This window comes from Actinomadura luteofluorescens, from assembly GCF_013409365.1.
Classification (GTDB): Bacteria; Actinomycetota; Actinomycetes; order Streptosporangiales; family Streptosporangiaceae; genus Spirillospora; species Spirillospora luteofluorescens.
Map to the genome: position 1 here is coordinate 1,878,058 of NZ_JACCBA010000001.1, position 56,292 is coordinate 1,934,349.

A 56,292-nucleotide genomic window follows, 5' to 3' on the forward strand; every position below is an offset into this window, starting at 1 on the left:
AGCCTCGTCAGGACGCGCAGGCTCTGCGCGTTGCCCTCGAACCCGCCGCAGTCTCGCGCGACGATGTCGAGCGCGTACTCGCCGTTGTGCCCGAACGGCGGATGCCCGATGTCGTGCGACAGGCAGGCCGTCTCCACCAGGTCGGGGTCGCAGCCGAGCGACTTGCCCAGCTCGCGGCCGACCTGCGCGCACTCCAGCGAGTGGGTGAGGCGGGTGCGCAGGCTCTGCACGGTGTCGGCCACGGCGTCGGCGCCGGGCGAGGCGACCTGCGTCTTGGCGGCGAGCCTGCGGAGCGCCGCACTGTGCAGGACCCGGGCACGGTCGCGTTCGAACGCCGTGCGGTCGCGCCGCTTGGGGGGCTCGGGGGCCCAGCGTTCCTTGTCACGGCCGTCGTAGCCCGTGGTCACGTTGATCGTCATGTCCCTACCCAGGGTAGAGGGCCGCGGGGGCCCTCAACGGCCCGGCGAGGGCGTGGACGCGGGCGGGGACGACGCCGGAGGCGACTCGGACGGGTCGATGTGGATCCGCTTGATGGTCTCGTCCGGCACCTGGACGCTCTTGCCCAGCAGCACGTACGACAGGTATCCGCCGGTCTCGCGGACGATGTAGTGGAACTGGGTGTCGCGGGTCTGCACGCTCGGGCCGCTGCGGGTCGGCGACGCGGCGGCCTTGATGCCGCTGTCCTCGGCCATCTTCTTGGAGCGCAGCCCGTGCCACGGGTCGGTGACGATCACGCCCAACGACCAGTGGTGCCGGTCGAACTCCTTGCCGACGGCCTTCATGCTCTCCAGCGTGTCGCGCCCGACGGGCACCTCGAAGACCCGGGAGGCGGGCACGCCGCCCCTGGTGATCAGCCAGTTGCGGCCGGCCCCGGCCTCGGTGTAGTTGTCGCCGGGCGCCTTGCCGCCCACCGTCACGATGGCCGGCGCGACGCCGCCGCGGTACAGCTCCAGGGCGTGCTGGAGCCGCCATTTCAGCGTCGGGGACGGCACCCCGTTGTACTGCGCGGCGCCCAGCACGATGATCGCGTCGGAGCGGGGCCGCTCGTCCTGGCGGGCCTGGTGCCAGATCCGCGCGCCGACGGCGAGCGGCGTCAGCACCGCGATCGCCAGCAGCCCCGCGACGATCCCGGCCGGGATCGTGAACCAGGGCGACCGGCGCCACCGGCCGCGCCCACGGCGCCGCCGCGGCCCGTCGGCCCGGTCGCCGGGCCCGTCCGTCTCGTCGTCTTCCGGCGTGAACTCCGGCAACTCCGCTTCCAACGTCATCGCATCGGACACGTTAGTGAGATGTTCCGGCATGTGCGCCAGGTTCGCCAGGACGGCGTGTCATCCGTCCCACAATCCCGGCGGCCGGTCCGGGCGTGCGGTGGCCGGCCGCCGGGCGGGACGTCAGCGACAGCCGCTGACGTCCCGCCGGGCGGGACGTCAGCGGCTGTCGCTGCCCCCTGACGCGTTCGCGGCCTCGATGGCCGCGCGGCCCGCCTCCAGCCGCGCCACGGGGATGCGGAACGGGGAGCAGGACACGTAGTCGAGGCCGACCTCGTGGCAGAAGTGCACCGAGTCGGGGTCGCCGCCGTGCTCGCCGCAGATGCCGAGCTTGAGGCCGGGGCGCGCCCTGCGCCCCTCCTCGGCGGCGATCCGCACGAGCCTGCCGACGCCCTCGCGGTCGAGGGTCTCGAACGGCGACACCCCGAAGATCCCGAGTTCCAGGTAGCGGGAGAAGAACGCCGCCTCGACGTCGTCGCGGGAGAAGCCCCAGGTCGTCTGGGTGAGGTCGTTGGTGCCGAAGGAGAAGAACTCGGCGGCCTCGGCGATCTGCCCCGCGGTCAGCGCCGCCCGGGGCAGCTCGATCATCGTGCCGATCAGCGCCGGCACGTCCACCCCGGTCGACTCCCGGACCGCGGCGAGGATGCCGCGCGCCTCGTCCCGGACGGCCTCCAGCTCCTGGAGCGCCCCGACCAGCGGGATCATGATCTCCGGGCGCGGGTCGCCGCCCGCCCTGCTGCGCGCCGCCGCGGCCTCGGCGATCGCCCGCACCTGCATGGCGAACAGACCGGGAATCACCAAACCGAGCCGCACGCCGCGCAGGCCCAGCATAGGGTTCTGCTCGTGCAGTCGGTTGACTGCTTCGAGCAGTCTCCGGTCCTTGGCGTCCGCTTCGTCGCCCGCGAGCGCGACCCTGACCGACAGCTCGGTGATGTCGGGGAGGAACTCGTGCAGCGGCGGGTCGATGAGCCGGATGGTGACGGGCAGTCCGTCCATCGCCTCGAAGATGCCCTCGAAGTCGCTCTTCTGGAGCGGCTCCAGGGCGTCCAGCGCGGCCTGCCGCCCGTCGTCGTCCTCGGCGAGGATGAGCTTCTCGACGAGCTGCCGCCGGTCGCCGAGGAACATGTGCTCGGTGCGGCACAGCCCGATGCCGGCGGCGCCGAACCGGCGGGCCCGGGCGGAGTCCCCCGGGTTGTCGGCGTTCGCGCGGACCTTCAGCGCGGCCCGCGCGTCGGCGTGCTCCATGACGCGGTGCACGGCCTTGACCAGGTCGTCGCCGTCCCCGGCCGGAAGCTGCCCCTCGAAGTAGCGGACGACGGGCGAGTCCTCGACGGGCACCTCCCCGAGGTAGACCTCGCCGGACGACCCGTCGATCGAGATGACGTCGCCCTCCCGGACGGTGACGCCGCCGGGCGCGGTGAAGTGGCCGCCCTTGACGTCGACGTCGAGCTCCTCGGCGCCGCAGACGCACGTCTTGCCCATGCCGCGGGCGACGACCGCGGCGTGCGAGGTCTTGCCGCCGCGGGAGGTCAGGACGCCCTTGGCCGCGACCATGCCGGCGAGGTCGTCGGGGTTGGTCTCGCGGCGGACGAGGATCACCTCCTCCCCGCGTCCGGCCAGCTCCACGGCGCGCTCGGAGGTGAACACCGCCTTGCCGACGGCCGCGCCCGGCGAGGCGTTCATGCCCTTGGTGATCTTCTGGACGCCGTCCACCCGGTCGGAGAAGCGGGGGAACATGAGCTGGGCGAGCTGGTCGCCGGTGACGCGCCGGGCGGCCTCGTCCAGGTCGATGAGCCCCTGGTCGAGCAGCTGGCAGGCGATCCGGAACGCCGCGCCGGCGGTCCGCTTGCCGACCCGGGTCTGCAGCATCCACAGCTTCCCGCGCTCGATCGTGAACTCGATGTCGCACATGTCGCGGTAGTGGTTCTCCAGCGTCTCCATGATTTCGAGAAGCCGGTCGTAGGACGCCTTGTCGATGCGCTCCAGTTCCTTCAGCGGGACGGTGTTGCGGATGCCGGCGACGACGTCCTCGCCCTGGGCGTTCTGCAGGTAGTCGCCGTAGATGCCCTGCTGCCCGGAGGCGGGGTCGCGGGTGAAGGCCACGCCCGTCCCCGAGTCCAGGCCCATGTTGCCGAAGACCATCGAGCAGATGTTGACGGCCGTGCCGAGGTCGACCGGGATGCGCTCCTGCCGCCGGTAGAGGATGGCGCGGGGCGCGTTCCACGAGTCGAACACCGCCTCGACCGCCAGGTCCATCTGCTCGCGCGGGTCGGTCGGGAACTCGCGGCCCGCCTTCTCCCGTACGATGACCTTGAACCGGTCGACGAGCTCCCTGAGGTCGGCGGCGGTGAGGTCCCCGTCGTCGTCGCTCCCCCGGGCCCGCTTGACGTCCTCGACGGCGTCCTCGAACAGGTCGCCGTCGATGTCCATGACGGTCTTGCCGAACATCTGGATCAGCCGGCGGTAGGAGTCCCAGGCGAACCGCTCGTCGCCCGCCTGCGCGGCGAGGCCGTGCACGGACTCGTCGTTCAGCCCGACGTTGAGGACGGTCTCCATCATGCCCGGCATGCTGAACTTGGCGCCGGACCGTACGCTGACCAGGAGAGGGTCGTCGCTCTGGCCGAGCTTCTTGCCCATCGCCGACTCCAGGGCGGCCAGGTGGCGGTTCACCTCGTCCGCCAGGCCGTCCGGCAGGCTCCCGTGCTCAAGGTAGTGCCGGCAGGCCTCCGCGGTGATCGTGAACCCCGGCGGCACGGGCAGCCCGAGATTGGTCATCTCGGCCAGGTTGGCGCCCTTGCCCCCCAGGAGATCCTTGAGGTCCTTGTTTCCCTCAGTGAAGTCGTACACGAACTTCCGCACGGGGAGCTCCTTCTCGCTCCGGTTCCACCCAGTGGCAGTTCCAGGCCCGCCTCCGCGGGGCGCGCCGCACCGCGTCACCCCAGGCGGCGGCGGGTCCGCTGCCCTGTTTGCCGGGACTGTACCCGCGAACCCGGGACTTGCTCGGCGCCCGGTGCGCCGAGGGGAGTTTTCCCAGCTCAGACTGCGGATAGTGGTCTATTCCAATAGGGAGACCAGGGACACACCGCTGTCATCCGCCCTCCCCGGGGACCCCGTCCCCCGGGAGGCGGCCCGTACCCAAGACATGCCCATCGCGCGTGAGAGGGAATGATGAATCAAGGAGGTGACGTTGTGAGGCCGAAGGTCGCCGGCGGCCGGGCGGGAGATCCGTTCGCCCCCATCGCCGATTTCGGGTTCCTGTCCGACTGCGAGACGACCGCCCTGGTCGCGCCCAGCGGAAACATCGAGTGGATGTGCCTGCCCCGGATGGACTCGCCCAGCGTGTTCGGCTCCATCCTGGACCGCGACGCCGGATACTTCCGGGTCGGCCCGGCGGGCGTGGAGGTGCCCGCCGCGCAGCGCTACATCCCGGGAACCATGGTGATGGAGACCACCTGGTGGGTGCACGGCGGCTGGCTCGTGGTGACGGACGCGCTGCTCATGGGCCCGTGGCACCACGAGACGGAACGGTCCCACACGCACCGCAGGGCGCCCACCGACTACGACGCCGACCACGTCCTGTTGCGGATGGTGCGGTGCGTGAACGGGCAGGTGCAGGTCCGGCTCGACTGCATGCCGGTGTTCGACTACGGGCAGACGCCGGCGCGCTGGGAGCACACCGGCTCCGGCTACCACGAGGCCGTCGCGCGCGGCAACGGCGTCGGGCTGCGCCTGTCCACCGACATGAACGTCGGGTTCGAGGGGTCGCTCGCCACGTCCCGGACGCTGCTGAAGCAGGGCGAGTCCAGGTTCGTGGCGCTGTCCTGGAGCGAGCACGCGGCGCCCTCGTCGTGGGAGGAGGCGCAGGACCGGCTCGTCTGGACCGTCCACCACTGGCAGCACTGGCTCGACCGGGGCCGCTTCCCCGACCATCCGTGGCGCAGCCACCTGCAGCGCAGCGCGCTGACCCTGAAGGGCCTGACGTTCGCCCCGTCCGGCGCGGTCGCGGCCGCGGCGACGACGTCGCTGCCCGAGGCGCCGGGCGGCGACCGGAACTGGGACTACCGCTACACCTGGATCCGCGACTCCACGATGGCCCTCTGGGCGTTCTACACGCTCGGCTACGACTGGGAGGCCAACGACTTCTTCTACTTCATCACCGACGTCGCCGAGGCCGCCGAGGGCAAGCTGCAGATCATGTACGGGCTGGACGGGCGCGAGGAGCTGCCCGAGTCCACGCTCGACCACCTCACCGGCTACGACAACGCCCGCCCGGTGCGCATCGGCAACGAGGCGTACATGCAGGCGCAGCACGACGTGTGGGGCGCGATCATCGGCTCCATCTACCTGTTCGTGCGCAAGCGGGACCGGCTCGACGACCGGCTGTGGAAGATCGTCGTCAAGCAGGTCGAGGACGCGCTCGCCAACTGGCGCACGCCCGACTGCGGCATGTGGGAGGTGCGCGGCGAGCCGCAGCACTTCACCTCCTCCAAGGTGTTCTGCTGGGTCGCGGCCGACCGCGGGGCGCGGCTCGCCCGCATCCGCGGCGACCAGGAGCGGGCGCTCCGCTGGCAGGCCGCGGCCGACGAGATCCACGCCGACGTGCTCGCCAACGCGCTCGACGAGCGCGGGGTCTTCACCGCCCACTACGGCGCGACGGCCCTGGACGCCTCGGCCCTGCTGATCCCGCTGCTCGGCTTCCTGCCGGCCGACGACAAGCGCGTCCGGGAGACCGTCCTCGCCATCGCCGACGAGCTGTCGGAGGACGACCTCGTCCTGCGCTACCGCGCGGGCGAGACCGACGACGGGTTCGAGTCGGACGAGGGCACCTTCACGATCTGCTCCTTCTGGCTCGTCAGCACCCTGGTGATGGTCGGCGAGCTGGAGCGGGCCCGCGCCCTGTGCGAGAAGCTGCTGTCCTACGCGAGCCCCCTGCAGCTGTACGCCGAGGAGATCGACCCCCACACCGGCCGCCACCTCGGCAACTTCCCGCAGGCGTTCACCCACCTGGCGCTGATCAACGCCGTCATGCAGGTGATCAGGGCGGAGAACTCCTCGGACCAGCCGCCCCTGGCCTGACCCCCGGACCCGTGGCCGGGCCCGTCCCCGGCCACGGGATTCCTTGATCACGAGTGGGCGACGACCGCCCCGAATCACGGGTTCCTCCAGGTCGTCCGGCCTACGGTTTCGCCGTGACCACGCCACCACCCCCTGACGACGTCCCGGGGACGCCCGCGCCGACCCCCGCCTGGGCGCCCCCGGACACGCTCGCCTCCACGCCGGAAGCCCCCGCGGCCCCGTCCTTCGAGACGCTCCCCGCCGCTGAGCACGGACCTGCTCCCCTGGTCGGAGGACCGCCGGAGCCGGTACGGAAGAAGCGGATCGCCATCGTCCTGGCCGCCACCGCGGTCCTGGCGCTGGCCGCGGTGGTCGCAGGCTCGATCGTCTGGCCGAGGCTCGACGCGTCGGACCGCGACCGGAAGGGCCGCGAGGTGGCGGCCTCGGGGCTGCGCGCCGGCGACTGCTTCGAGGGCGGCGCCGTGAAGCCCACCGACACGGTGACGGTCGTTCCGTGCACGCGGCCCCACACCAGCGAGGTCGTGGCCCGGCCGGTCCTCCCCGACGAGCCGTACCCGGGCTCCATGGAGGTCTATCTGCAGGCCAAGGAACTGTGCTCGGTGCGTGGCATGTACCTCATGAAGAGCCGGCACTACGAGGACCTCGAAGCCATCCTCCTCGGTGGCGACGAGCAGCTCTGGGCGAAGGGCGACCGATCAGTGACATGCGTCATGCACTACCGGGGCACCGCGGGGCCGCTCACCACGCCGCTCGCGAAGACCATCGACCCGAGCCGCAAGTTCTACCAGGAACTGCAGGTGGGCGACTGCGTGGCGAAGGGGCGGTCGGAGGTCCCGCTGAGCATCACCGTCGCCTGCACCGAACCTCATGAGAGCCAGGTGTACGCGACCGGCTGGATCGAGCTGGACGCGGAGTACGCGCCCGGTGACTTCCCGCCCTATCCCGGCCAGAGCGCCATGGAGAAGAGGGCGGGCCGCCTCTGTGACGAGCAGGGGCGGAAGATCCTCGCACACGACTCGCTCCCGGATGGCCTACGACTCGGCTACCTCGCACCGGACAAGGTCAACTGGCGCGAGGGCATCCTGGCGATGGTGTGCCTGGTTCAGTCGGCGGCTCCGCTGCGGCGGTCCGTGCTGCCCTGACCGTGCGGTCCGCGACCGCCGCGCTCGGGACGGCGAGCGCGGCGGTCGCGGTGGGTCAGACGACCGCTCCCGAGCTGTCGGGAGTACGGCGGACCGGTCTGGACTTCTGCTTGCGCTGGGGCGGCGGGGCCTTGGTGTGGCGCTCCAGGACGACCGCCAGCGGCGTCGCGGTGAAGACGCTGGAGTAGGTGCCGACGACGATGCCGATCAGGAGCGCGATGGCGAAGTCCGTCAGGGAGTCGCCGCCGAGGACGGCCAGCGCCGCCAGGATGAACAGGGCGCCCACGCCGGTGTTGATCGTCCGCGGGACGGTCTGCAGCATGCCGCGGTTCGCGATGTCGGCGAACCGGCCCTTCGGATTCGCGGCCCACATCTCCCGGACGCGGTCGAACACCACGACCGAGTCGTTCACCGAGTAGCCGATGATCGTGAGCAGCGCGGCGAGGAAGACGCCGTCGATCGGTTTGCCCAGCCAGGCGAAGATCCCGGTGACGATCGCGATGTCGTGGAACATGGCGAGCACCGAGCCCGCCGCGAACGTCCAGCGGAACCGGAGCGTCAGGTAGGCGAGCTGGGCCAGCAGGGCCACGCCGAGGGCGATGAGGGCCTTGGTCCGCAGCTCGTCGCCGAGGCTGGGGCCGATCAGCTCGTCGCGCTGCTTGGCGGCGCCGCCGCCCTCCTTCGCGAGGGCGTCCTGGATGCGCTTCTCCTCCGCGTTGCTCAGGTCGGCGGTCCGGACCGAGATGTCGTCCTTCCCGGAGGTCTGGACGACGGCGCGCGGGAACCCGGCCTCGGCGACGGCGGCGCGGGCGGTGTCGATGTCGACGTGCCTGGAGGTGGAGTACTCGACCAGGCGCCCGCCGGTGAACTCCACGCCGAAGTTCAGGCCGCGGGCGAAGATCCCCGTGACGGCGAGGACGACGGCGAGCGCGGACAGGCCGAGCCACAGCCGGCTGCGCTTCATCAGGTCGGGGCCGCTCTCCTCCAGCCATCGCCGGATGCGGCCGGCGCCACCGATCCCGCCCGCCCTGCCCTTGCTGAGCCGGGGCATGCGGGCGGCGGCGGCGTCGGTGAGGACCCGGCTCAGCAGCATCGCGGAGACGAGGGACCCCAGCACGCCGATGACCAGCGTGACGCCGAAGCCCTTCACCGGCCCGGAGGCCAGGAAGAACAGCAGGCCGGCGGCCAGCACGGTGGTGGCGGCCGAGTCGGCGATCGCCGACCAGGCCTTGGTGAACCCGACGGCCAGTGCGGTCCGCGCGCTGCGGCCCGGTGCCGCGGCGCGCTCCTCTCTGGCGCGTTCGAAGGCCAGCACGTTGGCGTCGATCGCCATGCCGATGGCCAGGACGAACCCGGCGAGGCCGGGCAGCGTCAGGGTGGCGCCGACCGCGACGAGGGCCCCGTAGGAGATCAGCGCGTACCCGGCGAGCGCGACCGTGGCGAGCAGGCCCGCCAGCCGGTAGACGGCCACGATGAACAGGCCGGTCAGGATGATGCCGATGACGGCGGCTCGGGCGCTGGCGTCGATCGCCGCGTCGCCGAGCGTCGGGCCCACCACCCGCTGCTCGATGATCTTCACGGGGACGGGCAGCGAGCCGCCCTGGATGAGCGCCGCGAGGTCCTTGGCCTCGGAGGGGCTGAAGTCCCCGGTGATCTGGGTGGAGCCGCCGGTGATGCCGACGCCGCAGGCGACGCTCTCGGTGACCTGCGGCGAGGAGATCACCTTGCCGTCCAGCACGATGGCGACGCGCCGCTCGTCGCCGGCCGCGCAGGCGGCCTTGGCGGTGAGCCGCTCCCAGGTGGCGCCCCCGCCGCCCTTGAACCGGACGTCGACGGCCCAGCCGCCGAGGTTCTGCGGGTCGTAGGAGGCGCTCGCCGAGCCGATCCCGGCGCCGGTGAGCGCCGCGGGGCCGATCAGGATCCGCTGCCCGCTCTCGTCGGGGATCAGCTGCTGCCCCTGCGCGGGCGCGCCCGCCCCGGCCAGCACCGGGTGGGCGGTGAGCTGCGCGGTCTTGCCGATGGCCGCGGCGGCGCGGGTCGGGTCCTGGACGTCCGGCAGCTCGACGATCAGCCGCCGGTCGCCGGACCGGGTGATGGACGACTCGGCGACCCCGAGCGCGTCGACGCGCCGGTGCAGCACCTCGCGGGCGCGGTCGGTGGACTCCCGGCCGGCCTTCACGGCCGGGGAGTCCTGGGTCTCCAGGACGATCTGGGTGCCGCCGCGGAGGTCGAGGCCGAGGCGGGCGGGTTTGGACCAGGCGAAGTAGAACGATGTGGCGAGCACGGCGAACGCCAGTACCGCCCGCACCACGTTGGCGCGAGTCAAGGGGAACCTCCACGCGGGGACGTCGGCACCGCACGTCGGCGTGCGGCACCGGGGAAAGAGAGCTCAGATCCCTGCGGAGGCGGGCGGGGCGCGCCCGCGCGGGGCGCCCCGCGGCGCGATGTCGGGCGCGACGTGCGCGGCGGCGGCCCGGGCGAGGCGCCCGGACGGCGGGCGGACCTCGTCGCCGGAGGCGGGAGGCGTCGCGTGCTCGGGGTGGGCGTACGGCGCCGCGGCCCCCGCCGCGTGCAGCGCGGTGGCGGCGATGGCGCTCTGCGTGCGTCCGGCCGTGCGCGTCTTGGTGGCGGTCCGGGTGCGGGCGGGCCCCTGGTGCACCGCCCCGATGCGGACGCCGGAGATCGTGCCGGTGGAGGACGCCCTGCCCTGCACGCCGCCGGCGGGCATGCCCGCGCCGACCGGCCCGGCGACGAAGCCGAGGAGGCCGAGCACGACGACGAGCAGCCGTGCGGCGGGCCGCCGGAAGGCGGGATGGCGCGCGTCGCCCATTCCGCCCTCCTCCCCCGGTCTCCGGCGGGTCGCTCGCCCGCCCGTTCCCGCCAACCTAGCCCACGTTCGCGCGGCCCGGCGCCGCCGTCCGGGCTCAGCAGGGGTTTCCCGCGAAGGCGGGTCAGTCAAGGCGGGCGGGCGTGACAAAGCCCTGGCCCGCCCCCGGCCGTACGGCCTTACCAGCAGACACTGGCGGGTGTCCCGATCCGGCCAGGCCGCAGTCGTCCGCCCGCCATTGCCCCCGCGATTTATGCGAATTACTTTCGCGTATGCCCACCCCGAACCGGACAGAGGAGTCTCCGGTGGCACGAATCAGACAGACCGCGATCGTCGGGACCGCCGCACTGGCCGTCCTCGCCGCGGGGGTCGCCCCCGCGTACGCAGCGGGCACGACCATCCGCAAGGGCTCGGCCACGGCCGCCGCCTACTCCGGCAACGTGCAGGCCTCGCTGCTCGGCACCGCGACGGTCAGCAGCTCGCTCGGCAGCGGCTCCTGCAGCCAGTCGACGATGACCGGCTCCATCAACTCCGACGGCACCGGGCTGAACGTCAGCTCCGCCACCTTCACCGGCACCGGCGGCGGCGCCTGCACCGGCAGCACCAGCGCGACGATCACCTCGCAGAACCTGCCGTGGACGGGCGGCAACGTCACCTTCGACTCCGCCCACACCGGCGGCCGCGACGCCACCGTCACGATCGCCAACTTCAAGGTGAAGGCCGTGATCAACCTTCTCGGCGGCGTCACCTGCGTGTTCGGCGGCAACCTCACCGCCAACGGCTACAACGGCAACAACGCCTCGCGGCCGGTCACCAGCAGCAGCGAGGCACAGGTCGGCGTGCAGAACGCCACGGTCAACAAGCAGTCGGGCAGCAGCTTCCTCTGCCCGTCCACCGCCAGCGTCACCGCCACGTACGCGCTGCGCGGCGAGACCGTCGCCGGGTCCGGCACCTTCAACCAGTCCCTCTACGTCACCAGCTGACCGGAGGCTGGAGTGGAGCTCCCGAAGAGGCGGTGATCCCCCTCACGACGTGCTCCCAGGAAAGGACGGGCCGCCCCGCACGCGGGGCGGCCCGTCTCGCCGTCATCCGGGCGTCGCCCGGCCCCGGGTCAGCAGCCGACGAGCTGCGCCGCGAGGAACGACTCGACCTGGCTGAGCGCGATGCGCTCCTGGCTCATCGAGTCGCGCTCCCGGACGGTCACCGCGTCGTCCTCCAGGGTGTCGAAGTCGACGGTGACGCAGAACGGGGTGCCGATCTCGTCCTGGCGGCGGTAGCGGCGGCCGATGGCGCCGGCGTCGTCGAAGTCGACGTTCCAGTTGCGGCGCAGCTGCGCGGCGAGGTCGCGGGCCTTCGGGGACAGGTCGGCGTTGCGCGACAGCGGCAGCACCGCGACCTTGACGGGGGCGAGCCGCCGGTCGAGCCGCATGACGGCGCGCTTCTCCAGCTTGCCCTTGGCGTTGGGCGCCTCGTCCTCGGCGTAGGCGTCCATCATGAAGGTGAGCGTGCAGCGGTCGACGCCCGCCGCGGGCTCGATCACGTACGGGGTGAACCGGTCGCCGGACTCCTGGTCGAAGAACGACAGGTCTGTGCCGGACGCCTTGGAGTGCGTCGTCAGGTCGTAGTCGGTGCGGTTGGCGATGCCCTCCAGCTCGCCCCACTCACTGCCGACGAAGTCGAAGCGGTACTCCACGTCGACGGTGCGCTTGGAGTAGTGCGACAGCTTCTCCTGCGGGTGCTCGAAGAGCCGCAGGTTCTCCTTGCGGATGCCGAGGTCGACGTACCACTGCATGCGCTCGTCGATCCAGTACTGGTGCCATTCCTCGTCGCTGCCGGGCTTGACGAAGAACTCCATCTCCATCTGCTCGAACTCGCGGGTCCGGAAGATGAAGTTGCCGGGCGTGATCTCGTTGCGGAACGACTTGCCGACCTGGCCGATGCCGAACGGCACCTTGCGGCGCGCGGACTGCTGGACGTTCAGGTAGTTGATGAAGATGCCCTGCGCGGTCTCGGGTCGCAGGTAGGCCAGGCCCGACTCGTCCTCGACGGGGCCGAGGTAGGTCTTGAGCAGGCCGTTGAACATCTTCGGCTCGGTGAACGAGCCCTTCACGCCGCAGTTCGGGCACGAGATGTCGGCGAGGCCGTTCGCGGGCGGGCGGCCGTGCTTCTCCTCGTAGGACTCCTCCAGGTGGTCGGCCCGGAAGCGCTTGTGGCAGGACTGGCACTCGGTGAGCGGGTCGACGAACGCCTGGACGTGGCCGCTGGCCTCCCAGACCTCGCGGGCCAGGATGACGCACGAGTCGAGGCCGACGACGTCGTCGCGGCCTTGCACCATCGACTTCCACCACTGGCGCTTGACGTTGTTCTTCAGCTCGACGCCGAGGGGGCCGTAGTCCCAGGAGGCGCGGAGCCCGCCGTAGATCTCGCTCGACGGGTAGACCAGGCCCCGCCGCTTGGCGAGGTTGACGATCGTGTCCAGCACATCGGAACGGCGTGCCATCGAAAGATTCTCCATCCGGCTGGCGGTCGGCGGGAACAGTGAGTGCGCCCCGGTCCCGCGGCGACGGCGGGCGGCGGCGAGTGTGATCCCCGGTGATGTGCTCCGGGGCGGCGGCGCCGCCGCCGGAGAGTGGCCCCCAGCTTAGGGCACGGGGGCCCCTGAGCAGGACTTAGTAAACGCGCCCGTCGGCGATGTCGCTGTCGACGTTCAGGGTGACCCCGCCGTGCGTCTCCCGGTGGCCGCCGCGGTACTGCTTGACGCGGCGGTGCGGCGCCCACCAGGCGTCCGGCATGAACGGGTCGCCGTAGACCTTGGCCCTCCGGTCCCAGTTGGCGAACCAGACGCAGGTGGGCTTGCTGATCGAGGACCGTCCCACGTCGCGGATGCCGGACTTGGAACTGCTGTAGAGGCACGGCTGGTAGCCCTCGGTCTTCAGCCGGTCGACCCAGTTGTCGACGAACCGGAGGACGGCCGCCCTGCAGGAGCTCTTCTTGTGGTTGTAGGCCTCCATGTCGTAGTAGAGCGGCTTGCCCCGCGGGATGCCGAGGGCCCTTGCCCGGCGGGCCGCGTCGACGGCGGCCAGGGTGCCCTGCGAGGCGGCGCTTCCGGCGGAGAAGCGCTGCGGGCGGCTGCCGCACGGCGCCTGGAGGCCCACGTAGGTGGCGGTGAGGCGGTAGCCCATGGCGCGGACCTGCCTCACCCACGACGCGGTGAGGTTGGGCTGGGCGCATCCCCGCGCCGCTCCGCCGATGTAGATGTTGGTGACCTTGAACGAGGGCCGCCAGGCCCTCATGGTCGCCAGGGACGGGGCCGTGCAGGTGTCGAACCCCTTGCCGCGCACCCACGAGCGCTCCAGCGCGATCCCCTGGCCTGCCGACGGGCTCTCGGCGGGCGCCGGGCCGTCCGTCGGCACCGGGCCCCCGCTCGGCGCCGTCCCCTCGGCCGGCGCGGAGGGGACGGTGGTCGCCACCCGGCGGACGTCCGGCTTGGACGGCGCGGCGGTCCACCGGCCGGACAGCCGGGTGCCGCGCAGGATCCGCTGGAGCCCGCCGGGGTCGCTGCCGTACACGCCGGTGATCGTGACCCCGGCCTCGGGGAGGGTGAGGCGCGTCTCGTGGTCGACGGTCCGGGGCACGGTCAGCGAGGCGAGCTTGTCGGCGTGCACGACGGTCCGCGCGGTCCGCCCGTCCCCCGCGGGCTGGATGTGGACCGCCTCGGTGCGGCCGACGGCGCGGGCCGGGCAGTCCGGCTGCGGGCCGGGACGGCCGAGGTAGACCGCGTGCCGGTCGTAGCGGACGCACAGCGACGGATGCCGGTCGAGCCGGTGCACCTTCCAGCCGGCCGGGACGGGGACGCGCAGCCCCCGGTACTCGACCACGCGGCCGTGCGGGCTCCCCTCGCTCCCGGCAGGCCCCCTCAGGGACTGTGCGGCGGCCTGATGGGCCGCGGGCCGCGCGGGGGACGCCCCGGCGACGGTGAGGGCGGCGGCGACGGCCGCCGCCCCGGACGACACACTGAACAGGACGGCATGGCGCATCACAGCTCCCCCGCAGGCCACGGCATGATCATCTGCCGCAAGGATGACCTGGGCGGACGCGCCGAAACCGGGAGGGGTCGCTTCTTGACCGCCGATTGCCCGCATACTGACCGGGCCCGCCGGGGGACGGCCCGGACGGCCGCTCAGGCGGAGGAGACCACCTCGTAGGCGCCGGGCTCGTCCACGGCGAAGGCGGCGAGGGGCATGAACCGGAGCCGCACGTCGTAGGCGCCGAGCGCGCGGCGGTAGTGGCCCGCGCCGTCCCACTCGGTGACGAGGGCCCACAGGCCGGGGTCGTCGACGGTCCGGGCGAGGCGGCCGGAGCGGAAGCCGGTGCTGGCGGCCAGCGCCGCCAGCACCGCGGTCATGCCCTCGGCGAAGCCGCCGGACTCCTCGTCCGGCACCCGGTACCGGGTTATCGCGATCATCCGTCCATCCTGGCAGTACGTTGGGCGTGTGGAGACGAGAGGTGAGCGCGCGACGGGACTGCGGGCGGCCGTCGAGCGGCGCAGCGCGACCGCGGTGGTGTTCCTGCACCGGATGCCGCGGTGGGTCCTGCTCGTCGCCGTGTTCGTGCTGCTGGTGATCGGCATGGCCGGGACCGGCTGGGTGGCCGCGGCCGGGCTGCTGGTGCTCGCCGCCGCGCTCGGCTGGTTCGCCTACCTGAACTGGCCCGCGCTGGACGGGTCGGGCAGGGTCCTGCGCCTCGCGGCGCTGGCCGTCCTGGTGGGGTTCGCCCTGGGACGCGGCATCGGTCGGTTTTGACAACCGTTTTCATCTTCGTCCATAATCGCACCGTGCCCCCTCTCCGCGCAGCCCTGCGAACCGCCCCGGCGGCGCTCGCCCTGGCCGGGCTTGCGGCGGCCCTGACGGGCTGCGCCGGCGCCGACGCGGACGTCCCACCCGGCAGGACCGCGGTGGTCGCGTCCTTCTACCCGATGGCCTGGCTCGCGGAAGAGGTCGGCGGCGGCGACGTGCACGTCCGGACGCTCACCAGGCCCGGAACCGAGCCGCACGACCTGGAACTGACGGCGCGGCAGGTCGCGAACGTCCAGGACGCCGACTACGCCCTCTACGTCAGGGGCGTCCAGCCCGCCGTGGACGACGCGGTCCGCAAGCACGCGAAGGGCAGGTCGCTCGACGCCGCGAGCCTCGTGCCGAAGCTGCCCCCGCCCGGCGAGACCGACGACGAGGAGGCCCACGACGGCGTCCGGCACCGCGAGGCGTCCTACGACCCGCACATCTGGCTCGACCCGAGCCGGATGGCGACCGTCGCCACCGCCCTGGGCGAGCGGCTGGCCGCCGCCGACCCCGGCCGCGCGGCCGGCTACCGCACGCGCGCCCAGACGACCGCACAGGCGCTGAACGGCCTCGACCGCGAGTTCCAGGACGGCCTGCGGTCCTGCGCGCGCCGGGAGATCGTGACCGCGCACGCCGCGTTCGGCTACCTCGCGGACCGCTACCGCCTCCGGCAGATCGCGGTCGCCGGCGTGGACCCGTCCGGCGAGCCGGCCCCGAAACGGCTCGCGGAACTGTCCCGGCTCGTCTCCTCCACCGGCGCGACCACGGTCTTCACCGAGACCCTGGCCAGTTCGAAGGTGGCCGGGAGCCTGGCGCGGGAGGCGGGCGTGCGGACGGCCGTCCTCGACCCGGCCGAGGGCGTGGCGGACGGGGCGTCCGGCGACTACCTGACGATCATGCGAGAGAACCTGCGGACCCTGCGGCCCGCGCTGGAGTGCTCATGAACGCGTCCACCGCCCCGCCGCTGGCGATGACCGGCGGCCTCGTCCGCCGCGACGGCCGCGCGGTGCTCACCGGCGTCGACCTGCGGGTGGAGGCCGGCGACGTGCTCGCCGTCCTCGGGCCGAACGGGGCGGGCAAGTCCACGCTCGTCAAGGCGCTGCTCGGGCTCGTCCCGCTGGCCGCCGGCCGGACGGAGATCTACGGCGAGCCGCCCGCGCGGTTCCGCGACTGGAGGCGGATCGGCTACGTGCCGCAGCGGCTGCCGATGGGCGGCGGCGTGCCGGCGACGGTCCGCGAGGTCGTGGCCTCCGGCCGGGTGGCCCGGCGGTCGCGCTGGCGGCCCGCGCCGCTCGCCGACCGGGCGGCCGACCGCGCCGCCGTCGACCGCGCCCTGGAGACGGTCGGGCTCAGCGGGCGGGCCCGCGACTCGGCGCACCTGCTGTCGGGCGGCCAGCAGCAGCGGGTGCTGATCGCCCGCGCCCTCGCCGGCGAGCCCGACGCGTTCGTGATGGACGAGCCGACCGCCGGCGTGGACGCGGGCAGCCAGGCGGCGCTCGCGTCGGCGCTGCACGGGCTGGCCCGCGCCGGGCGCACGGTCGTCCTCGTCGCGCACGAGCTCGGGCCGATGGAGCCGCTCGTCACCCGCACGGTCGAACTCGGGCACGGCCGCGTCGTCCGCGAGACCGCCCGGCAGACACTCGAAAGGCCCGCGTGACCGAGATGCTGCAGTACGACTTCATGCGCGTCGCCCTGGTGATGGCGGTGCTCATCGGGCTGACCGCCCCCGCCGTGGGGACGTTCGTCGTCCAGCGCAGGCTGTCCCTGCTCGGCGACGGCGTCGGCCACATCGCGCTGACCGGCATCGGGCTGGGGCTGCTCACCAGCACCTCCCCCGTCCTCGGCGCGCTGGTGGTGTCGGTGCTCGGCGCCGTCGCGATCGAGGTGCTGCGAGCGCGCAGCCGCAGCGGCGCGGACGTCGTGCTCGCCCTGCTGTTCTACGGCGGGCTGGCGGGCGGGGTCATCCTGACCAGCGTCGACGGCGGCGGCTCTGCGGGCCTGCAGTCCTACCTGTTCGGCTCGATCAGCAGCGTGACGGTGAACGACCTGTACGTCGTCGCGGGGCTCGCCGCGGTCGTGCTGGCGATCGTCGCGGTGTTCGGGCGCGAGCTGTTCCTGCTCTGCCAGGACGAGGAGGTCGCGCGGGCGGCGGGGCTGCCCGTCCGGTTCCTCAGCGTGCTGATCGCCGCGACCGCCGCGGTCACGGTGGTGATCTCGATGCGCGCGATCGGGCTGCTGCTCGTCAGCGCGCTGATGGTCGTCCCCGTGGCGGCGGCGCAGCAGCTCACGCGGGGATTCTGGAGCACGATGCTGGGCGCGATGGGGATCGGTGTACTGTCGGCCGTGGCGGGCCTGGCGGGTTCCTTCCAGTACGATCTTCCCCCGGGCCCCTCGATCGTGTTGCTGGCGCTCGCGGTGTTCGTGGCCGCGGTCGCCGGGGGCTCGGTGGTGCGCCGCAGGCGCTCCCGCGCCGCGGCCGGAGCCGTCGCCGCGGGGGACGCAGGGCCCGGCGCCCCGCCGCGCGTGGATGCCGAGGCGGAGGTGCTGAGGGGATGACGACGGCCCGCCGGGACGCGGTACGGCAGGTGCTGGCCGGCTGCGAGGGGTTCCGCAGCGCCCAGGACATCTACGCCGACCTGCGCGCCGACGGTTCCAAGATCGGCCTCACCACCGTCTACCGGGCGCTGCAGGCGCTCAGCGACGCGGGCGAGGTCGACGTGCTGCGCACCGACGAGGGCGAGGCCGTGTACCGCGCCTGCCGCACCGAGCAGCACCACCACCACCTGGTCTGCCGCGACTGTGGCCGGACGGTCGAGGTCGAGGGGCCGGCCGTGGAGCGCTGGGCGGACACGATCGCCGCCGAGCACGGCTTCGTCGACATCACCCACACCGTCGAGGTCTTCGGGACGTGCGCGAACTGCGCCGCGAAGCCGTCCTGAAGCCCGAAAACCCCCCGCGCCCGCAGGTCCCGGCCCGAAGCCGCTCCTGAACTCGGACAAGCCCGGTATTTCACACGCTCCGTAGGCAATTCTTGTCAAATTGCTACATCTACTTCCCAGTAGCCCTATGTCATAAATGTCCCGTCGCCACGGCGGGCCCGACGGAGGGTCCTCGGGGGAGCGTGGCGCCCGCACGAGAGGGCGTTCATGACAAGACGGGCGTTCACCAGCCGAAGGATCACGCTCCTGGCCTCGGCGACGTTGCTCGCGTCGGCCGCCACCGCGCTCCCCGCCTCCGCGCGGCAGCCGGCGTCCCCACCGGGTCCGCGCGCCGCCGCCGAGCACGCGCTCCGCGCGCTCACCGGCCGCGCCGCCGAGGTGCGCGGCGGCGACGGGCAGGCGTTCCAGGTCGTCGGGGTCGGTCTCGACCGCGACGGTACCTCGCACACCCGCATGACCCGCACCTACGACGGCCTGCCCGTCCTCGGCGGCGACATCGTCGTCCACGAGACGGCGGCCGGGACGTGGCGCGGCACCAGCCTCACCCTCGCCAAGGCGCCGTCGGACTCCAGCCCGGAGGTCTCCGCCAAGACCGCCCAGAAGCGCGCCGCCACCAAGAGCCGCAAGGCCGACGGCTCCCCCGCGCTCGTCGTGGAGTCCCGCACCGCCGACCACGCGCCCCGCCTCGCCTGGCGCGTCCAGACCGTCGGGAAGAAGGCCGACGGGACGCCCAGCCGCGTCTTCACCTCGGTGGACGCCGCGACCGGCAAGGTCCTGCTGCGCGAGGAGACGATCAAGACCGAGGCGGGCGACGGCAAGTCCCTCTACACCGGCACGGTCCCGCTCCAGACGACGCTGTCCGGCAGCACCTACCAGCTGAAGGACCCGACGCGCGGCAACACCTACACCGGGGACGCCCAGAACGACACCGACCTGTGCTTCCTCAGCTGGTGCTTCCACCGGGCCCCCGCCACGCTGTTCACCGACGCCGACAACCACTGGGGCAGCGGCACCACGTCCGACCGCGCCACCGTCGCCGTGGACGCCCAGTTCGGCACCAACGAGACCTGGGACTTCTACAAGAACGTCTTCGGCCGCACCGGCATCGCGGGCGACGGCAAGGGCTCCTACAACCGCGTCCACTACGGCAGCGGCTACGCCAACGCCTTCTGGGACGACTCGTGCTTCTGCATGACCTACGGCGACGGTGACGGAAGCCAGCTCGGCCCGCTCACGTCCCTGGACGTGGCCGCGCACGAGATGAGCCACGGCGTCACCAGCTCCACCGCGAACCTCACCTACAGCGGGGAGTCCGGCGGGCTGAACGAGGCGACGTCCGACATCATGGCCGCCGCCGTGGAGTTCTACGCCAACAACTCGGGCGACGTCGGCGACTACCTGGTGGGCGAGGAGGTCGTCCTGCCCGGCTTCGGCAAGCCCGCGCTGCGCTTCATGGACAAGCCCAGCAAGGACGGCAGCTCCGCCGACTCCTGGTCGACCGGCACCAAGAACCTCGACGTGCACTACTCCTCGGGCGTCGCCAACCACTTCTACTACCTGCTGTCCGAGGGCAGCGGCGCGAAGACGATCAACGGCGTCTCCTACAACAGCCCCACGTCCAACGGCTCCACGGTCACCGGCATCGGCCGCGACGCCGCCACGAAGATCTGGTACCGGGCGCTGACCACGTACATGACGTCCTCGACCAACTACGCGGGCGCGCGCACCGCGACGCTGAACGCGGCCAAGGACCTCTACGGCGCGGGCAGCACCCAGTACAACACCGTGGCCGCGGCCTGGTCCGCGGTGAACGTCAGCTAGCAACGATCCGCAGGCGGAACGCCCCGCACCGGTCTCCGGCGCGGGGCGTTCCCGCGGTTCGGGTGATCCACCGGCCGCGCCATGGTGAAGAATCAGGGCATGGCTACGACACGCACCGCGAACGCGCATTGGGAAGGCTCTCTGCTGGAGGGCCAGGGGACCGTCTCACTGGACTCCTCGAAGCTCGGCACCTACGACGTGACCTGGGCGTCGCGGGCCGAGGAGCCCGGCGGCCGGACGAGCCCCGAGGAGCTCATCGCCGCCGCGCACTCCACCTGCTACTCCATGGCGCTCTCGCACGGCCTCGCCGGCGCCGGCACCCCGCCGGAGAAGGTGGACACCAAGGCCGAGGTCACCTTCCAGCCGGGCGAGGGCATCACCGGCATCCACCTGACCGTCCGGGCCAGCGTCCCCGGCCTGTCCGCGTCCGACTTCGAGAAGGCCGCCCAGACCGCCAAGGAAGGCTGCCCCGTCAGCAAGGCCCTGTCAGGAACCAAGATCACCCTAGACGCAGTTCTGGTCTGACCATCGCGCCGGGATCACGCTAAGACCAGCCCGGCGAACACGCCAGACCCGGCCGGGGAAGAGGGACCCACCAAGCCCAGCCCCTTCCCCGACCACGCGACGACCTGAACGGTCGCGATCGCGTCCGAAGGCAGATTCGAGCGAAGCAAGAATCTGATCGCGCAGCGAGCCGCCAGGCGAGCCGGAGCGATGCAGCGATCGCACCAGTGGGTGCGGTTCAGGGGCCCCCGGGCCCCTGAACCGCACCCACTGCATTAGGCACGGCCCCTCCGTAGCGGCGGTCTCTGGAGGCGTAGAGTTCGCAGGCGTGCCAGAGGTGGCGGCGGTCGAAGTCGGGCCAGAGCGTGTCGAGGAAGACCATCTCCGCGTAGGCCGACTGCCAGATCAGGAAGTTGGACGTGCGCTGCTCCCCGGAGGAGCGCAGGAACAGGTCGACGTCGGGGATGCCGGGCTCGTCCAGGTAGCGGGCGAAGACCTTCTCGTTGATCTTGCCGGGGTCGAGGCGGCCGTCCCGGACGTCCCGGGCGATCGCGGCGGCCGCGTCGGCGATCTCGGCGCGGCCCCCGTAGTTCACGCAGAACTGCAGGGTGAGGACGTCGTTGCCGCGCGTCATCTCCTCGGCCGTCTCCAGCTCCCTGATGACGCTGCGCCACAGCCGGGGCCGCCGGCCCGCCCAGCGCACCCGCACGCCCATCGAGTGGAGCTGGTCGCGGCGGCGGCGGATCACGTCCCGGTTGAAGCCCATGAGGAAGCGCACCTCGTCGGGCGAGCGCTTCCAGTTCTCGGTGGAGAACGCGTACGCCGACAGGTAGGGGACGCCGAGCTCGATCGCGCCCATGATCACGTCGAAGAGCGAGTCCTCGCCGCGCTTGTGGCCCTCGGTGCGCGGCAGGCCGCGCTCCTTGGCCCAGCGGCCGTTGCCGTCCATGACGATGGCGACGTGCCGCGGTACCAGGTCCGCGGGGATCGGGGGCGGGGTGGCGCCGTCCCGGTGCGGGTCCGGAGGCGATACGGCCCTGCTCAAACTCTCTCCCTATCGGTGTCGTCGTCGCGCGTCTCGCGCTCCACATGGCGCAGGGAACGGATCCCGTGCTCCAGATGCCACTGCAGGTAGGCGGCCACCAGGCCGCTGGTCTCCATCCGGTGGCGCTGCTCGCTGGCGTCCGCGTACTCCCAGTCGCCGCGCAGCAGCGCCAGCATCAGCGCGAACGTCGGCGGCGCCGGGGTCGCGGCGCCCGGCTGGCGGCAGCCGGCGCACACCGCGCCGCCCGCCGCGATGGCGAACCCGCGCAGCCCGCCGCGGTTGCCGCACCGGCAGCACTCGTCGAGCGCGGGCGCCCAGCCCGCGACCGACAGCGAGCGCAGCAGGTAGGCGTCCAGGACGAGCCGGGGGTCGTGGGAGCGCTCGGCGAGGGTGCGCAGCCCGCCGACCAGCAGCAGGAACTGCCGCAGCGCGGGCTCGCCCTCCTCGGCGGTGAGCTTCTCCGCGGTCTCCAGCATCGCCGTGCCCGCCGTGTAGCGGGGGTAGTCGGTGACCAGCGCCTCCCCGTACGGGCGCAGCGTCTCGGCCTGCGTGATCAGGTCGAGGGACCGCCGCTCGTACAGCTGCAGGTCCACGTGCGTGAACGGCTCCAGCCGCGCGCCGAACCGGGACCTGGTCTTGCGGACCCCCTTGGCGGCGGCGCGGATCCGGCCGGTCCGCCGGGTCAGCACCGTCACGATGCGATCGGCCTCGCCCAGCTTCTGGGTGCGCAGGACGATGCCTTCGTCGCGGTACAGGGTCACCCGTTCATTCTGACGCACGCCGCCCGATGCCTCGGTGCGCCGGGGGCATCTCCCCAGGATCTTCACAAGTCACAGCAGTGACCTCGCTGCGCCGCAAGACGAACACACAACGTGACCGGATTCGGCCGTAGCGGTCCCCCGAAAGTCATGGCTGGAAACACGGGCACCTGGCAGCGTTGTGGCATGAGATGCCACATCGTGCCACCGCACATGCTGGAGCGGATCGCCCGCGATGCCGAGGACCCGGCCATACGCGGCCGGGCCCGCCGTACGCTGGCGCTCACCTCCGCCCAGTTCACCGAGCGGCGGACGGCCGCGGCCGGGGCCCCCTCCCCGTCCGAGGACTTCGTCCCCGACCGGACGATCAACGACGCCGGGCACCGCGAGGAACTGCCCGGCCGCACCGTGCGGGCGGAGGGAGCCCCCGCCACCGGCGACCCGACCGCCGACCGGGCCTACGACTGGCTCGGAACGACCTTCGACTTCTTCGAGGCCGTGTACCGGCGCGACTCCATCGACGGGGCGGGCCTCCCGATGGTCTCGACCGTCCACTACGGCGACAAGTACGACAACGCCTTCTGGAACGGCGAGCAGATGGTGTACGGCGACGGCGACGGTGTCCTGTTCACCGACTTCACCGCCCCCCTCGACGTCACCGGGCACGAGCTCGTCCACGGCGTCACCCAGTACACCGCGAACCTGGAGTACTACGGCCAGTCCGGCGCGCTCAACGAGTCCGTGTCCGACGTGTTCGGCTCGCTCGTCAAGCAGTGGCACCTCGGCCAGACCGCCGACCGGGCCGACTGGCTCATCGGGGAGGGGCTGCTCGCCCCGGGCGTCGACGGCGTCGCGCTGCGCTCCATGAAGGAGCCCGGCACCGCCTACGACGACCCGCAGCTCGGCAAGGACCCGCAGCCCGGCCACATGGACGACTACCTCGACACCTACCGCGACAACGGGGGCGTCCACATCAACTCGGGGATCCCCAACCACGCCTTCTACCTCGTCGCCACCGGCATCGGAGGCAACGCCTGGGAGAAGGCCGGCCGCATCTGGTACCAGACGCTCACGGGCGGCTCCCTCGCCTCCGACGTGGGCTTCGCCGGCTTCGCCGCCGCGACGGTCCGGGCCGCGACCGCGCTGTACGGGGCCGAGGCCGTCGAGACGAAGGCCGTGAGCCGGGCCTGGACGGGGGTAGGTGTCTCCTTGGAGGCGAACGAGACGCAGTGAAAGTGACAGTCGTCCGCAGCGGGGGGTTCGCGGGGATCGAACGGCGCGCGGAGTCCGACAGCGCCAGCGATCCCATGCTGTCGAGGCTCGTCGGCCGCGTCGACCTGAAGAGCGTGCCGCCGCCGGGCCGAATCCCTGACCAGTTCCTGTACGAAATCGAGATCGACGGCGACCGGACCACCGTCGGTGAGGCCCAGCTCCACGGCCCGCTTCGAGAACTGGTCCACCACGTCCTCGGTCGAATCTGACCGCTCTGTCTCGGGTTCAGGACCCTGGGGGGACCTGGACCCGAGACGACCGGCCGGCTACCTCCCCTGCGCGCGGGCGACCCGGTTGACGGCCGACAGCATCGCCTTGAGGGACGCGGTGACGATGTTCCCGTCGATGCCGACGCCCCACACCGTCGTGCCCTTCCCGTCGCCGAACCGCACGTCGCACTCGACGTAGGCGGCGGCGCGCGCGTCGCCGCCCGCGCTCATCGCGTGCTCGGCGTAGTCCAGCACCCGGACGTTGATCCCGACCGCGGCGAGCGCGTCCTCGAACGCCGAGACCGGGCCGTTGCCGACGCCCTCGATCTCGCGGATCTCGCCGTCCACGCGGACGTCGCAGCTGAGCGCGTCCTTCTCGTCCACCCGGGACGTCGTGCGGTGCGCCAGCAGCCCGGCGCGCGGGCCGTTGGCGAGGAACTCCGTCTCGAAGATCTCCCACATGCGCTCGGGCGTGACCTCGCCGCCGGCGCTGTCGGTGTGCTCCTGCACCACCCGGGAGAACTCGATCTGGAGCCGGCGCGGCAGCTCCAGCGCGTGCTCGGTCTTCATGATGTAGGCGACGCCGCCCTTGCCGGACTGGCTGTTCACCCGGATCACGGCCTCGTACGTCCGGCCGACGTCGTGCGGGTCGATCGGCAGGTACGGGACCTCCCACGTGTACCGCTCCACCGGCACGCCGGCGGCCTCGGCGTCGCGGCGCAGGTAGTCGAAGCCCTTGTTGATGGCGTCCTGGTGGGAGCCGGAGAACGCGGTGTAGACCAGGTCGCCGCCGTAGGGGTGCCGCTCGTGGACGGGCAGCTGGTTGCAGTACTCGACCGTCCGGCGGATCTCGTCGATGCCGGAGAAGTCGATCTGCGGGTCGACGCCCTGGGTGAACAGGTTCAGGCCGAGGGTGACCAGGCACACGTTGCCGGTGCGCTCGCCGTTGCCGAACAGGCAGCCCTCGATGCGGTCGGCCCCCGCCATGTAGCCGAGCTCGGCGGCGGCCACGGCCGTCCCGCGGTCGTTGTGGGGGTGCAGCGACAGGATGACCGAGTCTCGGTAGGCCAGGTTCCGGCTCATCCACTCGATCTGGTCGGCGTAGACGTTCGGGGTGGCCATCTCCACCGTCGCCGGCAGGTTCACGATGACCTTCCGGTCCGGCGTCGGCCGCCACACGTCGTTGACGGCGTTGCAGACCTCGACCGCGTACTCCAGCTCCGTGCCGGTGAACGACTCGGGCGAGTACTGGAAGTAGATCTCGGTGTCGCCCATGTCCTCGGCGAGCTTGGCGCACAGCTTGGCGCCCTCCACCGCGATCGCGGTGATGCCGTCCCTGTCCTGCCCGAACACCACGCGGCGCTGCAGCGTGCTGGTCGAGTTGTACAGGTGGACGATCGCCCGCCTCGCGCCGCGCACCGCTTCGAAGGTCCGCTCGATCAGCTCGGGGCGGGCCTGCGTCAGCACCTGGACGACGACGTCATCGGGGACCCGGTCCTCCTCGATGATCTGCCGGACGAAGTCGAAGTCGGTCTGGCTGGCCGCCGGGAACCCGACCTCGATCTCCTTGTAGCCCATCCGTACCAGCAGCTCGAACATCTGGAGCTTGCGGTGGGAGTCCATCGGGTCGATCAGCGCCTGGTTGCCGTCGCGCAGGTCGACCGCGCACCATCGCGGCGCCTCGGTGATCACCTGGTCCGGCCAGGTGCGGTCGGCCAGCTTCACGGGCGCGAACGGCTTGTAGCGCTGGAAGGGCATGCCGGAAGTCTGCTGTTGCGGATACATCCGTTGAGTTCTCTCTGCTCGAACCTCGCGGCCGACGTGCACGGCGATGCCCCGCAGCGAGGGAGCCGGCCTGTTACAGGTCCCCGCTGCGGCCGCTAAGGAGGAGCAGCTCACGCAACACGTTCGCCAAGTTAACAGATGGCATCCGCGTCACGGAAACCGACGTCCGGATGCTGAGACGCCAGGTTCGCTCCGCGGTCCCGGCGCGGTTCCGGGGACGAGCACGGAAAGGCAGGTCACGCAGCCGTCGAGCGCCTCGAACTCGCTGATGTCGACGCTCGTGACGCGCAGGCCGTCGGCCGCCAGCCGGGCGGCCGTGCGCGGCGCCGACGCCGCCATGAGGATGTGGCCGGGCCCGAGCACCACCACGTGCGCGCCCTCCGGTTCGGACACGACCTGAAGGCACGGCAGCACCGAGGTGTCGACCATCTCCGGGACGCCGATGAGGCCGCCGTCCGGCAGCGCGGTCATCGCCGACTTCAGGTGCAGGCAGCCGCGGACGTCCACCGGGACGACCCTCCGCCCGCCCAGCAGGCGCGCGAGCTGGCAGATGCCCTCCTCGTTCGTCCGGGCGCCGCGCCCCACGTAGACGGTGCCGCCGACGTCCAGGACGTCCCCGCCGTCCAGCGTCCCCGGCTCCTCGATCCGCTCGACCCACAGGCCGAGCTCGCGCGCGGCCCGCTCCGCGCCCGCGGTCTCGCCGCGGCGGCTCGGCGCCCCGGACCGGCCGAGGACCGCCAGGTCGCCGCTGACGACCAGGGCGTCCTCGACGAAGACGGCGTCGGGCAGGTCGTCGGCGGGCGCGACGGCGCGGACGTGCCACCCGGCCGCCCGCAGCGCCGCGACGTACGCCTCGTGCTGGCGCGCGGCGCGTTCCACGTCCACCGGGCGGCGGGCGGCGTGGGTGACGATGCCCTCGGCGAGGCGCGGGCCGGGCGGCCTGACCAGTGCCCTGCCCGCGGGTGCGGAACCGGCGGCGGCGTCCATGTCAGCGCGCCGCCCCCTCCGTCGTCACGATGACGCCGAGCGCGTAGGCGCGGGACATGCCGAGCAGGTCGGCGATGCCGTGCAGGGCGAGGCGCTCCCCCTCGCCGAGCGGGCCGTCCGCCAGCCCGATCCGGACGGCCTGCGCGAGGAACCACTCCTTGGCCTCGACGGCGAGGTGCGCCCCGGCCCGGATGACCTCCTGCTCCAGGAACGTCCGCCGCGTCGCCAGATCGATGTCCACGGCGTCCGCGTCGTAGCCGGGCTCGCCGTACCCGGTGACCGTCGCCACCGCGCGGGCGCGGGCCGCGGCGTCGGCCGGGTCGCCCGAGCGCAGCACCAGGGCCGCGGCGGCCCGCATTCCGGCGGCCAGGGCCTCGGCCATCTGCTGCGCGGTCGGAGTCCGCAGGGCCGACACGGGGAGGCGGGCGCGGCACGTGCGGCACTCGACGGCCTGCCCGAGGCGCCACAGCGGCACCATCGGCACGAAGAAGACCGAGAACCAGCGGCGTCCGGCGCGCCTGCGGTAGGCGCGGTCGCCCCCGCACTGCGGGCAGTGGAACGTCCCCTCGCTGACCGTACGGAACACCGCCGTCAGGCCAAAAACGAGCAACACCGGCGCTCTCCTCCCATAACGGACTCCGCTCCAACCTACCGACCCGCGCGCGCCGCGGTGGCCCTCCCGGACAATGCCCGCCGTGCGTTTACGCTGGGTTCATGACCGGTGACCTGGGATCCGACGCGGGACGCGCGCGGTCGCGCCCGTCCTTCCTGCCGCCCGTCGACGGCTACCCGCCGCAGCACGGCGGCCCGGCCGAGGCCGCCCCCGCCGCGCCCGTCCCGGCCCCGCGCAGGGGCGGCGCCGCCTGGGTCCTCGCCCTGATCGCCTCCGCGTCGGCCCTGCTGGTGTCGGCGTTCCTGCCGTGGGCGCGCGCCGAGGTCGTCGTCGACCTGTTCGGCCGCTCGCTGAGCCGCGACCTCGGCAGCGTCGCGGGCATCGACGCCGACGACATCGTCCTGGCCGTCCCCGTCCTCGCCGTGATCGCGATCGCGCTGGCCGCCTGGGACCTGATCGGGCGCGACGCGCGGATCGGCGCGCTCGCCGCGGTGCCCGGCATGCTCGCCCTGCTCGTGTGCGGGATCTTCGTGCTGCGGCTCGGCCACGTCCGCGACGACCTGCCCCAGACCGGCCTGGACCTCGGCTACCAGATCACCGTCCGGTTCGGCTGGTACCTCTCGGTCATCGCGTCCCTGCTCGTGGTCGGCTTCAGCCTCGCCCGCCCCGTCAGCGACAAGGTCTCGAAGTCGCAGCGGCAACCGGACGAGGATCACCCGCAGTACCCCTACATGGACCCGCAGTACGCCGAACAGCAGTACCCGGAGCGGTATCCGACCGGCGAGTACGCCGCCTGGCCCTCGGAGGACCAGGCCTGGGGCCGCCAGGACCATCCGCACGAGGAGCCTTCCCCTCCCAGGGACGACACCCCGAAGAAGGACGACGCCAGGAAGCCCCCGGCCCCCGAGCAGGACCCGGAGGACGCCGGTCAGTCGTAGAAGCCGAGCCTGCGGAGCTGCTTGGGGTCGCGCTGCCAGTCCTTGAGGACGCTGACGCGAAGGTCGAGGAACACCTTCGTGCCGAGCAGCGCCTCGATCTGCCGCCGCGCCGCCGCGCCGACCTCCCGCAGCCGCGCGCCCTTGTGCCCGATGATGATCCCCTTCTGGCTGGACCGCTCGACGAACAGGTGCGCGTAGACGTCGACGAGATCGTCACGGCCCTCGCGGGGCGCCATCTCGTCCACGACGACGGCGATCGAGTGGGGCAGCTCGTCCCGCACCCCCTCCAGCGCCGCCTCGCGGATCAGCTCGCCGACGAGGACCTGCTCGGGCTCGTCGGTGAGATCGCCCTCGGGGTACAGCGGCATCCCCTCCGGCAGATGGGAGATCAGCAGGTCGCCGACGAGGCCGACCTGGAAGCCGCTCTCGGCGGAGCACGGCACGATGTCGGCGAACTCCCCGAGCCGCCCGACCGCGAGGAGCTGCTCGGCGACCTGCGCGGGCGCGGCGAGGTCGGTCTTGGTGACGATCGCGACCACGGGCGTCTTCTTCACGCCCGCCAGCTCCCTGGCGATGTACTTGTCGCCCGGCCCGACCGGCTGGTCGGCGGGCACGCAGAACCCGATCACGTCCACCTCGGTCAGCGTCGACCGCACGAGGCTGTCGAGCCGCTCCCCGAGCAGCGTCCGGGGCTTGTGCAGGCCGGGGGTGTCGACCACGACGAGCTGCGCGTCAGGACGGTGCACGATCCCCCGGATGGCCCGCCGCGTCGTCTGCGGACGGCTACTGGTGATCGCCACCTTCGTCCCTACCAGCGCGTTCATCAACGTCGACTTGCCCACATTGGGCCGCCCAATGAAACAGGCGAAACCGGTGTTCATTGCGTCTCCTTCCTCCTTCGGGCCTGGCGGCCCTCCATCGTCAGGAAACGCGGGCGATCGCTGGCATCGCTTCGTCTCGCCTGGCGGCTCGCTTCGCGATCAGGTCGTCGCGTGGTTGCGGCCGGGGCTGGGGTCAGTGCGTCCATGGGGACGGGTGCGCTTATGACGTCTCTCCTTGTCGGGGCCGTGACGGCCCTCCATCGTCCACGAACGACGGCCCTGTATGCGATCAGGTTCGGGCCCGTCTTCGCCCCTCACCAGGCCCTCGGACGCGCGGGTGTCGCGGCGTGCGACGGTCGGTGCGGTGGTCAGTTTAGTCGGGTCGCGGTGGGGCGGGGTCAGGCCGCTGTGCCCAGGGCGGCCAGGGAGGCGGTGGCCTTCTCCGCCCAGAAGGGGGCTTCGAGACGGCCCGCGACCTCGGCGGCCCTGCGGTAGTGGGAGGCGGCGACCTCGGCGGGGCGTTCCAGGTAGCGGGCGAGGTCGCCGAGGACCTGCGCGACCGGGCCGACCGTCGCGACGGCGGTGGCGCCGCCGGAGAAGTGGCCTTCGTAGGGCAGCAGCGCCGCGTAGGCCTCCTCGGCCAGCGGGCGGTCGTCCAGGGCGACGGCGCGCAGGCCGCGGACCGCCATGGTCAGGTCGAAGAAGTAGTCGAGCCGCACGGGCCCGGCGCCGGCCACCACCCGGCGGGCCTCGGCGGTGCGGCCCGCGGCCGCCAGGGTGAGCGCGTAGATGTCGGCGGTCGCGGCGACGTGCCTCCACTGCTCGTGCAGCCAGGCAGCCTCCTCCATCGCCTCCTCGGCCCGTCCCTGGACTAGCCGCAGGCAGAACGGGCCGAGCAGCGCCATGCCGCGCTCGCTGAACCAGATCCGGGTCCGGCCGATGGAGCCGCCGACCTCGGCGAACGCGCGCTCCGCCTCGTCCGGGCGGGCGGCGAAGGCGCGCACCAGGGCGGTGTACCAGTCCGCGATGCGGGCGAGCAGCGGCAGCCCGTACTGCTCGGCGAGCCGGCGCCCCTCCGCGCGGTGCCGGTGCGCGGCGGGCAGGTCGAGCGCCGCGACGCCCGTCTGCTGGAGTTGCAGGTGCGCGAGGACGCGGTAGGTGCCGAGGTCGTGCTCGGTGGCCAGATCGAGCAGCTCGGACGCGAACCGGGCCCGCTCGGTGAGCCCCTCCGCGCTCCGGTAGGCGTTGATGTAGGCGCCGTTGAGGGCGAGGGCGATCAACTCGGGCGCGCCCAGCGACCGGGCCAGGCGCAGCGCCGCCGCCGCAGCCTGGGCGCCCCGGTCGTGCTGCTCGCCCTCCGACTCGATCGCCAGCGTGGTCAGCAGCCTGACCCGCGACTCCGGCTCGGTCTCGGGGAGGCTCGCGAGGGCCTCGCCGGTGGCCTCCACCACGGTGAGGTCGAGGGTCCCGTACTCGCGGCTCGTCCACAGCGTCGGGACGTCGAAGGCGACGATGATCCGGGCGAGCAGGCGGACGTCGCCGAGGGCGCGGGCGTCGGCGATGGCGGCGATCCGCCGGGCCCGGGCGTCGACGATCTGCCCGGCGAGGGCGCTCGCCCGGATCGCGGCGACCTCCGCCTCCAGCCGGTCGCGGGTCGCCTCGGGGCCCCGCGACCGGAGCGTCTCGACGGCGCGCACCCACAGGTCGGCCGCGGCGCCGTGCGCGAACCGGGCCTCGGCGGCCGCGGCGGCCCGCCGCGCATAACGGACCGCCTTGTCCGGGTCCGTACCGGATTCGAGGTAGTGGTGCGCGATCGCGGCGACCTCGCCCGGGAGGTGGCGCTCCAGCGCGGCGGCGACACGGCCGTGCACGCGGGTGCGGCGGGCCCGGGACACGCCCGCGTAGAGGGTGTCGCGGACGAGGGCGTGCGCGAACCGGATCCGGCCGGGCGCGGGCTCGGTGACCAGGCCGGCGGCCAGGCCCGCCTCCACGGCGTCGATCACCGTCTCCTCGTCCCCGGCCAGGTCGGTCAGGACGCGCAGGTCGGCGTCCCGGCCGATGACCGCGGCGTCGCGCAGCACGGTCTGGACCGGGCCCGGCAGCCGCGCGACGCGGCGGCGCAGCACGTCGCCGACGCCCGCGGGGACCCGGCGCGTGGCGGCGGGCAGCCCCTCCGCGTCCAGGAGCCGGGCCGTCTCCCGGGTGAAGAACGGGTTGCCGCCCGTGCGCTCGGCGATCGCGGACAGCTCCGCGTCGTCCAGGCCGGCGGCGCAGGTGTCCCGGACGAGGACCGCGACCTCCGCGGGCGACAGCCCGGCCAGCTCGATCCGCGCGGGCTCGTGCCGGGCGAGTGCGGCCAGCGCGGCGGCGAGACCGTCCGGTACCTCGGTCTGCCGGAACGTGGCCAGCAGCAGGACGCGGCGGTCCCGCAGCCGCCCCGCGAGCCGGATCAGCAGCGCGAGGGTCTCCTCGTCGGCCCAGTGCAGGTCGTCCAGGACGAGCAGGAGCGGCGCCGCGTCCGCCAGCTCGGCGAGGTAGTCGCCGACGGCCAGGTGGAGCCGGAACCGGCCCGTGACGACGTCGGCGCCGGCGAGCCCGATGGCGGAGTCGTGCAGCAGCGGACCGAGCCGCCCGGCGAGGCCCCCGGCGGGCGGGACGGCGGCGGCGAGGTCGCGCAGCAGTTCTGCCCAGGGCCAGGCGGCGGGCGCTCCCGCGGTCTCCGGCGCCGTCCCCCACGCGCACGTCCAGCCGCGCCCGGCCAGGTCGCGCGCGAGCCTCTCGGCGAGCGCGGTCTTGCCCATCCCGGCGTCCCCGCAGACGAGGACGACGCCGCCGCGGCCCGCCCCGGCGTTCCCGGCGGCCTCCTCCAGCCGCGCCAGTTCCTGGACGCGGCCGACGAAGGCGGAGCCCTCCTCGGAGCGGGGCGCCGGCGCGAGCCGCAGCGCGGGACGGGACGGCGCCGGCCGTTCCGGCTCCCCCAGCGCGGGCTCCTGCGCCAGGATGTCGCTCTCCAGGCGGCGCAGCGCCGGGCCGGGGTCGACGCCGAGCTCCTCGGTCAGGGCCGCGCGGGCGCGCCGCAGCGCGGCGAGGGCGTCGCCCTGGCGCCCGGCGCGGTAGAGGGAGAGGGCCAGCAGCCGCCACGCCTCCTCGCGCAGCGGGTTGGCGGCGGCGTGGGTCTCCAGGTCGGGGACGGCCTCGGCGGCCGATCCGAGCCGCAGCATCGCCCCGGCGCGGTGCTCGACCGCGAGCCGGCGCCGTTCGTCCAGGCGGGCCGCCTCGGCCGCGGCCCACGGCAGGTCGCCGAACTCGGCGTAGGCGGGGCCGCGCCACTCGGCGAGCGCCGCCTCCGCGCGGCGGCGCGCCTCCCGCGGGTCGGCCTCCGCCAGCTCGGCGGCCTCGTCGATCAGCGCGTCGAACCGCCACGCGTCGACGGCGCCGTCCGGCAGCCGGAGCGCGTACCCCGGCGGCTCGGTGACCAGGACCCGCGCGGGCGTGCGGGGCGGGCGGTCCGGTTCGAGCGCGCGGCGCAGGTGGGAGACGAAGGACTGGAGGCCGCCCGCGGCGCGCGGCGGGGCCGTGCCCGCCCACAGGTCGTCGACGAGCCTGTCGGCGGGCACCATCCGGCCCCGCGCGGCGACCAGGCGGGCGAGCACGGAGCGCTGCCGGTGACCGCCGAGGTCGGCGGCGGATCCGGCCACCTCGGCCCCGAAGGCCCCGAGAACGCGTACGACAGGCGACATGTCCCGATCAGCCTAACCGGGACATGCCGCCCTTCCGTGATCACTCCCCCCGTTACGCGCGGCTGGGCTCGGGACGCCGCTCGGCGGGCCGCGCGGGCGCCACCCCGCCGTGCAGGTCGATCGCCGGCAGCACCCGGGCGAGCGGCCCCGGCAGCCACCAGTTCGCGCGGCCGAGCAGCGACATCGTGGCCGGCACCAGCACCAGGCGCACGACCGTCGCGTCCAGCGCCACCGCGACCGCGAGCCCGACCCCCATCTGCTTGATCACCAGGCCGGGGTCGGCGGCGAAGCCGAGGAACACCGCCACCATGATCAGCGCCGCGCTGCTGATCACCCGGCCGGTCGCGGCGAGCCCGGTGGACACCGACCCGCGCGCGTCGCCGTGCAGCAGCCACTCCTCCCGGACCCGCGAGAGCAGGAAGACCTCGTAGTCCATGGAGACGCCGAACAGGACGGCGAACATGAGCAACAGGATGAACGACGACACCGGGACGCTGTGCGGGAGGCCGAGCAACTCCGCGCCCCAGCCCCACTGGAACAAGGCCGTGAGCACCCCGTAGGCGGCGCCGATCGACAGCAGGTTCATCACCGCGGCCTTCAGCGGCGCCAGCAGCGACCGGAACACGATCATCAGCATGACGAACGACGTCGCCACCACCACGCCGATCACCGGCCACAGCCGGTCCGCCAGCATCCGGGACAGGTCCACGTAGATGGCGGTCAGCCCGGTGACCTCGGTGTCGGGCGGCAGCACGTCGGCCCGGATCCGGTCGACGAGGCCGGTCACCCGCTCGTCCTGCGGGCCGTAGTCGGGGGTGACCATGATCACCGCGGCGTCGCCGCGCGGGGACGCCTGCGGCGGCGCCACGGACGCGACGCCCTCGGTGCCCTCCAGCCGTTCGCGCAGCCCCGGCAGGGCCGCCCTGTCGGTCCGGGTGAGGTCGACGGCGACGACGAGCGGGCCGTTGGCGCCCGGACCGAAGCCGTCGGCGACCAGGTCGTAGGCCTGGCGGACGGTGTTGGACGTGGGCTCGCTGCTGGCGTCGCTCGGCCACGTCCGCATGCCGAGCGCCGGGGCGGCGAGGGCGAGCATCAGCACCGCGGCGGCGAGCAGCCACGGCCAGGGGTGCCGCCCGACGTGCACGGCCCAGCGCCGCACCCGCGGCGACTCCACGGCGATCGCCGCGCCGGCGGCCCGGTCGCGGCGGCGCAGCACCCTGCGGCCGGCGAGCCCGAGCACGGCCGGCAGCAGCGTGACGGCGCTCAGCACGGTCGCCGCGACGACGATGCCGGTGGTGAAGCCCATCGTCATGAACACCGGGATCCGCGACAGCACCAGCCCGCACAGCGCCAGCAGCACCGTGAACCCCGCGAAGATCACCGACAGGCCCGCGGTGGCGATGGCGCGGCCCACCGCCTCGGGCACGTCGAGGCCCTCCGCGAGCCCCTCCCGGTGGCGGGTCAGGACGAACAGGGCGTAGTCGATGCCGACCCCGAGGCCGACCATGGTGGCGAGCGTCGGCGCGGTGGTCGCGACGTCGGTGAACGCGGCCACCAGCGTGATCCCGGACACGCCGACGCCGAGCCCGGCCAGCGCGACGGCGAGCGGCAGCCCCGCCGCCACCACCGACCCGAACGCCAGCAGCAGGATGACCAGGGCCGCCACGATCCCGATCGCCTCGGCGACGCCGCCGGGCGCGGTCACGTTCTCGGGGACCTGGCCGCCGAACTCCACCTGGTAGCCGGCGGCGTCCAGGTTCCGCGTCGCCGACCGGAGCAGGTCGAGGGTCTCCTTGGGCCCGAGGTCGGTGACCGGCACCGAGTACCGGACGGTCATCAGCGCGGTCGCGCCGCCCTTGCCGAGCTGCGCCGGGTCGACACCGCTGACGTGCGGAAGCGTCCGCAGTTCCGCCGCGGCCGCGGTCAGCTTCGCCTGGTCGACCTTCCCCGACCTCGCGTGCACCACGACCCGGGCGTCGGCCCCCGCCAGCGCCGGGAACCGCTCCTTCAGCAGGTCGGTGGCCTGCTGCGAGCCCGTCCCGGCCAGCGTGTAGTTGTCGTGCAGGGCTCCCCCGGCGACGCCGGAGAGCCCGGCCATCGCGGCGACGAGCACCAGCCACACCACGATGAACCGCCAGGGCCGCAGAGCGGCGGCCCTCCCCAGGCGGTAGAGCAGACGGGACATCACTTCTCCCCCAGAACGGCATTGTCCGACGCCCTACAGGCTCCCGGGCTCCCCTTGCCGTCCACTTGCCGCCGACTTGCGGACCACCGACCCGGCTCGCGGACCGCCGAGCCGCCCGCCCCGGCCGCCCGCGGTGCCCGTACGCTTGGGGGCGTGAGCGAGCTGAACGCCGAGGACGCGAAGATCATCACCCTGGCCAGGTCGGCGCGGGCCCGGACGGGCGCCGCCGAGGGCGCCGCCGTGCGCGACGAGACGGGCCGCACCTACTCCGCCACGAGCGTGGACCTGCCGTCCCTGAAGCTCTCGGCGCTCAAGGTCGCCGTCGCGATGGCCGTGTCCAGCGGCGCCGAGGACCTGGAGGCCGCCGCCGTCGTCACCGCCGCCGAGGCGGCCGACCCCGCCGACGTCGCCGCCGTCCGCGACCTCGGTCCCAAGGCCCCGGTGCTGCTCGCCGGCCCCGACGGCGCCGTCCGCGACACCGTCCGCGGCTGAGACCGCCGGCGGCCCGCGTCAGCGGGAGTGGTCCGAGGCCGCCCGGCTCCCGGCGTCCGGGGCCGGGGCACCGAGACGCCGCACCAGGACGGTGCCGACCCGGTTGCGCCGCCCGGCGATCGTCTCGGCCTTGAGGGACAGCACCGGGCCGTTCTCGCCGGTGGAGGCGTCGTTCGTGGCGACCTCGGCGGTGGAGCCCTCGATGGGGACGCGGCCGAGGGCGTGGGCCAGCAGGCCGCCGACCGTCTCGACCTCCTCGGCGTCGATCTCCACCTCGAACAGCTCGGCGAGGTCCTCGACGGGAAGGCGGGCGGTGACGCGGGCCGCGTCGCCGGAGAGCCAGGTCACCGGCGGGGTCTCCACGTCGTACTCGTCGGTGATCTCCCCGACGATCTCTTCCAGGATGTCCTCGATGGTGACCAGGCCCGCGGTGCCGCCGTACTCGTCGATGACGATCGCGACGTGGATCTGCCGGGCCTGCATCTCGCGCAGCAGCTCGTCGATCGGCTTGCTGTCGGGGACGTAGGTGGCGGGCCGCATGACCGAGTCGACCGTCTCGACCGACTCGCCCTCGCGGTGCTCCTGGCTGCGCCGGACGACGTCCTTGAGGTAGGCGATGCCGACGACGTCGTCCTCGTTCTCGCCGACGACGGGGATGCGGGAGAAGCCGCTGCGCAGCGCCAGCGACATCGCCTGCCGCAGCGTCTTCGTGCGCTCGACGAACACGATGTCGGTGCGCGGCACCATCACCTCGCGGACGAGGGTGTCGCCCAGCTCGAACACCGAGTGGATCATCTCCCGCTCGACCGGCTCGATCAGGCTGCGCTGCTCGGCGAGGTCGACCAGGTCGCGCAGCTCCGCCTCGGAGGCGAAAGGGCCCTCCCGGAACCCCTTGCCGGGCGTGAGCGCGTTGCCGAGCAGGATCAGCAGCCGGGGCAGCGGCCCGAACACCCGGGTCACCGGATGGATCACCGCGGCGCCCGCCAGCGCGATCCGGTCGGCGTGCTGGATGCCGAGGGTGCGCGGCCCCACCCCGATCGCCACGTAACTGACGACGATCATGACGGCGGCGGCCGTGACGTAGGCGCGCCACGTCTCGTCCAGCCAGGAGATGCACAGGTCAGCGACGATCACGGTGGCGACCAGCTCGCAGCCGATCCGCAGCAGCAGGACCATGTTGACGTAGCGGGCCGGGTCGGCGACGACCTCCGCCAGCCGCCTGGCGCCGCGGCGCCCCTCCCGGACGGCCTCCTCGACCGTGACCCGCGACACACGGGCGAGCGCCGTCTCGGTTCCGGCCAGCAGGCCCGCCAGGACGACCAGGCCCACGGCTAGGGCGGACAGCCACGCCTGCGTGGTGCTCATCAGCCGCCGCGTTTCTCCCGCCAGGAGGTGAGGAGCTCGGCCTGCAGGCCGAACATCTCCCGGTGCTCCTCCGGCTCGGCGTGGTCATAGCCCAGCAGGTGCAGGATGCCGTGCGCGCACAGCAGTTCCAGCTCCTGCGCGGTGCCGTGCCCGGCCTCCCGCGCCTGCTTCTCGGCGACGGTGGGGCACAGCACGACGTCGCCGAGCAGCCCCGGGTCGGTCTCGCCGTCCTCGTCGGCGCCGCCGGACATGTGCCCGGGGCGCAGCTCGTCCATGGGGAACGACAGCACGTCGGTCGGGCCCGGCTCGTCCATCCACTTCTCGTGCAGCTCGGTCATCGCGGCCTCGTCGACCAGCAGCACCGACAGCTCCGCCAGCGGATGGACGCGCATTCCGTCGAGGACGTGCCGCGCCAGGTCGGCGATGGCCTTCTCATCGACCTCGGCGCCCGACTCGTTCAGCACCTCGATGGTCACTGCCGCCCCCGCTTGCGGGGACCGCCGCGCGCCGCGCCCTGCTTGAACTGCGGGACCTGCTTCTCGTCGAACCGGTTGTAGGCGTCGACGATCTCGGTGACGAGCTTGTGCCGCACGACGTCGCGGCTGTCCAGCCGGCAGAAGTGGATGTCCTCGACGCCGTCCAGGATCTCCTGCACGACGCGCAGCCCGCTCAGCTGCCCGTTCGGCAGGTCGACCTGGGTGACGTCGCCGGTCACCACGACCTTCGACCCGAACCCGAGCCGGGTGAGGAACATCTTCATCTGCTCGGGCGAGGTGTTCTGCGCCTCGTCCAGGATGATGAACGAGTCGTTCAGGGTCCTACCGCGCATGTACGCCAGGGGGGCGACCTCGATGGTGCCGGCGGCCATCAGGCGCGGGATCGAGTCGGGGTCGACCATGTCGTGCAGCGCGTCGTACAGCGGCCGCAGGTACGGGTCGATCTTCTCGTAGAGCGTTCCCGGCAGGAAGCCGAGCCGCTCGCCCGCCTCGACGGCCGGACGCGTCAGGATGATCCGGTTGACCTGCTTGTCCTGCAGGGCGCGGACGGCCTTGGCCATGGCGAGGTAGGTCTTGCCGGTGCCCGCCGGGCCGATGCCGAACACGACCGTGTGCTTGTCGATCGCGTCGACGTACCGCCGCTGGTTCAGCGTCTTCGGGCGGATGGTCCGGCCCCGGCTGGACAGCACGTCCAGGGTGAGGACCTCCGCGGGACGCGCGCCGCCCTCGCCCCGCAGCATCGCCAGGCTGCGCTCGACGGCGTCGGGGGTGAGCTGCGTGCCGCCCTTCAGCAGTTCGAGCATCTCGGTGAACAGCCGGGAGACGAGATCGGTCTCGCTCCCCGGGCCGGTCACGGTGATCTCGTTGCCGCGGACGTGGATGTCGATGTCGGCGCCGAACGCGTGCTCGATCGCGTGGAGCAACTCATCCCGGGAGCCCAGCAGGCTCACCATCGAATGGTCGTCCGGCACCACGATCTTGATCTGCGAGCGCGAGCCTGTCCGGTCGTCGCGCCCCGTGCGGGTTGCCCTCGCGTGAGTTGATTCGACCATCAGCCGGGCCTTGCGGCCTTCGGACCTGCCTTCTGTCTGCTCCGGGTGTCCTGGTGTACCGGTTCCATCGTACTGGCGACCCCCGACACACCGCCGCCGCATTTTCCGCGCGGCGGGCGACTCAGCCGGGCGGCCAGTTCAGGCCACGCCCGCCCAGCAGGTGAGCGTGCACGTGGAACACCGTCTGGCCCGCCTGGGAGCCGGTGTTGAACACGACCCGGTAGCCGGTCTCGGCGATGCCCTCGTCGGCGGCGACCTCGTGCGCCTCGCGCATCATCTCGGCGAGCAGCTCGGCGTCGGAGGCGGCCAGCTCACCGACCGTCGGGTGGTGGTCACGCGGAATGACCAGCACGTGCGTCGGCGCCTGGGGGTTGATGTCGCGGAACGCCACCGTCCCCGCCGACTCGCGGACGATCGTGGCGGGCACGTCCCCGGAAACGATCTTGCAGAACAGGCAGTCGGTCATCTGTCTCCCCTCGCGGCGGTCCGCGACCGCCCCGAAATCCTATCGGGCCCGCGCGGGCATGGATCACGACCGGCCGCGCCGGATAGAGTTCTCATCGATCGACTCCCGGTAGCGGTCGGCATTTCGCCCGACCACTGGCTAAGGTTGTCAGCTCAGGCGGAACCCCCCGGTTCGCAAGGCGTTGCGGCACATCTCGCCCCCGGCGGGAACGCCCGGATCACGCCGGTCGAGCGCGACCGTCCGAATGGACGGCGGGGGGTCGGCAAAGGCGGCGGATAGGTGACCGAGGCAAACCAGGACATGCCCTTTCGTAAACCGAACGACGAGGGTGCGCGTCCAACTGACGTGACCGAGACCCTCGTGGCCAGGGGCACGGCGGGCGCGGTGGCCGCCGCCTGGGACGCCGATCAGGCGGTGACCGCCCTCTACAGCGCCAACTACCGTTCGCTGGTGCGCCTGGCGGCGATGCTCGTCCGGGACGCGGGGACGGCCGAGGAGGTCGTGCAGGACGCGTTCGTCGCGATGCACGGCGGCTGGCGCCGGCTGCGCGACCCGGACAAGGCCCTGTCGTACCTGCGCCAGTCGGTGGTCAACCGGTCGCGATCGGTGCTCCGGCACCGCGCCGTCGTCGAGAAGTACGCCCCCAAGGGCCTGCCCGACGCGCCGAGCGCGGAAGCCGGGGCCATCGGGGAGCTGGAGCGCTCGGCGGTGATCGACGCGCTGTCCCGGCTCCCCGCCCGCCAGCGGGAGGCGCTCGTCCTGCGCTACTACGCCGATCTGTCCGAAGCGGAGATCGCCAGCGCGATGGGCATCTCCCGCGGCGCCGTGAAGAGTCATACGGCGCGCGGCATGACCGCGCTACGCAACGTCCTGGAGCAGTTCTCATGACCACCGACCCCCACGACGAGCACGGCGAGATCCTCCGCCGCGCCCTGCACGCGGAGGCGGACTCGGTCAACCCCGCGGGCGACGGACTGGAGCGCATCCGGTCCCGCATCGCCGACGGGCGGCGCCGCCGGTTCGGCCTCGGCCGCTTCGGTCCGGCGCGCTTCGGGTTCGACCGGTTCACCGTGAACTGGGCGCGCCCCCTCCTCGCCGTGGCCGCGGCCGTGCTGATCGCCGGGCTGGGCGTGACGGCGCCGCAGACGATCGACATGATCCAGCAGTCGGTCGGCAGCAACAGCCAGTCGGGCGACGGGGGCGACGACACCGCGGGCGACCGCACCGGCCCCGGGATCGACCCCGAGTTCCCGGCCCCGTCGTCGCCGGGCGGCAGCGCGTCCGGTACGCCGAGTACTCCGCAGACGCCGAGCACCAGTTCCTCGCCGGGGCTGTCGTCGTGCCGCCTCCCCTCCCCGGGGGCCTCGGCCGGCTCGACCGCCACGCCGACGCCGGCGACCACGCCGTGCCCGAGCGAGACCCCGACGCAGGCTCCGCCCACGACGCCGGCCCCGCCCACCTCCACGACGCCCGTGCCGCCGAGCAAGCCCACCGAGCAGCCGACGCCGTCCGAGACGAGCGAGCCCGCGGTGACGACCGAGCAGGGCCCCGCCACCACGCCGTGACGAAGCCCGCCGGCGCTACCAGCGTCCGGTGGCGGCCAGCAGCACGCTGGCCGCCGCGACGCCCGCCGTCGAGGTGCGCAGGACGGTCGGGCCGAGCCGCGCGGGGCGCCCGCCCGCGGCGCCGAAGCGTTCCAGCTCGTCCTCGCTGATCCCGCCCTCGGGGCCGACCACGAGGACGATGTCGCCCCGCGCGGGCGGCTCCACGGCGCTCAGCGGCGCCTCGGCCTCCTCGTGCAGGACCAGGGCCAGGGACGCGCCGGCGATCCGCTCGGCGACGTCCTCGGTGGACTCCAGCTCCGCCACCTGGGGCAGCCGGCTGCGCCGCGCCTGCTTGCCGGCCTCGCGGGCGGTCGCGCGCCAGCGCCCGAGGGCCTTGTCGCGGCGCTCCGGACGCCAGCGGGTGACGCAGCGGGACGCCGACCACGGGACGATCTCGTCCACGCCGACCTCGGTCATGGTCTCGACCGCGAGCTCGCCCCGGTCGCCCTTGGGGAGGGCCTGGACGACCACGAGGCGGGGCGCGGGCGGCGGCTCCCGGTGCCGGGCCCGCACGTCCAGCGTGAGGGACGCCCGGTCGGCCGCGGCGACGACGCACTCGGCCAGCAGGCCCTCGCCGTCGGTCAGGTCGACCCGCTCCCCCGGCCGCAGCCGCCGCACGGCCGCCGCGTGCCGTCCCTCGGGCCCGTCCAGCAGGACGCGGTCGCGCTCCAGCGCGTCCGTCCCGGCGAGAAAGACCGGCGGGCTCACCCGAGCCGTCCGAGGGACGCGGAGTCCCGGCCGACGTCGCCCATCCCTGCCACCGTGCTCCTCAATCGCCGCGGCGGCCCTCCCGGTAGGCCGCCGCCACCTCGCTTCAGTGCTGGTTGAAGACGTCCTTGAGGCGGGAGAACACGCCGCGCTGCCCGGGGGCGAACCTGCCGGGCGGGCGCTCCTCGCCGCGCAGCACCGCGAGCCGCCGCAGCAGCTCCTCCTGCTCCTCGTCGAGCTTGTGCGGCGTCTCCACGTTGACGTGGATCATCAGGTCGCCGCGGCCGCTCTCGTTGAGGTGCCGGACGCCCCGGTTGTAGAGCGTGATGACCTGCCCCGACTGCGTGCCGGGCTTGATGTCGACGCTCTCGGCGGCGTCCAGCGTCTCGATGGTGACGCTGGTACCGAGCGCCGCCGCCGTCATCGGGATCTCGACCGTGCAGTGCAGGTCGTCGCCCTCCCGCTCGAAGATCGCGTGGGGCTTCTCCACGATCTCCAGGAACAGGTCGCCGGGCGGGCCGCCGCCCGGGCCCACCTCGCCCTCGCCGGCGAGCTGGATGTGGATGCCGTTCTCCACGCCGGCCGGGATCTTGACCTTGACGGTGCGCCGGGTGCGGACCCGGCCGTCGCCGGAGCACTCGGTGCACGGGTTGCGGATCACCGATCCGAAGCCGCCGCACGCCGGGCACGGCCGCGCCGTCATGACCTGGCCGAGGAACGAGCGCTGGACCTGCTGCACCTCGCCGCGGCCGTGGCACGTCTCACACGTGTCCGGGTGGGTGCCGGGCGCGCAGCCCGACCCCTCGCAGGTCGTGCAGGCCACCGCCGTGTCGATGGACAGCTCCCGGGTGGTGCCGAACGCCGTCTCCGCGAGGTCGAGCTCGACCCGCAGCGTCGCGTTGCGGCCGCGCCGGGCGCGCGACCGCGGGCCCCGCGAGGTCGCGGTGCCGAAGAAGGCGTCCATGATGTCGCTGAACGGGAACCCGGCGCCGCCGAACCCGCCGGCGCCCGCCCCGCCCGCGGACGCGAACGGGTCCGCGCCGAGGTCGTACATCTCGCGCTTCTTGGGGTCGGAGAGCACCTCGTAGGCCTGGGTGATCTCCTTGAACCGCTCCTGGGTCTCCGGATCCGGGTTGACGTCCGGGTGGAGTTCCCGCGCGAGCCGGCGGTAGGCCTTCTTGACCTCGTCGGCGCTGGCGTCCCGCCGGACGCCCAGGGTCGCGTAGTAGTCGTTCGCCACTTACGACCCCGCCAGGATCTGTCCCACGTAGCGTGCCACTGCCCGTACCGCTCCCATCGTGCTGGGGTAATCCATGCGTGTCGGCCCGAGCACTCCCAGCCGGGCCAGAGTGAGGTCGCCCACCCCGTAGTCGGCGGCGACGACCGAGGTCGACTTGAGCCCCAGGTCGGGGTTCTCGGTGCCGATCCGCACCGTAACTGTAGAGGAGTCGCCGGTCTCGCCGAGCAGCCGCATGAGGACCACCTGCTCCTCCAGCGCCACCAGCACCTCCCGCAGGCTCTGCGAGAAGTCCACGGCGGCGAGGTTGGCCGCCCCGGCGAAAACGATCTTCTCCTCGTGCTTCTCGACGAGCGTCTCCAGCAGCACCGACAGCACCGCCGCCGCGACCGGGCGCTCGTCCGGGCCCACCTTGTCGGGCAGGTCCGCGACGGCCTCCGGGACCTCGCCGAAGCCGAGCCCGTCCAGGCACGTGTTGAGCAACGCCCGCAGGTGCCCGATCGATTCCTCGGAGATCTTCCCGGTCTCGATGACGCGCTGCTCCACCCGGCCGGTGTTGGTGATCAGGACGAGCAGCAGCCGCCCCTCCGCCACCGGGACCAGCTCCACGTGCCGCACCGCCGAGCGGGTCAGCGACGGGTACTGCACCACCGCGACCTGCCGGGTCAGCTGCGCGAGCAGCCGCACCGTCCGCCCGACGACGTCGTCGAGGTCGTACGCCCCGGACAGGAACGTCTCGATGGCGCGGCGCTCGGCGATCGACAGCGGCTTGATCGTGGAGAGCCGGTCGACGAACAGCCGGTAGCCCTTGTCGGTGGGGACGCGCCCGGCGCTGGTGTGGGGCTGGGCGATGTAGCCCTGCTCCTCCAGCACCGCCATGTCGTTGCGGATGGTCGCGGGCGAGACCCCGAGGTTGTGCCGGTCGGCCAGCGCCTTGGAGCCCACCGGCTCGTTGGTGGAGACGTAGTCCTCGACGATGGCGCGCAGGACCGCTAGTTTCCGGTCGTCCAGCACGATGTCACCTCCTTCGTCCGGCCGGCCGTGCTACTGGCACTCCATGCTTTCGAGTGCCAAGTCTACGGCCCGGAAGGCCCGGCTGGAGCGCCCCCTCGTTCTCCGCATGGCTGCGTGATCCTACCCGGCCGGGAGACCGGCGCCACGCCGAGGAACGCGGGGCGCCGCCGCGCGGGCGTCCCGCCCGGTTAATGTGCGGACCTGTGCGGAGTAAGAACTACGGAAACGACGTGCTGGGCGGCGACTGGCGCAGGCCCCGCAAGGGGCAGATCCCCGAGGTCCCCGCCGAGCCGGGCCTGGTCGCCGAAGACCCCGACAGCGGTTTCTGCGGCGCCGTGGTGGGCTGCGACAAGTTCGGCGTCACGCTGGAGGACCGGTTCGGCAAGCGCCGGGTGTTCCCGCTGACCAGGTCCGGGTTCCTCATCGACGGCAAGCCGGTCACCCTCGTCCGGCCGGCCGCCGCGCCCGCCGGCCCCGCGCGGTCCGCCTCGGGCTCGATCGCCGTCCAGGGGCTGAGGGCGCAGGTCGCCAAGGAGAGCCGCATCTACGTGGAGGGCCTCCACGACGCCGAGCTGGTCGAGAAGATCTGGGGCCACGACCTCCGCGTCGAGGGCGTCGTCGTCGAGTACCTCGAAGGCGTCGACGACCTGCCCGCGATCGTCGACGAGTTCGCCCCCGAGGAGGGACGGCGCCTCGGCGTCCTGGTCGACCACCTCGTGGAAGGGTCCAAGGAGTCCCGGATCGCCGCCCAGGTCACCTCGCCGTACGTCCTCGTCGCCGGTCACCCGTTCATCGACATCTGGGAGGCCGTCAAGCCCGCGGCCGTCGGCATCCGCGCCTGGCCCCGCGTCCCCCGGGGCATCCCCTGGAAGGAAGGCGTGATCGCCGAACTCGGCTGGGGCGACGACACGGGCGCCACCTGGAAACGCATCCTCGGGTCGGTGAACACCTTCACCGACCTGGAACCCGCCCTCCTGGGCCGCGTAGAGGAACTCATCGACTTCGTGACGGTGTAGGCCCAGGCGTCCTTCACGCGGGTCTTCGGCCGCGGGTCAGGTCAGGGCTCGGACTACCGCGTCGGCCAGGAGGCGGCCTTTCAGGGTGAGGATGGCCCGGCCCTGTTCGTAGGGCGCGGGCTCGATCAGTCCGTCGGCAATGGCTCCGCGCGCGGCCTCGTCGTCCAGGAGGTGGGTGGGGCAGCCCTGGGCGAGGCGCAGTTCGAGCATGACGCGTTCGATGTGCCGGTCCTCGTCCGTGAGGATCTCCCGGGCGTGGGCGGGGGTGGTGCCCTCGGCGAGACGGGCGGCGTAGGCGGCGGGGTGCTTGACGTTCCACCAGCGGGTGCCGCCCACGTGGCTGTGGGCGCCCGGGCCGACGCCCCACCAGTCGGCGCCCGTCCAGTAGAGCATGTTGTGCCGGCAGGCGGCGCGCGGGTCGGCGGCCCAGTTGGAGATCTCGTACCAGTGCAGTCCGTGGCCGCTGAGCAGCTCGTCGGCGATCAGGTACCGGTCGGCCATGGCGTCGTCGTCGGGGGCGGTCAGTTCGCCGCGCCTCACCTGCGCCGCCAGGCGGGTGCCCTCCTCGACGATCAGCGCGTAGGCGGACACGTGGTCGGGTTCCGCCGCCAGCGCCGCCTCCAGGGACCCTCTCCAGTCGTCGTCGGTCTCCCCCGGCGTTCCGTAGATGAGGTCGAGGTTGATGTGCTCGAAGCCCGCCTTGCGCGTCCACTCGACGACCTGCGGGACGCGTCCGGGCGTGTGCGAGCGCTCCAGGACGGCCAGGACGTGCTCGCGGGCGCTCTGCATGCCGTACGAGACGCGCGTGAACCCGGCCTCTCGGAGCTTGCCGACGTACGCCTCGTCCACCGACTCCGGATTGGCCTCGGTGGTGACCTCCGCGCCCGCGGCGAGCCCGAACTCGGCGTCGATCGCGGACAGGACGCGGCCCAGGTCGTCCGGTGAGAGGAGGGTCGGGGTGCCGCCGCCCACGAAGACGGTCTCCACGGGCAGGTCCACGTCGCCGAGCACTCGCCGGGCCATCCGGACCTCGCGGATCGCGGTGTCGGCGTAGGAGTCGCGGCTCGCCCCCGGCCCCAGCTCCGTCGCCGTGTAGGTGTTGAAGTCGCAGTACCCGCACCGGGTCACGCAGAAGGGCACATGCACGTAGAACGCGAACGGGCGCTTTCCGAGCCCGTGCAGGGCACCGCCGGGCAGCGCACCGTCGGCCGGTACTGGATCGCCGTCAGGAAGCGTTGAGGGCACCCTCCAAGTCTGCCCCGCTCCGCCGCCTGCTTCGACCGGTCAGGCGTCCCCGAGCTTGTCGCGGAGCCAGTCGGGGATGTGCTCGGCCGCGCGCGGGAAGCGGTCGAGGTCCTGGACGTAGGCGGACGGGGCCAGCGGCGGCGTGAAGTCGGGCTCGCCGTCGTAGTCGAACTCGGCGCTGAAATGGCCGGAGCGCTCGACCTGGAGGCGCGCGGTGAACCAGGCGCCCTTGTCGGACCGGTACATGACGCGGCGCAGCTCGTCCATCTTCCCGACGGCCTGGCCCGGGGGCAGGGCCGTGCGGCGCCCGCCGCCGGGCCCCTCGACCTCGAAGGACGCGCTGTCGATGCCGACCGTCGCGCGGAACTCGAAGTCGAGCCGCTGCCAGCCCGCGGGGGCGGCCGAACGCAGCGCGCGCACGGCGCCGTTCACCGTCTCCCGTTCCTTCTCGGAACGCAGAACCTGCTCGGGGTGGGTCACGCTGCCTCCGCGAGGTCGGCCGGGTTCGGTTGATCAAGGCACGGTACCCGTCCGACCGTACCGGCATCGGCGCCCATGCCAAGCAGCCGCCGCCGTGTCGCGGCCGACCGGCGCGACTTGCGCCGCCGACCGCCTGAGGAGCCGCAACGAATCCGGATAAGGTCGTCCGGATGCGAAATGAGGGTGCGACCGGCCGGGGACGAGCGCCCGCGCGGGTGCTGCTGCGCGGCGAGCCGGACGGCTGGCATTGGGTGCTGGTGGACGACGCGGGCGCCGAGCGCCGCTCGGACTTCGCCGGCGCGGGGACGCGCTGGTCCGCGGGCGGCCGGTCCGATCCGGAGCCGGCGTGGTGGCGCCGCAGGCTCGCCGAGACGGCCGACGGGCTGCGGGAGGCGGTCGCCGAGCGGCTGACCGACGCGACGTTCCGCGAGTTCGGCACCGAGGCCGCGATCACCTGGTTCGCGGTCGCGGAGCCCGTCGAGTGGGAGGGCATCGTCACCCTCCGGGAGGCCGACCCGGCGCGGTTCCCCGGCCGGGTGCCGCCGTTCGTGGTCACGCTGGAGCCGGGGCGCGGGGCGCTGCTGCCGGACGCGAGCCTGCTGTTCTCCACCCGCGCCGCGGACGCCTGGACGACCCTCGCCGCGGTCGCCGAGCGCTGCGGCACCCTCCCTCCGAAGTCGTCGTTCCTGTGCGGGTGGGCCGGGCACCGCAGCGTCCGGGTGGGGCGCGGGACGCTGGCGCTGTCCACCGGCCGGAGCGACGACGGCGTCGAGCGGCTCGCGCAGATCTGCGGGACGCGGGCGGCCGGCTGGAGCGGCAACCCCGAGATGCGGTTCCGGCTCGACGGCGTCGACCTGCTCGACGAGCCCGCCGGCGACGTCGTCGCGCTGCTTCAGGAGCTCGGCCACGAGATCGTCACGCGCGGCCGCTCCGTCCGGCTGGCGGCCTCCGGGCTCACCCTCCACGCGCCCGACGGGCCCGGCGAGGCGGAGCGGTTCACCGGTGTGTCCCTCGGGGTGCCGGCCGCCCTGTCGCCGCTCTGGGCCGGTTCCTGACGCGCGCTGATCCCCGGCGCGCTGATCCCCGGCGCGCTGATCCCTGACGCGCTGATCCCTGACGCACGCTGATCCCTGACGCACACGGAGCCGACACCCACGGGGGACCGTGCCGTCACCCGAACGCAACCGCGGCCGCCTAGGTTCCCCGATCATGAGAAGCCGCGCGCGCCATGCCGTGCTCGCCGTGACCGGCGCCGCCCTCGCCGGCGCTCCCCTCGCCCTCACCGTCTCCCCCGCCCGCGCCGCCGGCCCGCCCGGCACGATCAACGTCCATCGCGGCGGCCCCGCCCGGTCGCTGCCCTTCACCGCCCGCCGGGACGGGGAGGCGATGATTTCCTTCACCGCGTCCGCCCCGGGCGTCTCCTGGGTCCGCGAGGGCGCCGAGTCGGCCGTCGTGTCGATCGCCGTCGACGGGCGCCACGTGACCGACCTCGTCGTCCCCTCGTCCGACCCTGTCCCCCGCAGCCTTGGGCTCGGGCGCGTCGGGAAGGGACGCCACAAGGTGACGCTGCGGTTCGCCAAGGGCAGCGCGCCCGCCGCCCGCCGCGTCACGCTCCGGCGCCCCGCGGTCCGCATGCCGGAGGCGGACGCGCTCGCCCTGCGCCACGCGCCCGTCGTCGTCGGGCGGACGGGCTGGCCGCTCGGCGACCCCTACCAGAACGCGACCACCGACACCCCGCTGGTCGCCTGGCACGAGACCCGTCCCGCCGCCGCCCCCGGCCACAAGATCATCGAGTACTCGGTGGTGTGGAGCAACGAGGACGGCGGCACCGACACCCCCGCGCTGATGGCCCGCTGGGGCCGGACGACCGACATCGAGTGGATCTACCGGGTCGAGGTCGACGCGTCCGGCAGGCGCGTGGACGGCACCGCCGTCTACCAGGCGCCGATGCACCTGACCCTGAGGTTCACGGGCCGCTACGAGGGCGACCACCCCGTCCTGCAGACCTGCACCCAGAACAACAACATGTGCGACGTGATCTCGCCGGACCCGCCGCTGCGGTTCCTGCTGGACGCCTCCGGGACCCGCCCGGACGGCCGGGCCCCGCGAGGTCGTCATGGACCGCGAGCCGTGGACCTACCGGATCGCGGCGCAGGAGATGCTCCGCGAAGGGAAGATCGAGAACCCGTCCGATCCGGCGACCCGCGAGGTCGGCGACCAGCGGACGTACCTGTTCGTGGAGTTCGCCAAGACGACGGGCACCGCCACCGGGTCCGGGTCGGTGCCCGGGGTCACGCTCGGGGTCCGGCTGAAGGCCGACCCGTCCCGGCTGTACCGCTCCGACCACGACGAGCCGACCTGGTCGATCGACCGCGACGGCGCCGTCGCCACCACCGTCGAACTGCCCGAGGGGACGAAGGTCTCCGACATCGCGAGCATCGAGGCCCTCCGCCGTCCCACCGGAAACGGGGACAACGGCGCCCCGGCGACGGTGACGTCCCTCAACCGCGGGTTCTTCCTGGACGACTCGTTCCTGCCGCAACCCTCGTCGGTCGAGTGGACGGGCTCGGTCACGCTCACGCAGGCGAACCCGTCCGCCGTCCTCTGGCGTCCCTGACACCTCACCGGGCACCGCGATGGGGCCCGTGGCGCGAAACGGCCACGGGCCCTTGTTCATAGGGAACCCGGGCGAACTCCGCGCGCGTCCAAGGAGTCATACACTTCGCCAATAACTTGCATAGCGACCCCGGAGAGGACGTCCGCCATGGCCTACGGGCAGCCCCCGTCGCCCGGCCAGGGACAGCAGCCCCAGTGGCAGCAGCAGCAGGCCCCCTGGCAGCAGCCCGGAAACGCCTGGCAGCAGCCGCAGCAACCGCAGGGCGGCATGGGCTGGCAGCAGCCGCCGCCGGGCGGGAACAACCCCCAGGGCGGGAACGACACCGCCCAGATCCCCGGCCACTTCGGGCCCGTCACCGACGACGAGAAGACGTGGTCGCTGATGGCGTACGTGGGGCAGTTCCTCGTCGGCGCGATCGCGCCGGCCGTCGTCTACCTCGGCAAGGCCCGCTCGCCGTTCGTGCGCCGGCACGCCGCGCAGGGCCTCAACATGGGCATCGCGGCGATCGCCGTGTGGTTCGTCTTCGGGCTGCTGTCGCTGGCCGTCGACGTCCTCATCTGGGTGCCGCTGCTCTTCACGGCCGTGCAGATGTTCTTCCTGGTGTACGCGGGCCGGGCCGCCAACCGCGGCGAGTTCCGGCGCGTCCCGTCCGCGGTGGCCTGGCCCCTGCTGAAGTAGCGGCTACTTCTTGCCCCTGTCGGCGTCGCCGCCCCCGGTCGAGAGGGCGGCGACGAAGGCCTCCTGCGGGACGTCCACCCGCCCGATGGTCTTCATCCGCTTCTTGCCCTCCTTCTGCTTCTCCAGCAGCTTGCGCTTGCGGGAGATGTCGCCGCCGTAGCACTTGGCGAGGACGTCCTTGCGGATGGCGCGGATGTTCTCGCGGGCGATGATGCGGGCCCCGACCGCCGCCTGGATCGGCACCTCGTACTGCTGCCGCGGGATCAGCTCCTTGAGCTTGGCCGTCATCATCAGGCCGTACTCGCGGGACTTGTCCTTGTGCACGATCTGGCTGAAGGCGTCCACCGACTCGCCCTGCAGCAGGATGTCGACCTTCACCAGGTCGGACTCCTGCTCGCCGCTGGGCTCGTAGTCGAGCGAGGCGTACCCGCGCGTCTTGGACTTCAGCTGGTCGAAGAAGTCGAAGATGATCTCGGCGAGCGGCAGCGTGTAGCGGATCTCGACGCGGTCCTCCGACAGGTAGTCCATGCCGAGCAGCACGCCGCGGCGGCCCTGGCACAGCTCCATGATCGCACCGATGTGCTCGGACGGGGACAGCAGCGTCGCCTTCACCACCGGCTCGTACACCATCCCGATCTTGCCTTCGGGGAACTCGCTGGGGTTGGTGACGACGTGCTCCGACCCGTCCTCCATCACGACCCGGTACACCACGTTCGGCGCGGTCGAGATCAGCGAGAGGCCGAACTCGCGCTCCAGCCGCTCCCGGACGATCTCCATGTGCAGCAGGCCGAGGAAGCCGCAGCGGAACCCGAACCCGAGCGCCGCCGACGTCTCCGGCTCGTAGACCAGCGCGGCGTCGTTCAGCCGCAGCTTGTCGAGCGCGTCGCGCAGCTCGGGGTACTGGTCGCCGTCCACCGGGTACAGGCCGGAGAACACCATCGGCTTCGGGTCGCGGTAGCCGCCGAGCGCCTCGGCGGCCTTGCGGGACACGCCGGTCACGGTGTCGCCGACGCGCGCCTGCCTGACGTCCTTCACCCCGGTGATCAGGTAGCCGACCTCGCCGACGCCGAGGCCCTGCACGGGCTTGGGCTCCGGGGAGATCACGCCGACCTCCAGGGTCTCGTGCGCGGCCCCGGTCGACATCATCAGGCTCTTCTCGCGCCGCGACAGGTGCCCGTCCATGATCCGGACGTAGGTGACGACGCCCCGGTAGGTGTCGTACACCGAGTCGAAGATCAACGCCCGCGCGGGGCCGTCGGGGTCACCGACCGGCGCCGGCACCTCCTGGACGATCTTGTCGAGCAGCTCGCGGACGCCCTCGCCCGTCTTGCCCGACACCCGCAGCACGTCCGAGGGGTCGCAGCCGATGATCCCGGCCAGCTCCTCGGCGTACTTCTCCGGCTGCGCCGCCGGGAGGTCGATCTTGTTCAGGACGGGGATCAGGTGCAGGTCGGCCTCGAGCGCCAGGTAGAGGTTGGCGAGCGTCTGCGCCTCGATGCCCTGCGCCGCGTCCACCAGCAGGACCGCGCCCTCGCACGCCGCGAGCGACCGCGAGACCTCGTAGGAGAAGTCGACGTGGCCGGGGGTGTCGATCAGGTTGAGGACGTGGTCGACGCCGCCGGACGTCCAGGGCAGCCGGACCGCCTGGCTCTTGATCGTGATGCCGCGCTCGCGCTCGATGTCCATCCGGTCGAGGTACTGGGCGCGCATCTGGCGCTCCTCGACCACTCCGGTCAGCTGCAGCATCCGGTCCGCGAGCGTCGACTTGCCATGGTCGATGTGCGCGATGATGCAGAAGTTGCGGATGATCGCGGGATCGGTCTTGTCAGGCTGGGGCGCTGGCACCGGGGTCCGTTCGCAATGCTCACAGGTGGACAGGGATCTGTGCCTCCCATAGTCCCATGTTCCGCGCGATGCTCCGTGCACGGTCCGGTTTGGGCCGGGCCCCGGTGGTTGGTAGGCTGTGCGACTGCGTGTGGCGTAGCGTCGTGCCCCGGGGGCACCGTCCCGCCCCCGTTCAGACATTCGTCAGCGCCTGCCGATACGCGCAGGCCCAGGATCGCGACCAAGCTGAGGCTCTACGACGTGGCTAACATCAAGTCCCAGATCAAGCGCAACAAGCAGAACGAGAAGGCCCGCCTGCGCAACAAGGCCGTCAAGTCCGAGCTGAAGACGGCGATCCGCAAGTTCCGCGAGGCCGCCGAGGCCGGCAACGTGGACGACGCCGTCGCCGCGCAGCGGTTCGCCGCGCGCAAGCTGGACAAGGCCGCCAGCAAGGGCGTCATCCACAAGAACCAGGCCGCCAACCGCAAGTCGGCGATCGCCAGGCAGGCCGCCGCCCTGCAGGCCAAGTAGGACCGCACGCCCGGGGCCGGCCGCGCGCCGGCCCCGACGCATGTCCATGGACGAGCGCCGCGCGGTCAAGATCTCCAAGTATCTGGCCAAGCACCTGCGGCACCGCCCCGAGCGGATCGGCCTCACGCTCGATCCCGGGGGATGGGCCGACGTCACCGACCTGCTCTCGGCCGCCGCGGCCCACGGGTTCGCGCTGACCCGCGCCGAACTCGAACACGTGGTGGCGGTCAACGACAAGAGGCGCTACGAGCTCGCCGGGAACCGGATCCGGGCCGTCCAGGGCCACTCGGTCCCCGTCTCGTTGGACCTGCCGGTCACGCCCCCGCCGGAACTGCTCTACCACGGCACCGTGCGCCGTTCCGTCGACCCCATCCTGCGGGAGGGCCTGCTGCCCATGGGGCGGCACGCCGTCCACCTGTCCCCCGACCGTGAGACGGCTCAGCGCGTCGGCGCACGGCGCGGCGCCCCCGTCGTCCTGACCGTCCAGGCCGGGCGGATGGCGGCCGACGGTCACGCGTTCCGCGTCAGCGCGAACGGCGTGTGGCTGGTCGACGCGGTTCCTCCGGAATATCTGAGCGATTGACTTCCTCCTCCTGAAGTCGGAGGGTGCCAGCGGTCGCCCACTGGGTTTCCTGCTTCACCGACGACCGCCCCGTCCGGGAGGTCTCCCGTTGAGGTCTTACACCGTCTCCACAGGCGGTCACCGCCAGCCCGGCGGCCAGGATGTTGCGCGCGGCGTTCACGTCGCGGTCATGCACCGCGCCACACGCGCACGTCCACTCGCGGACGTCCAGCGGCAGCTTGGTACGTACGGTTCCGCAGTTCCCGCACCGTTTGGAGGAGGGGAACCAGCGGTCGATCACGACCAGGTCGCGTCCGTACCAGGCGCACTTGTACTCCAGCATGCGGCGCAATTCCCGCCATGCCACGTCGGAGACGGCGCGTGCGAGCGTGCGGTTCTTGAGCAGGTTGCCGACAGCGAGGTCTTCGATCACGACCGTTTGGTTCTCACGAACGAGACGAGTCGACAGCTTGTGCAGGAAGTCGCGGCGCCGATCGGTAATCTGCGCGTGAACGCGGGCGACCTTCCGGCGGGCCTTGTCCCGGTTGACCGAACCCGGGGCCTTGCGCGACAGCTCCCGCTGCGCCTTGGCCAGGCGGGTGCGGTCACGGCGCTCGTGCCGGGGATCGGCGATCTTCTCCCCGGTGGACAGGGCCACCACGGCGGCGATCCCGGCGTCCACCCCGACCGCCGCTTCCGCGGCGGGAAGGCGGAGATGGTGTCCTGGCACAGGGTCGAGACGAACCAGCGCGCGGCGCCGTCGCGCGAGACGGTCACCGTGCTCGGCTCAGCGCCCCTGGGAAGGGGACGCGACCAGCGGATGTCGAGTGGCTCGGCCATCTTGGCCAGCGTCAGGCGTCCGTCGCGCCAGATGAAGGCGCTGCGGGTGTACTCGGCCGAGCAACGCGACCGCTTGCGCGACTTGAACCGCGGATACTTGGCGCGCTTGGCGAAGAAGTTGGTGAACGCGGTCTGCAGATGCCGCAGCGCCTGCTGCAGCGGCACGCACGACACCTCAGCCAGGAAGGCCAGTTCCTCGGTCTTCTTCCACTGCGTCAGCAGCGCGGACGACTGAGCGTAAGAGATGCGGCGCTGATCGTCGTTCCAGGCACGGGTGCGCTCTTCCAGGGCCTTGTTGTATACCAGCCGGACGCAACCGAACGTGCGCGACAACTCGGCCGCCTGCTCGCCCGTGGGATAGAAGCGGTACTTGAACGCCCGCCTGACCTGCCGCGCCATGCCCCACGTTCTAGCAGCCTCGGTGCGAGCCGAACCGGCGGAAGCCGAAATGCCCTGGCTTCCCCGGCCTGCTCGCAGGAGTCCGTTGCCTCACCGGCCCTCCCGGGCAGCCTCACAACCGATGACCTCCGCGGCGCCCCAGTCGGGAACGTGCCGCACCCATTCCGGCCCTTCCTTCGGACCGAACAGATACCGGTGCGGGACGATCTCACGAATGGCGCGGTGCACGTCCAGCCGGTCGTCGATCATGTGGGTGATCCCGAGTTCCGCGCAGTGCCGCGCCTTGTCCTGCCGCTTCCGGCAGAACCGCACGTTGCCCCGCGGCAGACCCGTCCGCCCGTAGAAGTCGTGGTGGTCGAGCCAGGCCAGCGTCCTTTCCCGCACCCGGTCCCCGCACTTGGAGATGATCCACGCCCGTCCGTCGAAGGCCTCGATCAGCCCGGGCAGCACTTCGTAGACGCCGTCCGTCGCGGGGGACGCGAGGGCCTCCTCGAAACTCCCGTCGAGGAACGCGGTGTCGTCCTCACCGGGAGCCCTGAGCCCGCCATGAATGACCCGGCCGAAATCGACGCCGAGTCGCGGTTCGATGTTCATGCCCCCACCCTCAGCCCGAGCGCCCTAAAACAGAACTATCGATCACCCTCACAGCTATAGTCCGTGCCTATGGATCTGAGCCGCCTGTCCACGGACGCGCTCGCCTCGTTCGCGGTCTTCGCCGACCACCTCAACTTCACCCGCGCCGCCGAAGCACTCCACATCTCCCAGCCCGCCCTTCACGTCAAGGTGCAGAAACTCGCCGACACCCTGGGCCGTCCCCTCTACACCCGGCAGGGGCGCCGCCTGGCCCTCACCCCCGCCGGCGAGCAGGTCGCCCGCTTCGCCCGCGACCTCGACGCCCGCATGACGGCGTTCCTCGCGGACGTCCACGGCACGTCCCCGTCCCGCGTCCCGGCCCTGGCCGCAGGCGAGGGCGCCTACCTCTACCTCCTCGGCGGCGTCGTCCGCCCCGGCATCCGCCTGATCAACGGCGACCGCGCCCGCACCCTCGCCGCCGTCCGCACGGGCCGCGCCGACCTGGGCGTCGCCGTCCTCGACGTGCTGCCCGCCGACATCACCGCCGTCCCGCTGGCGTCCTATCCCCAGACCCTCGTCATGCCGGACGGCCACCCCCTCGCCGCGCGGCCGCACCTCACCCTCGCCGACCTCGCCGGCGCCTCCCTCGTCGTCCCGCCTCCCGAGGGCCCGCACCGCATCACCCTCGAACGCGCCCTGCGCGCCGCCGAGGTGCCCTGGTCGCTGGCCGTCGAGGCCTCCGGCTGGCCCCTGATGCTGCACTTCGCGTCCCTCGGCGTCGGCCTCGCCGTCGTCAACGGCTGCGTCCCCCCTCCTCCGGGCCTGGCGGCGCGCGAGATCATCGACCTGCCCGCCGTCCCCTACTACGCTCTCCACCTGCCGGGCAGGGCCGACGACCCCCTCGTCACCGACCTCCTGACCGCCGTCCGCGCATCGCTGAGGAGCACGCCGTGCACTTCGAGACCTCCGTCGACATCGACGCCCCGCCCGAAACCGTCTGGAACCTCCTGAAGGACGTCGAGCGCTGGCCCGACATGACCGCCTCGATGGACCGCGTCGAGATCCTGGACAGGCCCTTCGCCCTCGGCAGCCGGGCCCGCGTCCACCAGCCGAAACTCCCCGCGACCGTCTGGACCGTCACCGCCTTCGACGAGAACGGGACCTTCACCTGGGAGTCCCGCTCCACCGGCGTCACCACGACCGGGGCCCACGAGATCACCCCCACCCCCGACGGCGGATGCACCGTCCGCCTCACCCTCGACCAGAAGGGCCCCCTGGCCCCCCTCTTCGCCCTCCTGGCCGGCCGCCTCACCCGCCGCTACGTGACGATGGAGGCCGAGGGTCTGAAAGCCAAGGCCGAACCAGCCGGCTAGAACGACCGCCCGGCAGCCGAACGGCGCCTCGTCACAACGGCCGCCATTGCCCAGTCGCGTCGCCCGACACTTTCAACGAGGTGCTCCTGCTGGTGAGGCTGCGCCGCAGCGGGCGCCCCGCCGACCGCCGCCACCCGCTCGGCTACGCAAGGAGCACTTCGCACTTCGCGGCGCGGCCCCGAAGAGCGGGCCCCGTGGTCGCCCCTCCGTGTGCGCGGTCGCCCAACCACGACCGGGCGTGACGGTGTTTCCCTCACCACTCATGGAGGACGCGCCTCCGTGGGACCGTCGTCAAGGGGACGGGCGAAGGCCGACGAGCATGATGCCGAGCGTCCGCCGGCGCAGGTCGGCGTCCCAGCCACCGTGCAGCGCGCCCTGACATGCGCTGACCAGCAGCGCCATCACCTCGTCGAGCCGGATCCTCGCGGCCACCGCGCCCGACTCCTGCCCGCGCGCGAGCAGTTCTCCCACCGCGTCGCTCAGCGATCCGAGCGGCCCAGTGATCGGCACCTCCATCCCCTCGGCCGCGAGCAGGTTCACGACCGCCCGGTTCGCGGCGGTGCGTTCCACGAGCCGCGCGACGAACTCGAACAGCGCGCCGGCGGGGTCCCCGCTCGCGACGAGCTCCGCCGCGTCGTCCGTGACCTGCTGCAACAGCCGTTTCATCAACGCCCGCAACAGGTCGGCCTTCGTCGGAAAGTGCCGGAACACGGTCCCGATCGCCACCCCCGCCCGCCGCGCCACCTCCTCCGTCGACGCGTCCGGCCCGGCAACGGCGAACACCTCCTCCGCCGCCTCCAGGATCCGCTCCCGGTTACGCCGCGCGTCCGCACGCATCCGCCGACCTCCCCACTGGACAACATGAGTCCCGACTCATTATCGTCCCTTCATGAGTCATCACTCATCTTAGGAGGCCCGGTGCCCACCACACCACGTGAACTGTTCCAGCAG

Annotated in this window: 54 protein-coding genes and 1 pseudogene (2 of these 55 cut by a window edge); 25 read left to right on the forward strand and 30 right to left on the reverse strand. The window is 72.8% G+C overall.

Translation table 11 applies throughout. The features are described from left to right. From BJY14_RS08550 to ppdK, 3 genes are all read right to left on the reverse strand, one after another. Window positions 1-419, reverse strand: the 5' portion of a protein-coding gene (locus BJY14_RS08550) for a deoxyguanosinetriphosphate triphosphohydrolase (RefSeq protein WP_179843110.1). 856 nt of this gene lie to the left of the window's left edge; 419 of the gene's 1,275 nt are visible here — the first part of the coding sequence; it begins with the start codon at window positions 417-419; the stop codon falls past the left edge of the window. A 33-nt stretch (window positions 420-452) separates the two neighbouring features. Next, the gene (locus BJY14_RS08555; protein ID WP_179843111.1) at window positions 453-1,268 is read right to left on the reverse strand and encodes a YdcF family protein; all 816 of its coding nucleotides are present in this window, start codon (window positions 1,266-1,268) and stop codon (window positions 453-455) included. A 159-nt stretch (window positions 1,269-1,427) separates the two neighbouring features. Then, window positions 1,428-4,127, reverse strand: coding sequence for a pyruvate, phosphate dikinase (ppdK, locus tag BJY14_RS08560; RefSeq protein ID WP_179843112.1), 2,700 nt, complete (start codon window positions 4,125-4,127; stop codon window positions 1,428-1,430). Window positions 4,128-4,457: 330 nt separating this feature from the next. Here ppdK and BJY14_RS08565 point away from each other — a divergent pair, with 330 nt between their 5' ends. Beyond that, entirely contained in the window at window positions 4,458-6,344 is a 1,887-nt protein-coding gene (locus BJY14_RS08565; protein WP_312879072.1) for a glycoside hydrolase family 15 protein, read from the forward strand. 113 nt (window positions 6,345-6,457) lie between these two features. Then, window positions 6,458-7,486 carry a septum formation family protein gene (locus BJY14_RS08570; protein WP_179843113.1) on the forward strand — a complete coding sequence of 343 codons (1,029 nt, stop codon included), beginning with the start codon at window positions 6,458-6,460 and terminating at the stop codon, window positions 7,484-7,486. A 55-nt stretch (window positions 7,487-7,541) separates the two neighbouring features. Here BJY14_RS08570 and secD read toward each other — a convergent pair whose 3' ends face one another. Continuing rightward, on the reverse strand, window positions 7,542-9,812 hold the full coding sequence (gene secD / locus BJY14_RS08575) for a protein translocase subunit SecD (RefSeq protein ID WP_179843114.1): 2,271 nt from the start codon (window positions 9,810-9,812) through the stop codon (window positions 7,542-7,544). Between the two features lie 63 nt (window positions 9,813-9,875). Next, window positions 9,876-10,316: a hypothetical protein gene (locus BJY14_RS08580; protein WP_179843115.1), complete on the reverse strand. Its 441-nt coding sequence runs from the start codon at window positions 10,314-10,316 to the stop codon at window positions 9,876-9,878. Window positions 10,317-10,618: 302 nt separating this feature from the next. Here BJY14_RS08580 and BJY14_RS08585 point away from each other — a divergent pair, with 302 nt between their 5' ends. Further along, window positions 10,619-11,296, forward strand: coding sequence for a hypothetical protein (locus BJY14_RS08585; RefSeq protein WP_179843116.1), 678 nt, complete (start codon window positions 10,619-10,621; stop codon window positions 11,294-11,296). A gap of 128 nt (window positions 11,297-11,424) precedes the next feature. Here BJY14_RS08585 and BJY14_RS08590 read toward each other — a convergent pair whose 3' ends face one another. The 3 genes from BJY14_RS08590 to BJY14_RS08600 form a co-directional block, all read right to left on the reverse strand. Further along, a complete protein-coding gene (locus BJY14_RS08590) occupies window positions 11,425-12,813 on the reverse strand; it encodes a glycine--tRNA ligase (RefSeq protein ID WP_179843117.1) in 1,389 nt (462 codons plus the stop codon). A gap of 169 nt (window positions 12,814-12,982) precedes the next feature. After that, window positions 12,983-14,350 (reverse strand): DUF1906 domain-containing protein, encoded by a 1,368-nt coding sequence (locus tag BJY14_RS08595; protein ID WP_179843118.1) that lies wholly within the window; start codon window positions 14,348-14,350, stop codon window positions 12,983-12,985. Between the two features lie 143 nt (window positions 14,351-14,493). Then, complete coding sequence (locus tag BJY14_RS08600) at window positions 14,494-14,778, reverse strand: antibiotic biosynthesis monooxygenase family protein (protein ID WP_179843119.1); 285 nt, start codon at window positions 14,776-14,778, stop codon at window positions 14,494-14,496. Window positions 14,779-14,806: 28 nt separating this feature from the next. Between BJY14_RS08600 and BJY14_RS08605 the strand changes: the two genes are divergently transcribed. The 7 genes from BJY14_RS08605 to BJY14_RS08635 all read left to right on the forward strand — a co-directional run bounded on the left by BJY14_RS08605 (window position 14,807) and on the right by BJY14_RS08635 (window position 20,436). Further along, the gene (locus BJY14_RS08605; protein WP_179843120.1) at window positions 14,807-15,115 is read left to right on the forward strand and encodes a DUF6703 family protein; all 309 of its coding nucleotides are present in this window, start codon (window positions 14,807-14,809) and stop codon (window positions 15,113-15,115) included. Window positions 15,116-15,147: 32 nt separating this feature from the next. Continuing rightward, window positions 15,148-16,095, forward strand: coding sequence for a metal ABC transporter substrate-binding protein (locus tag BJY14_RS08610; protein WP_179843121.1), 948 nt, complete (start codon window positions 15,148-15,150; stop codon window positions 16,093-16,095). Next, the gene (locus BJY14_RS08615; protein WP_376769997.1) at window positions 16,092-16,808 is read left to right on the forward strand and encodes a metal ABC transporter ATP-binding protein; all 717 of its coding nucleotides are present in this window, start codon (window positions 16,092-16,094) and stop codon (window positions 16,806-16,808) included. Before BJY14_RS08610 ends, BJY14_RS08615 begins: the two co-directional genes overlap by 4 nt. Continuing rightward, window positions 16,805-17,707: a metal ABC transporter permease gene (locus BJY14_RS08620; RefSeq protein ID WP_179843122.1), complete on the forward strand. Its 903-nt coding sequence runs from the start codon at window positions 16,805-16,807 to the stop codon at window positions 17,705-17,707. Before BJY14_RS08615 ends, BJY14_RS08620 begins: the two co-directional genes overlap by 4 nt. Further along, a complete protein-coding gene (locus BJY14_RS08625) occupies window positions 17,704-18,090 on the forward strand; it encodes a Fur family transcriptional regulator (RefSeq protein WP_089312674.1) in 387 nt (128 codons plus the stop codon). The genes BJY14_RS08620 and BJY14_RS08625 overlap by 4 nt, the downstream gene beginning before the upstream one ends. Window positions 18,091-18,297: 207 nt before the next feature. Then, a complete protein-coding gene (locus tag BJY14_RS08630) occupies window positions 18,298-19,911 on the forward strand; it encodes a M4 family metallopeptidase (RefSeq protein WP_179843123.1) in 1,614 nt (537 codons plus the stop codon). Window positions 19,912-20,010: 99 nt separating this feature from the next. Next, the gene (locus BJY14_RS08635) at window positions 20,011-20,436 is read left to right on the forward strand and encodes an OsmC family protein (RefSeq protein ID WP_179843124.1); all 426 of its coding nucleotides are present in this window, start codon (window positions 20,011-20,013) and stop codon (window positions 20,434-20,436) included. A 217-nt stretch (window positions 20,437-20,653) separates the two neighbouring features. Here BJY14_RS08635 and BJY14_RS08640 read toward each other — a convergent pair whose 3' ends face one another. Further along, window positions 20,654-21,460, reverse strand: a complete 807-nt coding sequence (locus tag BJY14_RS08640) for an isoprenyl transferase (protein WP_179843125.1) — start codon at window positions 21,458-21,460, stop codon at window positions 20,654-20,656. Then, window positions 21,457-22,221 carry a DNA repair protein RecO gene (gene recO, locus BJY14_RS08645; RefSeq protein WP_179843126.1) on the reverse strand — a complete coding sequence of 255 codons (765 nt, stop codon included), beginning with the start codon at window positions 22,219-22,221 and terminating at the stop codon, window positions 21,457-21,459. Before recO ends, BJY14_RS08640 begins: the two co-directional genes overlap by 4 nt. 183 nt (window positions 22,222-22,404) lie before the next feature. On the opposite strand from recO, the gene BJY14_RS08650 reads away from it, so the two are divergent. Beyond that, a complete protein-coding gene (locus BJY14_RS08650; RefSeq protein WP_179843127.1) occupies window positions 22,405-23,451 on the forward strand; it encodes a M4 family metallopeptidase in 1,047 nt (348 codons plus the stop codon). Continuing rightward, window positions 23,448-23,699 (forward strand): protealysin inhibitor emfourin, encoded by a 252-nt coding sequence (locus BJY14_RS08655; RefSeq protein ID WP_258938716.1) that lies wholly within the window; start codon window positions 23,448-23,450, stop codon window positions 23,697-23,699. The genes BJY14_RS08650 and BJY14_RS08655 overlap by 4 nt, the downstream gene beginning before the upstream one ends. A 57-nt stretch (window positions 23,700-23,756) precedes the next feature. Here BJY14_RS08655 and leuA read toward each other — a convergent pair whose 3' ends face one another. The 3 genes from leuA to BJY14_RS08670 all read right to left on the reverse strand — a co-directional run bounded on the left by leuA (window position 23,757) and on the right by BJY14_RS08670 (window position 27,084). Then, window positions 23,757-25,484: a 2-isopropylmalate synthase gene (gene leuA / locus BJY14_RS08660; protein WP_179843128.1), complete on the reverse strand. Its 1,728-nt coding sequence runs from the start codon at window positions 25,482-25,484 to the stop codon at window positions 23,757-23,759. Between the two features lie 150 nt (window positions 25,485-25,634). After that, a complete protein-coding gene (ddaH, locus tag BJY14_RS08665) occupies window positions 25,635-26,471 on the reverse strand; it encodes a dimethylargininase (RefSeq protein WP_179843129.1) in 837 nt (278 codons plus the stop codon). Between the two features lies 1 nt (window position 26,472). Then, entirely contained in the window at window positions 26,473-27,084 is a 612-nt protein-coding gene (locus BJY14_RS08670; protein WP_179843130.1) for a hypothetical protein, read from the reverse strand. A 101-nt stretch (window positions 27,085-27,185) separates the two neighbouring features. Here BJY14_RS08670 and BJY14_RS08675 point away from each other — a divergent pair, with 101 nt between their 5' ends. After that, complete coding sequence (locus BJY14_RS08675; RefSeq protein WP_179843131.1) at window positions 27,186-28,022, forward strand: hypothetical protein; 837 nt, start codon at window positions 27,186-27,188, stop codon at window positions 28,020-28,022. On the opposite strand, the gene era is transcribed toward BJY14_RS08675, so the two are convergent. The 3 genes from era to BJY14_RS08690 form a co-directional block, all read right to left on the reverse strand. Beyond that, window positions 28,013-28,903, reverse strand: coding sequence for a GTPase Era (era, locus tag BJY14_RS08680; protein WP_179843132.1), 891 nt, complete (start codon window positions 28,901-28,903; stop codon window positions 28,013-28,015). The genes BJY14_RS08675 and era overlap by 10 nt on opposite strands. Before the next feature lie 338 nt (window positions 28,904-29,241). Further along, complete coding sequence (locus BJY14_RS08685) at window positions 29,242-32,583, reverse strand: ATP-binding protein (RefSeq protein ID WP_179843133.1); 3,342 nt, start codon at window positions 32,581-32,583, stop codon at window positions 29,242-29,244. A gap of 52 nt (window positions 32,584-32,635) precedes the next feature. Next, window positions 32,636-34,768: an MMPL family transporter gene (locus tag BJY14_RS08690; protein ID WP_179843134.1), complete on the reverse strand. Its 2,133-nt coding sequence runs from the start codon at window positions 34,766-34,768 to the stop codon at window positions 32,636-32,638. A gap of 153 nt (window positions 34,769-34,921) precedes the next feature. Between BJY14_RS08690 and BJY14_RS08695 the strand changes: the two genes are divergently transcribed. Further along, window positions 34,922-35,260, forward strand: coding sequence for a cytidine deaminase-like protein (locus BJY14_RS08695; protein ID WP_179843135.1), 339 nt, complete (start codon window positions 34,922-34,924; stop codon window positions 35,258-35,260). Between the two features lie 18 nt (window positions 35,261-35,278). Here BJY14_RS08695 and BJY14_RS08700 read toward each other — a convergent pair whose 3' ends face one another. From BJY14_RS08700 to BJY14_RS08715, 4 genes are all read right to left on the reverse strand, one after another. After that, window positions 35,279-36,625, reverse strand: coding sequence for a hemolysin family protein (locus BJY14_RS08700; RefSeq protein WP_179843136.1), 1,347 nt, complete (start codon window positions 36,623-36,625; stop codon window positions 35,279-35,281). Next, window positions 36,625-37,101, reverse strand: coding sequence for an rRNA maturation RNase YbeY (gene ybeY / locus BJY14_RS08705; protein ID WP_179843137.1), 477 nt, complete (start codon window positions 37,099-37,101; stop codon window positions 36,625-36,627). The genes BJY14_RS08700 and ybeY overlap by 1 nt, the downstream gene beginning before the upstream one ends. Continuing rightward, on the reverse strand, window positions 37,098-38,174 hold the full coding sequence (locus BJY14_RS08710; RefSeq protein WP_179843138.1) for a PhoH family protein: 1,077 nt from the start codon (window positions 38,172-38,174) through the stop codon (window positions 37,098-37,100). The genes ybeY and BJY14_RS08710 overlap by 4 nt, the downstream gene beginning before the upstream one ends. A gap of 121 nt (window positions 38,175-38,295) precedes the next feature. Continuing rightward, on the reverse strand, window positions 38,296-38,640 hold the full coding sequence (locus BJY14_RS08715; protein ID WP_179843139.1) for a histidine triad nucleotide-binding protein: 345 nt from the start codon (window positions 38,638-38,640) through the stop codon (window positions 38,296-38,298). A gap of 300 nt (window positions 38,641-38,940) precedes the next feature. Between BJY14_RS08715 and BJY14_RS08720 the strand changes: the two genes are divergently transcribed. Both BJY14_RS08720 and BJY14_RS08725 read left to right on the forward strand, forming a co-directional pair. Then, window positions 38,941-39,528: a SigE family RNA polymerase sigma factor gene (locus tag BJY14_RS08720; protein ID WP_089312691.1), complete on the forward strand. Its 588-nt coding sequence runs from the start codon at window positions 38,941-38,943 to the stop codon at window positions 39,526-39,528. Next, window positions 39,525-40,205, forward strand: a complete 681-nt coding sequence (locus BJY14_RS08725; protein ID WP_179843140.1) for a hypothetical protein — start codon at window positions 39,525-39,527, stop codon at window positions 40,203-40,205. Before BJY14_RS08720 ends, BJY14_RS08725 begins: the two co-directional genes overlap by 4 nt. A 15-nt stretch (window positions 40,206-40,220) precedes the next feature. Here BJY14_RS08725 and BJY14_RS08730 read toward each other — a convergent pair whose 3' ends face one another. The 3 genes from BJY14_RS08730 to hrcA all read right to left on the reverse strand — a co-directional run bounded on the left by BJY14_RS08730 (window position 40,221) and on the right by hrcA (window position 43,203). Continuing rightward, window positions 40,221-40,952: a 16S rRNA (uracil(1498)-N(3))-methyltransferase gene (locus BJY14_RS08730; protein WP_179843141.1), complete on the reverse strand. Its 732-nt coding sequence runs from the start codon at window positions 40,950-40,952 to the stop codon at window positions 40,221-40,223. Window positions 40,953-41,058: 106 nt separating this feature from the next. Continuing rightward, window positions 41,059-42,192 (reverse strand): molecular chaperone DnaJ, encoded by a 1,134-nt coding sequence (gene dnaJ / locus BJY14_RS08735; protein ID WP_179843142.1) that lies wholly within the window; start codon window positions 42,190-42,192, stop codon window positions 41,059-41,061. Then, window positions 42,193-43,203: a heat-inducible transcriptional repressor HrcA gene (gene hrcA / locus BJY14_RS08740; protein WP_179843143.1), complete on the reverse strand. Its 1,011-nt coding sequence runs from the start codon at window positions 43,201-43,203 to the stop codon at window positions 42,193-42,195. 203 nt (window positions 43,204-43,406) lie between these two features. Here hrcA and BJY14_RS08745 point away from each other — a divergent pair, with 203 nt between their 5' ends. After that, window positions 43,407-44,219 (forward strand): DUF3097 domain-containing protein, encoded by an 813-nt coding sequence (locus BJY14_RS08745; protein ID WP_312879076.1) that lies wholly within the window; start codon window positions 43,407-43,409, stop codon window positions 44,217-44,219. A gap of 36 nt (window positions 44,220-44,255) precedes the next feature. Here BJY14_RS08745 and hemW read toward each other — a convergent pair whose 3' ends face one another. Both hemW and BJY14_RS08755 read right to left on the reverse strand, forming a co-directional pair. Further along, window positions 44,256-45,464: a radical SAM family heme chaperone HemW gene (gene hemW / locus BJY14_RS08750; protein WP_179843145.1), complete on the reverse strand. Its 1,209-nt coding sequence runs from the start codon at window positions 45,462-45,464 to the stop codon at window positions 44,256-44,258. Between the two features lie 39 nt (window positions 45,465-45,503). Next, window positions 45,504-45,944 (reverse strand): antitoxin YezG family protein, encoded by a 441-nt coding sequence (locus tag BJY14_RS08755; protein ID WP_179843146.1) that lies wholly within the window; start codon window positions 45,942-45,944, stop codon window positions 45,504-45,506. A gap of 170 nt (window positions 45,945-46,114) precedes the next feature. On the opposite strand from BJY14_RS08755, the gene BJY14_RS08760 reads away from it, so the two are divergent. After that, entirely contained in the window at window positions 46,115-46,999 is an 885-nt protein-coding gene (locus tag BJY14_RS08760) for a hypothetical protein (RefSeq protein ID WP_179843147.1), read from the forward strand. Window positions 47,000-47,653: 654 nt separating this feature from the next. On the opposite strand, the gene BJY14_RS08765 is transcribed toward BJY14_RS08760, so the two are convergent. Continuing rightward, a complete protein-coding gene (locus BJY14_RS08765; RefSeq protein ID WP_179843148.1) occupies window positions 47,654-47,818 on the reverse strand; it encodes a hypothetical protein in 165 nt (54 codons plus the stop codon). Between the two features lie 242 nt (window positions 47,819-48,060). On the opposite strand from BJY14_RS08765, the gene BJY14_RS08770 reads away from it, so the two are divergent. Next, entirely contained in the window at window positions 48,061-48,561 is a 501-nt protein-coding gene (locus tag BJY14_RS08770) for a hypothetical protein (protein WP_179843149.1), read from the forward strand. A 147-nt stretch (window positions 48,562-48,708) separates the two neighbouring features. Continuing rightward, window positions 48,709-49,239, forward strand: coding sequence for a DUF4870 domain-containing protein (locus BJY14_RS08775; protein WP_179843150.1), 531 nt, complete (start codon window positions 48,709-48,711; stop codon window positions 49,237-49,239). Between the two features lie 3 nt (window positions 49,240-49,242). Here BJY14_RS08775 and lepA read toward each other — a convergent pair whose 3' ends face one another. After that, window positions 49,243-51,084 carry a translation elongation factor 4 gene (lepA, locus tag BJY14_RS08780; RefSeq protein WP_179843151.1) on the reverse strand — a complete coding sequence of 614 codons (1,842 nt, stop codon included), beginning with the start codon at window positions 51,082-51,084 and terminating at the stop codon, window positions 49,243-49,245. A gap of 240 nt (window positions 51,085-51,324) precedes the next feature. Between lepA and rpsT the strand changes: the two genes are divergently transcribed. Both rpsT and BJY14_RS08790 read left to right on the forward strand, forming a co-directional pair. Beyond that, window positions 51,325-51,594: a 30S ribosomal protein S20 gene (gene rpsT / locus BJY14_RS08785; RefSeq protein ID WP_179843152.1), complete on the forward strand. Its 270-nt coding sequence runs from the start codon at window positions 51,325-51,327 to the stop codon at window positions 51,592-51,594. Window positions 51,595-51,634: 40 nt separating this feature from the next. Beyond that, the gene (locus BJY14_RS08790; RefSeq protein WP_446678445.1) at window positions 51,635-52,177 is read left to right on the forward strand and encodes an RNA 2'-phosphotransferase; all 543 of its coding nucleotides are present in this window, start codon (window positions 51,635-51,637) and stop codon (window positions 52,175-52,177) included. 31 nt (window positions 52,178-52,208) lie between these two features. Here BJY14_RS08790 and BJY14_RS08795 read toward each other — a convergent pair. Together BJY14_RS08795 and BJY14_RS08800 are read right to left on the reverse strand one after the other, a co-directional pair. Then, window positions 52,209-53,395 (reverse strand): annotated as a pseudogene (locus BJY14_RS08795) (RNA-guided endonuclease InsQ/TnpB family protein); the annotation flags it as partial. 90 nt (window positions 53,396-53,485) lie between these two features. After that, window positions 53,486-53,989: a hypothetical protein gene (locus BJY14_RS08800; protein ID WP_179843153.1), complete on the reverse strand. Its 504-nt coding sequence runs from the start codon at window positions 53,987-53,989 to the stop codon at window positions 53,486-53,488. A 69-nt stretch (window positions 53,990-54,058) separates the two neighbouring features. Between BJY14_RS08800 and BJY14_RS08805 the strand changes: the two genes are divergently transcribed. Together BJY14_RS08805 and BJY14_RS08810 are read left to right on the forward strand one after the other, a co-directional pair. Beyond that, entirely contained in the window at window positions 54,059-54,979 is a 921-nt protein-coding gene (locus BJY14_RS08805) for a LysR family transcriptional regulator (RefSeq protein WP_179843154.1), read from the forward strand. Continuing rightward, the gene (locus tag BJY14_RS08810; RefSeq protein WP_179843155.1) at window positions 54,919-55,341 is read left to right on the forward strand and encodes an SRPBCC family protein; all 423 of its coding nucleotides are present in this window, start codon (window positions 54,919-54,921) and stop codon (window positions 55,339-55,341) included. The genes BJY14_RS08805 and BJY14_RS08810 overlap by 61 nt, the downstream gene beginning before the upstream one ends. 291 nt (window positions 55,342-55,632) lie before the next feature. Here BJY14_RS08810 and BJY14_RS08815 read toward each other — a convergent pair whose 3' ends face one another. Further along, window positions 55,633-56,178 (reverse strand): TetR/AcrR family transcriptional regulator, encoded by a 546-nt coding sequence (locus BJY14_RS08815; protein ID WP_179843156.1) that lies wholly within the window; start codon window positions 56,176-56,178, stop codon window positions 55,633-55,635. Window positions 56,179-56,259: 81 nt separating this feature from the next. Here BJY14_RS08815 and BJY14_RS08820 point away from each other — a divergent pair, with 81 nt between their 5' ends. Further along, window positions 56,260-56,292 carry the beginning of a nuclear transport factor 2 family protein gene (locus BJY14_RS08820; protein ID WP_218905222.1) on the forward strand. Its footprint extends 372 nt past the window's final position, so only the first 33 of its 405 coding nucleotides appear in the window; it begins with the start codon at window positions 56,260-56,262; its stop codon lies beyond the right edge, outside the window.

Bases quoted from the DNA above. Each gene is read 5' to 3' on its own strand.
- leuA (WP_179843128.1), bottom strand. From the start codon at position 25,484: ATGTATCCGCAACAGCAGACTTCCGGCATGCCCTTCCAGCGCTACAAG.
- BJY14_RS08790 (WP_446678445.1), top strand. From the start codon at position 51,635: ATGTCCATGGACGAGCGCCGCGCGGTCAAGATCTCCAAGTATCTGGCC.
- BJY14_RS08675 (WP_179843131.1), top strand. From the start codon at position 27,186: ATGACCGGTGACCTGGGATCCGACGCGGGACGCGCGCGGTCGCGCCCG.
- BJY14_RS08715 (WP_179843139.1), bottom strand. From the start codon at position 38,640: ATGACCGACTGCCTGTTCTGCAAGATCGTTTCCGGGGACGTGCCCGCC.
- ddaH (WP_179843129.1), bottom strand. From the start codon at position 26,471: ATGGACGCCGCCGCCGGTTCCGCACCCGCGGGCAGGGCACTGGTCAGG.
- BJY14_RS08725 (WP_179843140.1), top strand. From the start codon at position 39,525: ATGACCACCGACCCCCACGACGAGCACGGCGAGATCCTCCGCCGCGCC.
- BJY14_RS08685 (WP_179843133.1), bottom strand. From the start codon at position 32,583: ATGTCGCCTGTCGTACGCGTTCTCGGGGCCTTCGGGGCCGAGGTGGCC.
- BJY14_RS08650 (WP_179843127.1), top strand. From the start codon at position 22,405: ATGAGATGCCACATCGTGCCACCGCACATGCTGGAGCGGATCGCCCGC.
- BJY14_RS08590 (WP_179843117.1), bottom strand. From the start codon at position 12,813: ATGGCACGCCGTTCCGATGTGCTGGACACGATCGTCAACCTCGCCAAG.
- BJY14_RS08800 (WP_179843153.1), bottom strand. From the start codon at position 53,989: ATGAACATCGAACCGCGACTCGGCGTCGATTTCGGCCGGGTCATTCAT.
- BJY14_RS08805 (WP_179843154.1), top strand. From the start codon at position 54,059: ATGGATCTGAGCCGCCTGTCCACGGACGCGCTCGCCTCGTTCGCGGTC.
- BJY14_RS08600 (WP_179843119.1), bottom strand. From the start codon at position 14,778: ATGATCGCGATAACCCGGTACCGGGTGCCGGACGAGGAGTCCGGCGGC.
- BJY14_RS08690 (WP_179843134.1), bottom strand. From the start codon at position 34,768: ATGTCCCGTCTGCTCTACCGCCTGGGGAGGGCCGCCGCTCTGCGGCCC.
- BJY14_RS08765 (WP_179843148.1), bottom strand. From the start codon at position 47,818: ATGTCGGTCGTCCGGCCCCAGCGGGCCATCAGCGCGGGGGTGTCGGTG.
- BJY14_RS08635 (WP_179843124.1), top strand. From the start codon at position 20,011: ATGGCTACGACACGCACCGCGAACGCGCATTGGGAAGGCTCTCTGCTG.
- BJY14_RS08770 (WP_179843149.1), top strand. From the start codon at position 48,061: ATGGACCGCGAGCCGTGGACCTACCGGATCGCGGCGCAGGAGATGCTC.
- BJY14_RS08580 (WP_179843115.1), bottom strand. From the start codon at position 10,316: ATGGGCGACGCGCGCCATCCCGCCTTCCGGCGGCCCGCCGCACGGCTG.
- BJY14_RS08815 (WP_179843156.1), bottom strand. From the start codon at position 56,178: ATGCGTGCGGACGCGCGGCGTAACCGGGAGCGGATCCTGGAGGCGGCG.
- BJY14_RS08760 (WP_179843147.1), top strand. From the start codon at position 46,115: ATGCGAAATGAGGGTGCGACCGGCCGGGGACGAGCGCCCGCGCGGGTG.
- BJY14_RS08595 (WP_179843118.1), bottom strand. From the start codon at position 14,350: ATGCGCCATGCCGTCCTGTTCAGTGTGTCGTCCGGGGCGGCGGCCGTC.
- BJY14_RS08720 (WP_089312691.1), top strand. From the start codon at position 38,941: ATGCCCTTTCGTAAACCGAACGACGAGGGTGCGCGTCCAACTGACGTG.
- BJY14_RS08630 (WP_179843123.1), top strand. From the start codon at position 18,298: ATGACAAGACGGGCGTTCACCAGCCGAAGGATCACGCTCCTGGCCTCG.
- BJY14_RS08625 (WP_089312674.1), top strand. From the start codon at position 17,704: ATGACGACGGCCCGCCGGGACGCGGTACGGCAGGTGCTGGCCGGCTGC.
- BJY14_RS08555 (WP_179843111.1), bottom strand. From the start codon at position 1,268: ATGACGTTGGAAGCGGAGTTGCCGGAGTTCACGCCGGAAGACGACGAG.
- BJY14_RS08775 (WP_179843150.1), top strand. From the start codon at position 48,709: ATGGCCTACGGGCAGCCCCCGTCGCCCGGCCAGGGACAGCAGCCCCAG.
- BJY14_RS08700 (WP_179843136.1), bottom strand. From the start codon at position 36,625: ATGAGCACCACGCAGGCGTGGCTGTCCGCCCTAGCCGTGGGCCTGGTC.
- BJY14_RS08615 (WP_376769997.1), top strand. From the start codon at position 16,092: ATGAACGCGTCCACCGCCCCGCCGCTGGCGATGACCGGCGGCCTCGTC.
- era (WP_179843132.1), bottom strand. From the start codon at position 28,903: ATGAACACCGGTTTCGCCTGTTTCATTGGGCGGCCCAATGTGGGCAAG.
- BJY14_RS08710 (WP_179843138.1), bottom strand. From the start codon at position 38,174: ATGGTCGAATCAACTCACGCGAGGGCAACCCGCACGGGGCGCGACGAC.